Below are 55,002 nucleotides of genomic sequence, written 5' to 3' on the forward strand. Positions count from 1 at the left end.
GGGGGACGCGCGGGGGCGGGGCCCCCGGTGTTGATCCGCTCGGTCGGCCGCTCGGTGGGGGGCTGGCCGAACGGGCCTTGGTTGCCGGGACGGCCCCACGTCGAAGGGTCCTGGTTCGGTGGTCCTTGTGGGTTCGTCACCCGACCGATTCTGCACTATCGAGCTGAACGAAATCTGAGTGGTTGCGCAGCACCGCGATGCTCTCCCGGGCCTTGGCGACCCGATCGACGTCGATGTCGGCCACCACCAACTGGGGCCCGGAGCCGGCCGACGCCACGACGCCGCCGAACGGCGAGGCCACCAGGCTGCCGCCCACCCCGGTCGGCGCGCCCGAGCCGGTGAGGGGCTCGCCGGGATCGGCCTGGCCGGCCGCGGCGACGTAGCTCATCGAGTCCAGCGCGCGGGCCCGCGCCAGAAGCGTCCACTGGTCGAGCTTGCCGGGGCCCGAGCCCCACGACGCGCAGACGGCGATCAGCTGGGCGCCGCGGCGGGCCAGCTCGGTGTACAGCGCCGGGAAGCGGATGTCGTAGCAGACGGTCAACCCCACCCGGACGCCGTCAACCGTGATCACCACCGGCTCGCGGCCGGGCGCAACGGTGCGCGACTCGGTGAAGCCGAAGGCGTCGTAGAGGTGGATCTTGTCGTAATGCGTGTCCAGACCGCCCGGGCCGGCCGCGATCAGCGTGTTTTTCACCCGGCCGTCGCCGGCCGGGGTGAACATGCCGGCGACCACCGCGATCCCGCTGTCGGCCGCGATGCGCCGCACACCCGTCGCCCAGGGACCGTCGACCGGCTCGGCGATCGGCCCCAGCGGAACCCCGAAGCGGCACATGGTGGCCTCCGGGAAAACCACCAGCTTGGCGCCCGCGTCGGCGGCCTGGCCGCTGTAGGAGCGGACCAGCTCCAGGTTCGCGCCCGGATCGGTGCCGCTCAGTATCTGCGCCAGCGCGATTCGCATGGCCGCCAGCTTAGGCGCGGCGCCCTCAAGGCATTCTGGCGATCCACTCCGTGGTGAACCGCTGCTCGGCGGCCATCAGTTCGGCCAGCCGGCCGCCGATGAAATTCTCCAGCTTGCCGCCGATGATCGGGACGCGGACCTGGACGGTGGCCCGAAAGGTCAGCCGGGCGCCGCCCGTCCGGGCGACCGGCGACAGCACGGCGGTGCCGTTCAGATTGACCGGGGCGTCCAGGATCGAGCCGACGACACAACCCTGCGCCGCCCCGTCGGCGACCGGGCCCCAGGTCTCCTCGCGCCGGATGCGCAGGTCGCCGCTGTGCAGCTGCGTGACCATCCCGGGCAGCTTGTGGCTGTGGATCACCTGGACGGTGACCACCTCGACGGTGTCGTCGTCGCCCGTTTCGCCACCCACCCGCATCGACTCCAGGGTGGCGACGTCGACACCGGATCCGGCCAGGCGAGCCCGCCAATAGGTCTCGTCCGTGAACGCGCGATGGACTGCTTCAACGCTGCCGTCGTAGTCGGCCGACAAGTCGAATGAACGCGGCATAGCAGGTGAGGCTACCGTTACGGGCCATGAAATCCAGCGATGCCGGTTCGACATTCGCCGGCGCGCATGTCGCCGAAGCGGTGTCGCTCGCGCCGCTGACGACGTTGCGGGTCGGGCCGGTGGCGCGCCGCCTGATCACCTGCACCAGCACCGAACAGGTGGTCGCGGTGCTGCGGGAGCTGGACGCCGAAAGCGGTGGGGGACAACAACCCCCGGTCCTGGTGTTCGCCGGGGGCTCCAACCTGGTGATCGCCGAAACCTACGCCGACCTCACCGCGGTGCGATTGGCCAACAGCGGCATCACCGTCGACGGCAACGTGGTGCGCGCGGAGGCCGGCGCGGTGTGGGACGACGTCGTGGTCCGCGCCATCGAGCGCGGCCTGGGCGGGCTGGAATGCCTGTCGGGGATACCGGGTTCGGCCGGGGCGACCCCGGTGCAAAACGTCGGGGCGTACGGCGCCGAAATCGCCGACACCATCACCCGGGTCCGGATACTGGACCGCCGCAGCGGACAGGTCCGCTGGGTGCCGGGCGCCGAGCTCGGCTTCGGCTACCGCACCAGCGTGTTGAAACGGGCCGGCCACGAAACCCCTTGGGTGGTCCTGGAAGTCGAGTTCGCGCTGGACCCGTCGGGCCGCAGCGCGCCGCTGCGCTACGGCGAGCTGGCGGACGCGCTGGGCGCGAGCGGCGGGGAGCGCGCCGAACCGGAGAAGGTCCGCCAGGCGGTGCTGGCGCTGCGGGGCCGCAAGGGCATGGTGCTCGACGACGACGACCACGACACCTGGAGCGTGGGATCGTTCTTCACCAACCCGGTCGTCGCCCCCGAGGCGTACGAGCGGCTGGCCGCGGGCGTGGACGGGCCGGTGCCGCACTACCCGGCACCGGACGGCGTCAAGCTGGCCGCCGGCTGGCTGGTGGAGCGGGCCGGCTTCGCCAAGGGCTACCCCGACGATCCGGCGGCCCGCTGCCGGCTGTCCACCAAGCACGCACTCGCGTTGACCAACCGCGGCGGTGCCACCGCGGAAGAGGTGATCGCCCTGGCCCGCACGATCCGTGACGGGGTCCACGCTGTGTTTGGTGTCACATTGCAACCGGAGCCGGTCCTGCTCGGCTGCAGGCTGTAGCTCCGAATCCCCCCGACCCCGATTTGTCGCGGCGGGGTCGATGGATTTTCCCCGGTATCTTTGACTTTCGTGAACACGTCGCGCAATCCGCAGCCGGTAAACCGGCGCGTGGCGCTGGCGACCCTCGGACTGGGGGTTTTCGCCCCCAGCGTGCTGGCCGCGTGCGGCGGCCCCGCGGCCAAACAGGCCGAGAAAAAGGAGCAGCCCGCCGCCAAGCTGAAGTTCCAGCCGGCCGATGCGACCGAGAACGTGGTGCCCATCGCGCCGATCAGCGTGGAGATCACCGACGGCTGGTTCCAGCACGTCGCGCTGACCAATTCCGCGGGCAAGGCCGTGGCGGGCAAGTTCAATTCCGATCGCACCGTCTACAGCACCACCGAGCCCCTGGGCTACGACGCGACCTACACCTGGAGCGGCTCGGCCGTCGGGCACGACGGCAAGGCGATCCCGGTCGCGGGCAAGTTCACCACGGTGTCGCCCACCAAGAAGATCGGTGGGTCGTTCCAGCTGGCTGACGGCCAGACCGTCGGGGTGGCGGCGCCGATCATCATCCAGTTCGACGCCCCCATCGCAGACAAGGCCGCCGTCGAGAAGGCGCTGACCGTCACCACCAATCCGCCCGTTGAGGGCAGCTGGGCGTGGCTGCCCGACGAGGTCGGAGGGGCGCGCGTGCACTGGCGCACCCGCGAGTACTACCCGGCCGGCACCACCGTCAACGTCGACGCCAAGCTGTACGGCCTGCCGTTCGGCGACAGCGCCTACGGGGCCGACGACATTTCGCTGAACATCCAGATCGGTCGCCGGCAGGTGGTCAAGGCCGAGGTCTCGTCGCACCGCATCCAGGTGGTCAGGGACGAGGGCGTCATCATGGACTTCCCGTGCAGCTACGGCGAGGCCGACAAGGCGCGCAACGTCACCCGCAACGGCATCCACGTGGTCACCGAGAAGTACGCCGACTTCTACATGTCCAACCCCGCCGCCGGCTACAGCCACGTGCACGAACGCTGGGCGGTGCGGATCTCCAACAACGGCGAGTTCATCCATGCGAATCCGATGAGTGCGGGCGCGCAGGGCAACACCAACGTGACCAACGGCTGCATCAACCTGTCGACCGGCGACGCGGAGCAGTACTACCAGAGCGCGATGTACGGCGACCCGGTGGAGGTGACGGGAAGCTCCATCCAGCTGTCCTACTCCGACGGCGACATCTGGGACTGGGCCGTCGACTGGGACACCTGGGTGGCCATGTCCGCGCTCCCGCCGCCCACTGCGCACCCGCCGTCAACGCAAATCCCGGTCACCGCGCCGGCCACGCCATCGACCGCGCCGTCCCTGTCCGGGACGCCCACGACGACGGCCACGACTTCCAGCCCCGGGGCTAACCCCGGCGGTTAAAGCGGGTCGCGGAGGCCTGGTCGCGCGGCTTCATGACGATCAGGTCGAGGTCGACGTGCGGGGGCCGGGATGCCACGAATCCGATCACCTCGGCGACGTCTTCGGCAACCAACGGCGTGATGCCGGTGTAGACGGCGTCGGCGCGTTGCCGGTCGCCGCCGAAGCGGACAAGCGAGAACTCGGTCTCCACCGCGCCCGGCGCGATCTCGGTCAGCCGCACCGGCTTGCCCAGCAGTTCGCCGCGCAGCGTGCGGTGCAACGCCCCCTGGGCGTGCTTGGCCGCCGTGTACCCGGCGCCGCCGTCGTAAACCTCAAGCGCCGCAACGGAAGTCACCGTGACGATCAGGCCGTCGCCGGAGTCGACGAGCTTGGGCAGCAGCGCCCGGGTGACCCGCAGCGTGCCCATCACGTTGGTCTCCCACATCCAGCGCCAGTGCTCGAAGTCGGAATCGGCCACCGGTGCCAGCCCGCGCGCGCCGCCGGCGTTGTTGACCAGGATGTCCACCCGGCTCAGTTCCTCGGCCAGCGACGCGACCTCCGCGTCGTCTGTGACATCGGCCACAATGGCCGTTCCGCCGATTTCCCTCGCCAGGGCGTTGATCCGGTCCGCCCGGCGCGCCACCGCGACCACGTGAAAGCCCTGAGCAGCGAGGGTCTGGGCGGTCGCCGCGCCGATTCCGGAGCTGGCGCCCGTGACCACCGCGACCCGTTCATTCCTGACATTTCCAGCCATCGAAACAACCTTAGTGAACGTGCTAAATTTTCGGGGTGCACCACAGCGCCCTGTCCAGCACCACCACCGCGTGTCTTTGCGCGGCGGGTGCGTGTTGTTGTCGCGCACTTCGCCGCTCCTGACTTTCAGGTGTGGCCAGTGACGGCCAACAAAAATCGGACAGAAGGACGCTCGTGCGCTCGAATACCCTTACCCAGACTCATCATTCGCCCAGCCGTGCCAGCTACAAGGGCCACCGCTCGGTGCGCCGCCAGATCGTGCCTCCGGCACTGCACATCGCCGACTCGGCGGCGGCCTCGGTCTTCCGGGCCGTCCGGTTGCGTGGGCCCGTCGGGCGTGACGTCATCGCCGGCGTCACCTCGCTGAGCATCGCCACCGTCAACCGCCAAGTCATCGCCCTGCTCGACGCCGGCCTGCTGCGGGAACGCGCCGACCTGGCCGTCTCCGGGGCCATCGGCCGCCCCCGCGTGCCGGTCGAGGTCAACCACGAACCGTTCGTGACGCTCGGCATCCACGTCGGCGCCCGGACCACCAGCATCGTGGCCACCGACCTGTTCGGCCGCACGCTGGACACCGTCGAGACGCCGACGCCGCTCAGCCCCGCCGGGCCCGCGCTTGCCTCGCTGGCCGAAAGCGCCGCCCGCTACCTGCGGCGCTGGCATCGACGCCGCCCGCTGTGGGTGGGCGTCGCGATCGGTGGCACCGTCGACAGCGCCACCGGTCACGTCGATCACCCGCGCCTCGGCTGGCGGCAGGCGCCCGTCGGCCCGGTGTTGGCCGACGCGCTCGGGCTGCCCGTCTCGGTGGCCTCACATGTCGACGCCATGGCGGGGGCCGAGCTGCTGCTCGGGTTGCGGCGCTTCGTGCCCAGCTCGCCCACCAGCCTGTACGTCTACGCCCGCGAGACCGTGGGCTACGCGCTGGTGATCGGCGGCCGGGTGCACTGCCCGGCCAGCGGTCCCGGCACCATCGCGGCGCTGCCCGCCCACTCCGAACTGCTCGGCGGCACCGGCCAGCTGGAATCCACGGTCAGCGACGAGGCGGTGCTGGACGCCGCCCGCCGGCTGCGGATCCTGCCTCCGGTGCCCGCGGGCCGCGCCAACGCCTCGGCCACCGGCATCGCCGACCTGCTGCGGCTGGCCCGGGCCGGCAACCAGCCGGCCCAAGAACTGCTGAACGAGCGGGGGCGGGTGCTCGGGGAGGCGGTGGCGTTGCTGCGCGACATGCTCAACCCCGACGAGCTGGTGGTCGGCGGTCAGGCCTTCACCGAGTATCCCGAGGCGATGGAGCATGTGGAGGCGGCGTTCGCCGAGCGCTCGGTGCTGCCACCGCGCGACATCCGGGTCACCGTCTTCGGCAACCGGGTGCAGGAGGCCGGCGCGGGAACCGTGTCGTTGGGCGGGCTCTACGCCGATCCGCTCGGCGCGATGCGCCGCGCCGGGGCGCTGAGCCCGCGCCTGCGCGACATCGACGAGCCTTCCGCTTAGCGCGAACCCCTGTCCTGGGCGCTGGGCCGGTGAGCGCGGCGTCCTGTAAAGATGACAGAGTGCGGCACGATGACGTCTTCCGGTTGAAACCGCGCCGCGTCGCAGTGCTGGCGGTGCACACCTCGCCGCTGGCCCAGCCGGGTACCGGGGACGCCGGGGGCATGAACGTTTACGTGCTGCAAACCGCGTTGCACCTGGCGCGGCGGGGTATCGAGGTGGAGATCTTCACCCGGGCCACCGCGTCGGCCGACCCCCCGGTCGCGCGGGTGGCGCCCGGCGTGCTGGTGCGGAACGTGGTGGCGGGGCCCTTCGAAGGCCTGGACAAATACGACCTGCCCACCCAGCTGTGCGCGTTCGCCGCCGGGGTGTTGCGGGCGGAGGCGTCGCATGAACCGGGCTACTACGACATCGTGCACTCGCACTACTGGCTGTCCGGCCAGGTCGGCTGGCTGGCCCGCGACCGCTGGGCGGTGCCGCTGGTGCACACCGCGCACACGCTCGCCGCGGTGAAGAACGCGGCGCTGGCGGTGGGTGACGCGCCCGAGCCGCCGCTGCGCACGGTCGGCGAGCAGCAGGTGGTCGACGAGGCGGACCGGCTGATCGTCAACACCGATGACGAAGCGCAGCAACTGATTTCGATCCACCGCGCCGACCCGGCGCGCATCGACGTCGTCCACCCGGGGGTGGATCTCGAGGTATTCCGCCCGGGTGATCGCCGGGCGGCCCGGGCCGCGCTGGGCCTGCCGCTCGACGAGGACGTGGTCGCGTTCGTCGGCCGGATCCAGCCGCTGAAGGCGCCCGACATCGTGCTGCGCGCCGCCGCCAGGCTGCCCGGCGTGCGCATCGTGGTGGCCGGGGGACCGTCGGGCAGCGGGATGGCCTCCCCGGACGGCCTGCGGCGGCTGGCCGACGAGCTCGGCATCGCCGCGCGGGTGAGCTTCCTGCCCCCGCAGTCGCGCACGGACCTGGCCACCCTGTTCCAGGCCGCCAGCCTGGTCGCCGTGCCGAGTTATTCGGAGTCGTTCGGCCTGGTGGCCGTCGAGGCGCAGGCGTGTGGCACGCCGGTGGTGGCGGCCGCGGTCGGCGGCCTGCCGGTGGCCGTGCGCGACGGGGTCACCGGGACGCTGGTGTCCGGCCACGAGGTCGGGCAGTGGGCCGACGCCCTGGACCGGATGCTGCGCCTGAGCGCGCCGCAGGCCGAGGCGATGAGCCGCGCGGCAGCCGCGCACGCGGCCACGTTCTCCTGGGATAACACCACGGACGCGCTGCTGGCCAGCTATCGCCGCGCGATTCGCGAGTACACCGCCGAGCGTCGCGGGGTGGGCGCGTGACGTCCACCGTCGAGCGCGTCATCGAGGACGCGCTGCGCGCCAGCGGCCTGGAGTACTCGAAACACGATGGCGCGCACGGTGGCTTGTCGGGGCTGGTGGTGGCGCTGCCCGGCGAGCGCAGGCTCAAGACCAACACCATCCTGAGCATCGGCGAGCATTCGGTGCGCGTCGAGGCGTTCGTGTGCCGCAAGCCCGACGAGAACCACGAGGGTGTCTACCGCTTCCTGCTCAAGCGGAACCGTCGCCTCTACGGCGTGGCCTACACGCTGGACAAGGTCGGCGACATCTACCTGGTGGGCCGCATGTCGCTGGCATCGGTGGACGCCGAGGAGATCGACCGGGTGCTCGGGCAGGTGCTCGAAGCGGTGGATGCGGACTTTAATACGTTGCTGGAGTTGGGTTTTCGCTCGTCGATTCAGAAAGAGTGGGAGTGGCGGGTGTCGCGCGGGGAGTCGCTGAAGAACCTGGAGGCGTTCGCCCATTTGATCGACGAAGACGACGATGCAGAGCGCGAAGCGCGATGAGGAGAAGTCGAGCAGGTATCGACGAAGACGACGAATAAGCTAGCCGGCATGGGAGATACCGGCACGTTGGTGCTGCTCCGCCACGGCGAGAGCGAATGGAACGCAAGCAACCAGTTCACCGGTTGGGTCGACGTGGACCTGACCGAAAAGGGCCGGGCCGAGGCGGTGCGCAGCGGCGAGCTGCTGGCCGAGCACAACCTGTTGCCCGAGGTGCTCTACACGTCGCTGCTGCGCCGGGCGATCACCACTGCGCACCTGGCTCTGGACGCCGCCGACCGGCTGTGGATCCCGGTGCGGCGCAGCTGGCGGCTCAACGAGCGCCACTACGGCGCGCTGCAGGGGCTGAACAAGGCCGAGACGAAGGACCGCTACGGCGAAGAGCAGTTCATGACCTGGCGGCGCAGCTACGACACGCCGCCACCGCCGATCGAACGGGGCAGCGAGTTCAGCCAGGACACCGACCCCCGCTACACCAACATCGACGGCGGCCCGCTGACCGAATGCCTGGCCGACGTGGTGGCCCGGTTCCTGCCGTATTTCACCGACGTCATCGTCGGTGACCTGCGCAGCGGCAAGACGGTGCTGATCGTCGCGCACGGCAACTCGCTGCGCGCCCTGGTCAAGTACCTCGACGAGATGTCCGACGACGACGTCGTCGGGCTGAACATCCCCACCGGGATTCCGCTGCGCTACGACCTGGGCGGCGACCTGCGGCCGGTGGTGCCGGGTGGCACCTACCTCGACCCGGAGGCGGCCGCGGCGGGTGCCGCGGCGGTTGCCAGCCAGGGCCGCCGCTAGCCGCCGAGCGCTCCCATCGGGAGTTTTTGAAGGCCTGTTTGCCGAACATCACGTGAACGGGAGTGGAACACCTGAAGCGCAAAGTGTGACTTGTCCGATTTTGGCCTCGTTCCGCTAGGGCGGTGTTTCCGAAGATTTGTAGGATTTGCTATGTGACTGTGTTCTCGGCGCTGTTGCTGGCCGGGGTCTTGTCCGTGCTGGGGCTGGCCGTAGGTGTTGCAGCCGGGACCCGGCTGTCGTCGAAAGCGGCCGACCGCAGGCAGCGCGTGAGCCCGGACTGGACCGGGATCACCGTCGCGCAGATGCTGCAACGCATCGTCGCCCTGATGCCGCTGGGGGTCGCGGTGGTCGATTCTCACCGCGACGTCGTCTACCTCAATGACCGGGCCGCCGAGCTCGGCCTGGTGCGCGACCGGCAGCTCGACGACCAGGCGTGGGAAGCGGCGCAGCAGGCGCTGAGCGGCGTCGACGTGGAATTCGACCTGCGGCCGGCCAAGCGGGCGGCCGGCCGGTCCGGCCTGGCGGTGCACGGGCAGGCGCGGCTGCTCAGCGAGGAAGACCGCCGCTTCGCCGTGGTGTTCGCCCACGACCAGTCCGACTACGCGCGCATGGAAGCGACGCGGCGCGACTTCGTGGCCAACGTCAGCCACGAGCTGAAGACCCCGGTGGGCGCCATGGCCCTGCTCGCCGAGGCCCTGCTGGCGTCCTCGGACGACTCCGAAACCGTCCGCCGGTTCGCCGAGAAGGTGCTCGTCGAGGCCAACCGGCTCGGCGACATGGTCGCCGAACTGATCGAGCTGTCCCGGCTGCAGGGTGCCGAGCGGTTACCCAATGTGACCGAGGTCGACGTGGATACCGTTGTGGCGGAAGCCATTTCACGCCACAAGGTGGCCGCCGACAACGCTCAGATCGAGATTCGCACCGACGCGCCCAGCGGTTTGCGGGTGCTGGGCGACGAAACGCTTCTGGTCACCGCGCTGGCCAACCTGGTGTCGAACGCGATCGCCTACTCACCGCCCGGTTCACCGGTCTCGATCAGCCGTCGCCGCCGCGGCGAAAACATCGAGATCGCCGTCACCGACCGCGGTATCGGGATCGCACTGGAAGACCAGGAGCGAGTCTTCGAGCGGTTCTTCCGGGGGGACAAGGCACGCTCGCGCGCCACCGGCGGCAGCGGGCTGGGCCTGGCCATCGTCAAACACGTCGCAGCCAACCACAACGGCAGCATCGGGGTGTGGAGCAAGCCGGGGACGGGATCCACGTTCACGCTGTCGATTCCGGCCTACAAAGACACCGACGACGAACCCGAGCCACCGCAGGGCCGTGAAGTGCGGCCCAACAGGTCACAACGAGAGGAAGAACTGAGTCGATGACTAGCGTCTTGATCGTGGAAGACGAGGAGTCGCTGGCCGATCCGCTGGCATTCCTGTTGCGTAAGGAGGGCTTCGAGGCCACGGTGGTGACCGACGGCCCCGCCGCACTCGCCGAATTCGACCGCGCCGGCGCCGACATCGTGCTGCTCGACCTGATGCTGCCCGGCATGTCGGGGACCGACGTGTGCAAGCAGTTGCGCGCCCGTTCCGGCGTCCCGGTGATCATGGTGACCGCGCGGGACAGCGAGATCGACAAGGTGGTCGGGCTGGAACTCGGCGCCGACGACTATGTGACCAAGCCGTATTCGGCGCGCGAGCTGATCGCCCGCATCCGCGCGGTGCTCCGCCGTGGCGGTGACGACGACTCCGAGATCAGCGACGGGGTGCTCGAGTCGGGACCGGTGCGGATGGACGTCGAGCGACACGTCGTCTCGGTCAACGGCGACACGATCACGTTGCCGCTCAAGGAGTTCGACCTGCTCGAGTACCTGATGCGCAACAGCGGCCGGGTGCTCACGCGCGGACAGTTGATCGACCGGGTATGGGGCGCCGACTACGTCGGCGACACCAAGACCCTCGATGTCCACGTCAAGCGGTTGCGGTCCAAGATCGAGGCGGACCCGGCCAACCCGGTGCACCTGGTGACCGTGCGGGGGCTGGGCTACAAGCTGGAGGGCTAGCCCGAGTCGGCGAAAGCGCGGATTTATCGCGCCTTGGCGGCTTCGCGATGACCCTTCTTTTTCGCACGGGTCGAGCAGCAATGCGACATGTCGCAATGGAACTGATCGCTGCATTCATGCGAACAATAAATTGACGCGGCCGGAAGCCACTCGGGGTCGGACAGGTCGCGCGGCCGGTCATTGGGATCGAACGTGTGGCCGCAATGCACGCAGGTCCTGACCTTGGTAGCCATGTCGTCAGGGTACGCGCAGAGGCGCTCAGTCGCTGCCCGTTTCTGCATTTCGCGGCATCGCCAAGTGTGCAATTCAACCGGAAATCGCCGGCGCCAGCGAATTACTTTTTGTAACTAATTCGGCCGTCGGCCGATGTCGACCGCGCCGTGGTTCGAGGCGACCGGTGCGGCCATCCCGATGAATTCGACAGGGCGGCAGGCCAATAGGCGCAAGTTCGGCACTGGGCGGCGAAATCGACTGCGGCGCAGGCCGTTCCAGAGCTGTGATGCCGGCCGGCATCGGCGAGTGGCCCCAGGCGGCTTTCGGCAAGCGGTGCGGTCACGGGGCCCGGGCGACGATGTGGCCCCGAACACACTGCGCACCGCAGGAATTAATTCGGCAGCCATGACGTTCGGGGTAGCCGTGGCGCGCGACGAAATGCTCGAACGGGTGAACTGTCTTAGCATCAGCCCATTGGTCGACCGTGATCGGGGGGAACGGTGTTGACGCTTCTCAAGCGGGCATGGGTTCCCCTGGTCGTGGTGGTGGCGTCGGTCATCGGCGGCGTCGCGGTGGACCGCCTCAACGGCGTTTTCCCGGGGCCCGGCCTGCCCAAGCCCGATCCGCGGGATGCGACCCCGCCCTACGCCGCCAAGACCGCCGTCTACGAAATCCTGGGGCCACCCGGGACCACCGGCGTCGTCAACTGGATGGATGCCGACGCGCAACCGCAAAAGGCCAACTTCACCACGTTGCCGTGGTCGACGACGATCGTCGCCCAGATGCCCGGCATCTTCGCCTACGTCGTCGCGCAAGGTGACAGCCCCTCCATCGGCTGCCGGATCACGGTCGACGGCAAACTGGTCGATCAACGGCAAGCCGAGACGCGCAATGCGCAGGTCTCCTGCCTGGACAAGTCCGCATGACCGACAACACCAGCGACACCGACGAAATACCCGTCGCACAACCCACCGAAGTCGAGCACAAGCCGCGCATTGCTCGCGCCGTCCGCGTCCTGGCGCTGCCGATCGTCGTCTGCTGGGTGCTGATCGCGGTCGGCGTCAACGTCTTCGTCCCACAGTTGGAGAAGGTCGCCGAGGAGATCTCCGTTCCGCTCTCGCCGTCCGACGCACCGTCGGTCACCGGGATGAAGCACATCGGCGAGAAGTTCAAGGAGTACGACTCGGACAACCTCGTCCTAGTCACCCTGGTCGGTGATAAACCGCTCGGCGAGGACGCGCACCGGTTCTACGACGACCTGGTCAAAAAGATCCAGGCCGACCACGAACACGTCGAGCACGCGCTGAACTTTTGGGGACAGCGCTTCACGTCCTCAGGTGTGGAGAGCTACGACCATAAGGCCGCCTACGTCCAGGTCAACCTCAAAGGCGATCAGGGAGGGGCGGTCGGCGACGAATCCGTTGCCGCGGTGCGCAAGATCGTCGCGGACTCCAAGCCGCCCGCCGGCGTCAAGGCATACGTCGCGGGCCAGGGAGCGCTGACCGCCGACGTGATCGTTGTCGGTGACAAGAGCCTGGCCAAGATCACCATCATCACGGTGGTCATCATCGCGATCATGCTGATGTTCGTTTACCGGTCCATCGGCACCGTGTTGCTGACCATGGTGATCCTCTTCGTGGGACTCGCGGCCGGCCGCGGCGTGGTGTCGCTGCTGGGCGAAACCGGCGTCATGGGGTTGTCGACCTTCGCCGTGAACCTGCTCACCTCACTCGCGATCGCGGCGGGTACCGATTACGCGATTTTCATGGTGGGCCGCTACCAGGAGGGCCGTGAACGCGGTCTGGACCGGGAAGCCGCCTATTACGACACCTTCGCCGGTGTCAGCAAGGTGGTCCTGGGCTCGGGTCTGACCATCGTTGGGGCGCTGGCCTGCTTGAAGTTCACCCGGCTGCCTTACTTCAGTTCGCTGGCGTTCCCGTGCGCGGTGGGTCTGCTGGTGGTGGTGGCGGCCGGGGTCACGCTGACGCCCGCTCTCATCGCAGTCGCCAGTGGCTTCGGTCTTCTGGACCCCAAGCGCAAGTTCAACTACACCCGGTGGCGCCGCCTGGCGACGGCCATCGTGCGCTGGCCGGCGCCCATCCTCGCGACCTCCGTCATCCTGGCGATCGTTGGCGCCCTTGGTCTCGCGGGCTTCACCCCGCGCTACAACGACCTCTACTACCTGCCGCATAGCGCCGCCTCGGTGCAGGCCTACGACGCGGCCGATCGGCACTTCACCCAGGCCCGTCTCAACCCGGACCTGCTGATGATCGAATCGGACCACGATCTGCGCAATCCCCGAGACATGCTGGTGCTGGACAAGGTTGCCGGTGCCATCTTCCGGGTGCCGGGCATCGAACGGGTGCAGAGCATCACCCGACCGCTTGGCCCACCGATCGAAGACGGGTCAATTCCGTTCCAGCTCAGCGTGCAAACCGCGCCGATCCGTGACAACCTCAACTACCTGAGAGACCGCGTCGGCGACATCAAGAAGATCACCGGGTTCCTCGACACCCAGATCTCCCTGCTGGAACGCCAGTACGCGATCACCCAGAAGCTCGCCAACGCGACGGACGACAGCGCAAAAACCACGGCGGAGACCGCCGCCATCACCGACGAAATTCGCGACCACATCGCCGATTTCGACGACTTCTGGCGACCGATCCGCAGCTACTTCTACTGGGAGAGGCACTGCTACGACATCCCGATCTGCTGGTCGCTGCGTAGCCTGTTCGATGCCTTGGACGGGTTTGATCAGCTCGCCGAGAAGTTCCACGCCCTCACCGGCGATCTCACCAACACGGCCGCGGCCACGCGCGAATTGTTGGCGATCATTCCGGAGAACATCGCCGTGTCGAAGGCGATCCGGGATACGACGCTGAACATCTACAGCTCGTTCGACAGTCTGATCGACCAGTTCGACCGGCTCACCGACACCAATGCTGTGATGGGTAAGTCGTTCAACGACGCTCGGGTGGAGAGCCTGTTTTACCTGCCGCCGGAGATCTTCCAGAACTCCGATTTCCAGTTCGGGTTGAGCCTGATGGTGTCGCCCGACGGAAAGGCCGCGCGCTTCATCATCACTCACTCCCTGGACCCGGCAACCGCGGAAGGGATCAAGTCCGTCGAGCAAGAGCGCAACGCGGCAAAGGAGGCGCTGAAGCTCACCTCGCTGGAGAACGCCGACATCTACCTCGGCGGCACCGCCGCGACATTCAACGACATCGCCACCGGCGCCTGGTACGACCTGCTGATCGCCGCGGTGGCGTCGATCGTGCTGATCTTCATCATCATGGTGATCGTCACCCGCGCTCTGGTCGCGGCGGGCGTCATCGTCGGCACGATCGTGCTGTCGCTGGGAGCGGCGTTCGGATTCTCGACGCTGATCTGGCAGCATTTGGGCCACTTCCAGTTGCACTGGGTGGCAACGGAATTCGCGCTGATCGTGCTCTTGGCGGTGGGGTCTGATTACAACTTGATGCTGGTGTCGCGGATCGAGGAGGAGATCGGGGCCGGCCTGAACACCGGACTCATCCGCGGCGTCGGCGTGACGGGCCCGGTGGTGTCCGCGGCCGGTGTGGTGTTCGCCGTGACCATGGCCGCGATGCTCTCCAGCGATCTGCGGGCGATCGGTCAGTTCGGTACGACGATCGGTATCGGCCTGATGTTCGACACCTTCGTCGTTCGGACGCTGATCACGCCGTCGATCATGACGCTGATGGGCCGCTGGTTCTGGTGGCCGAAGCGGGTGCGGGTCCGTCCGGCGAGCCAGATGCTTCGGTCCGTCGGCCCGCGCCCGCTGGTTCGTGCGCTGCTGTACCAACCGCGGCACGCGGTCGCGCGGGATGCGCAGACGTAGCACGCAGAGACCAGGCGTGCGTTGAGGGCGATCAGCGGGCGCGGATCGCCTCGTCGGCCACGCCCAGCGCCAGCGCCATGATGGACACCTGCGGGTTGACCTCAGGGCAGCTCGGCAGGATCGAGGCGTCGGCCACCCACACCCCGTCCACGCCGCGCAGCCGCCCCGTCTCGTCGACCGGGCAGAGCTGATCGTCGGCGCCGGCGGCCGCCGTGCCCGTCGGATGAAAAGCCGCCAGGTGCAGGCTTCTCGGGTCGCTGCGCCGCAGCGCATCCTGCAGGGCGGGCAGCGACGTCACCGTCATCGCGCCGGGCAAACCGGTCAGCACCTCGCTCGCCCCCGCCGCGAACAACAGCCGGCCCATCGCCTCGAGCGCCACCACGAGCTTGCCGACGTCGGCGCGCGCGATGTTGTAGCGCACCAGCGTCTCGCCGCGCACGGTGGACACCGAGCCGACGCCGCGATCGGCCACCATGGCGCCGAACGTCGCCACCCGGGGCGCGGCATCCAGCCAGCCGAGCAACTCGGCGCCGTAGCCCGGGTACACCATCGAGCCCATCCCCGGCGGGGTGGAGGTCGCTTCGATGAGCACGCCGTGCGACTCGTGCAACTCGTGAACCGCCGCGCTTTGCAGCACCCCGTGCCAGGCCACGACGTCGTCCTCGAAGCGGCCCGCGAGCATGGTCGCCGGATGCAGCGCCAGGTTGCGGCCGAGCCGCGGATGCGCGCCAAAGCCGCTGCGCCGCAACAACCCCGGCGTTTCGGTGGCGCCGGCCGCGACGATGACCGTGTCGGCCAGCACGTCCAGCGCGGTGCCGTCGGGCCGGCGGGCGCGCACCCCTCGTGCGCGCCCGTGCCCGTGCAGCACCCGCTCGACGCGGGCGTGGGAGATGATCCGCGCGCCCGACGCGCACGCCTCGGGCAGCGCGTTGAGGTGCACGCCGAACTTGGCGTTGCGGGGGCAGCCGATCGCGCACTGGCAGCAGCCCTCGCAGCCCGGCGCGTTGCGCGGGATGGGCGCCGCCCGCCAGCCCAGCGTGGCGGCGGCCTCCAGCAGCAGGCGCCCGTTGTGGCCCATGACCTCGAGTGGCACCGGGGCGACTCGCAGCGTGCGTTCGACGTCGTCCAGGCGCGCGGCCAGCCGGTCGGGATCGGCCAGCGCGAGCCCGAAGTCGTTGCGCCACCGCCGTTGCACGGCCGCCGGCGGGCGGTAGCAAGTGCCGGAGTTCACCACCGTCGTGCCGCCGACCGCCCGGCCGATGGGCAGCACCACCGACGGGCGGCCCAGGGCGACGGTGGCGCCGGCACCGCGATACAGCCCGGCGTAACGGTCGATCGGGTGGGTGGTGCGGAATTCCTGGACCGTCCACCGGCGTCCCTCCTCGAGGACGACGACGTCCAGGCCGGCTCGGGCGAGCGTGCGGGCCGCCATCGCTCCACCGGCGCCCGACCCCACGATCACCGCGTCGGCGGTGACGACGGAGGTCTCATCGGCCGACGACACGATGTTCAGCGCGGCGTCGGGCCGGGCCGTCGCGTGCTGGCCGGCATGCGAAATCAATTCCGTCGCATAGGTTTCCGCGCCATTGGCCAGCAACACGATCGCCTTCATGGCCTCGACGGCCGCCCCGGCGTCCGGACTCAGCGCGGCGACCCGGCGTAGGACCTGCTCCCGGCGGTCGGGGCCGAGCCGCGACAATGGCCGGCCGGTGGTGGCGTAGCTCGCCGCGGCCAGCGTGAACAACCCGGCGCGCACGGCCACGCGTGATGTCGTCGGCAGCTGCCGCAGGTAACGCTCGACACGGCCGGTCAGCTCGGGTGGCGTCGGGCCGCCGTATTCCTGCGGCAGCAGGGCGGTTCCGAACGAGGCGACCAGGCTCATGTCGTCCGCGCGAGCCGGCGGCCCAGCTTGATGAAGAAGGGATAGGTGGCGAAGATGGCGGCGGCCGCCGCGTGCAGGGGCCAGTCCGCCTTTGCGGTGTTGACGCGGAAAACCCCGCTGTTCCACATGAAGTCGCGGCCGTTGCGGGCGCGGAACGGCCGCCACAGCAGCCCGAGCCCGGGGACGTTGTTGTACAACCCGAACGAGCCGCCGAAGAACACGCCCAGGGTGGCGGCCTCGGCGGCGTCGCGCTGCTCGGCGGGCAGCCGCCGCTCGATGAGCAGGCCGGAGGCGAACAGCAGCGGTGGGTCGAGCAGAAAGCTCATGAAAGGATCCTTTCGTTGACCTCGGGTGCCGCGCGGCCGCGCAGGCCCACTTCGGCGTGCCCGGTGCCCAGCACCGACCACCGCCGGTCGTCGATCTCGATGTGGACGTCGGCCTGTTCGGTGTTGGTGCACACCGCTTTTCCGCCGTCGGGGTCGGTGTACTCCAGGCTCACGCACCGCTGCGCGGGTTGGTCCACGCGGATCAGCACCCGGCGGCCGCCGATGCGGCCCTCCAGCTGCCAGTGCGCCAGGCCAAGGGTCGTCCGCATCCGCAGCGACGGCAAAGGGCTTGCGGGCCAATCCTTTCCATCGATGCGAAACCGCACGAACGCCAGCGGGGCCAGCTTGTTCAGGCCCGGCCTATTGGAGACCGCCGCAACAACTTCCATGACGTCGCCGTTGCCGAGGTCGGCGTGGACCCAACCCCAGCGCTTGGCGTTGCCGTGCCCGTAGATGTGCGCGACGCCGCCACGCCAGCCGTCGATGCGCGACGCGGTGCCCGCGACGGTCAGCGAGCCGGTGAAGTCGGCGGTGGGGGCGATGACCACCTGGGCGCCCGGCAACACCTCACGGTCCCAGGCCGCGCGGGGGAACGTCCACAGCGGTGCGCGGGTGTCCGTCCACGCCAGGTCCCAGGCGAGCGACCCGGCGCGTCCGCTGAGCTGGCGATCGCCCACCCGGACGCCTTCGGCGTCGAACCACCAGGGCCCGCTGGCGGGCCGGGTGGGGGCGGGACCGAACCGCTCGGTGCGGGGCGGGCCCTCGGGCGGAAACCAGGTGGCCCAGCCGTGCGCGTAGGCGGCGTCGGCGCCGGCGAGCGGGGCGACCGTCTCGCAGTGCACCCACAGCCCGGCGCGCGTCGCCGGATCCGACAGGGTGGCGTACCAGACTTCCAGGCGGCCGGCCTTGCCGCGCCAGCGTGGATTCGCCGCCGATTGCGTGTCGCCGTCCATTGCTCAACCTCCCGAGGGTTAATCCACTATATTGGTTGAGCCAATGAACCAGTCAAATCCGCTGCGTCCGCCGGACCGCCAACGCGTCGACGAACAGATCGCCGCGTCGATCACCGACGCGATCCTCGACGGCGCGTTTCCGCCGGGCTCGGCCCTGCCGCCCGAGCGCGAGCTGGCCGAACAGCTCGGCGTCAACCGCACGTCGCTGCGCCAGGGCCTGGCCCGGCTCCAGCAGATGGGCCTGATCGAGGCCCGGCACGGCAGCGGCAACGTGGTCGCGGACCCGCAGGGGCTCACCCACCCCGCGGTGGTCGAGGCGCTGGTGCGCAAGCTGGGGCCGGAGTTTTTGGTGGAGCTGTTCGAGATCCGGGCGGCGCTGGGCCCGTTGATCGGGCGATCGGCGGCCCGACGGCGCGCCCCCGAGGATGCCGAGGCGCTGCGCGCCGCGCTGGCCGCGGTCGGTGAGGCCGACAGCGCGGCGGCGCGCCAGGCCGCCGACCTCGCCTACTTCCGGGTGCTCATCCACCACAGCCGCAACCGCGCGCTGGGGTTGCTCTATCGCTGGGTCGAGCACGCCTTCGGCGGCCGGGAGCACCAGCTCACCGCGGCGTACGACGACGCCGCGCCGGTGGTGGCCGGGCTCACCGCGATCACCGAGGCCGTGCTGGCGGGCGACGAGGCGGGGGCCGCCGCGGCCGTCGAGGCGTACCTGCACGCCAGCGCGCAGCGAATGGTGTTGTCCTACAACAAGACCGAGGCTATTCCGCGAGGCGAGTCGCGGGATGAACCGCGATGAGGCCCAACTTGGCGCGGCGCTTGCACATGGCCGCCAGCTCCGCGTAGGCCTTGGCGCCGAGCAGCTCGGTGAGCTCGTCGGCCATGCTCTCCCACACCTGCTTGGCGCCGACGTGGGCGCCCGGATCACCCGTGCAGTACCAGTGCAGGTCGGCGCCCCCGGAACCCCAGCCGCGCCGATCATATTCGGTGACAGTGGTTTTGAGGATCTCGGTGCCGTCGGGCCGCGTCACCCACTCCTGGCTGCGCCGGATCGGCAGCTGCCAACAGACGTCGGGCTTCATGGTCAGCGGCGCGACGCCCAGCTTGAGGGCCTTGCTGTGCAGCGCGCACCCGACACCCCCGGGGAAGCCGGGCCGGTTCAAGAAGATGCAGGCGTCCTTGTGTTTGCGGGTGCGGTACTGGGCCTGCCCGTCGTGCTCGTCGAGTTCCAGGTATCCCTTGCGGCCCAAGCCCTTTTCGCGGAATTGCCAGTCGTCGTCGGTCAGGTGCTTCACCGCGTCGTCGAGCCGGGCGCGGTCGTCGTCGTCAGACAGGAACGCCCCGTGCGAGCAGCAGCCGTCGTCCGGGCGGCCCGCCACCGTGCCGTGGCAGGCGGGGGTGCCGAACACGCACGTCCACCGCGACAGCAGCCAGGTGAGGTCGGCCGCGATCAGGTGCTCCGGATTGTCCGGGTCGTAGAACTCCACCCACTCACGGGCGAAGTCCAGCTCGACCTCGTGTCCCGGCTCAGGGTAGGAATTCGCCACGGCGTCCACGTTAGACGACGCATCCGGCTCTTCGACCCGCTGACACTCGGGGCCCGACCGAACATCGTCGGCAACTTCCTTTGCGGGCCGCACGCGAGGTCCGCCCATATCCGACTAGGTTGTTTTCCGTGCGATTGGGCGTTCTCGACGTGGGCAGCAACACAGTTCATCTGTTGGTGGTTGATGCGCACCGTGGTGGGCATCCCACGCCCATGAGTTCGACGAAGGCCACCCTGCGGCTGGCCGAGTCGATCGACAGCTCGGGCAAGATCACCAAGCGCGGCGCCGAGAAGCTGATCTCCACGATCGACGAGTTCGCCAAGATCGCCGACAGCTCCGGTTGCGCCGAGTTGATGGCCTTCGCGACCTCCGCGCTGCGCGACGCGGTGAACTCCGACGACGTGCTGACCCGCGTCCGCAAGGAAACCGGCGTCGAGCTGGAGGCGCTGAGCGGGGTCGACGAGTCGCGGCTGACCTTCCTCGCGGTGCGCCGCTGGTACGGGTGGAGCGCGGGGCGGATCATCAACCTCGACATCGGCGGCGGCTCGCTGGAGATGTCCAGCGGCGTCGACGAGGAGCCGGAGGTGGCGCTGTCGCTGCCGCTGGGCGCCGGCCGGCTGACCCGCGAGTGGCTGCCCGACGACCCACCCGGGCGGCGCCGGGTCGGGATGCTGCGCGATTGGCTGGACGCCGAGCTCGCCGAGTCCGCCGTGACGTTGCTGGAAGCCGGCGCTCCGGACCTGGCGGTGGCGACGTCGAAGACGTTTCGCTCACTGGCGCGGCTCACCGGTGCGGCGCCGTCGGCCGACGGGCCGCGGGTGAAGCGGACGCTCACAGCAAACGGCCTCAGGCAACTCATATCTTTCATCTCTAGGATGACGACCGCCGACCGGGCAGAACTGGAAGGAGTGAGCGCCGAGCGGGCGCCGCAGATCGTGGCGGGTGCGCTGGTGGCGGAGGCGAGTATGCGAGCGCTGTCGATCGAATCGGTGGATATCTGCCCGTGGGCATTACGGGAAGGTCTCATCTTGCGCAAACTCGACAGCGAAGCCGACGGAACGCCCCTCATGAAGCGATCCGTGCGCGATGCTGGAGGCCAGGCAGGTGATCGGGACGGCAACCGATCGAGAGGCGACAAAGCATGACCGGACCACACTCCGAGACCGAGACCGAGGGCGCGGGCACTCGGCCGATCTCGGTGGCCGAACTTCTGGCCAGGAATGGAACCATCGGCGCCCCGGCGGTCACCGGGCGGCGCCGCCGACGGCGCGGTGACAGCGACGCGGTGACCGTCGCGGAGCTGACCGGCGAAATTCCGGTCATCCGGGACGACGACGAGGACCCCCGCCTCGCCGAGCAGCCCAGCGCCGAACCCGTCGCCGCCGCCCCGCAGCAGCAAACCGAAGCCAAGCCCGCCAGCGCGTACTGGTCGCAGCCGGAGCCGCGCTGGCCCAAGTCGCAGCCGAAGAAGCCGTCCGGGCCGGAGCGCAGCGAGTACCCGCGCCCGCTGAGCCATGCCGAGGCGACGAACGGCACCGGCCAATCCGGCGCCGAGGACATGAATCCCGACCCGCTGGACCATTACAGCGACCTCCCGGTCGACGTAATGGATTCGGAGGTGCGCGAGGCCGAAACCGCGCAGGAGGATTCCGCGTACGTGCGCTCCTACCTGCAGACCGAGACCGACGAGGCCGAGGAGGACGTCGACCCGCTGGCCGCCGGATACGTGCCCGAGGAGGACCTCGACGAGACGAGGCACGCGGACGCGGCCACCGACACCCACGCACCGGGCCGGTTCGAGGGGATCTGGCGCGGCAGCCTGGTCGTTTTCCAGTCGATCCTGGCCGTCGCTTTCGGCGCGGGATTGTTCGTCGCCTTCGACCAGTTGTGGCGCTGGAACAGCATCGTGGCCCTGGTGCTCTCGGTGCTGGTGATCCTGGGCCTGGTGGTCGGCGTCCGGGTGGTGCGCAAGACCGAGGACATCGCCAGCACGTTGATCGCGGTCGCGGTGGGGGCGTTGATCACCCTGGGCCCCCTGGCGCTGTCGCTGCAGTCGGGCTAGGCGGACCCGGGACCACACAGACCGTTGCGCCCAGCTATCAAAGTCGGACTCTCAACGGCTTCGGTGTACCCATTGCGGGCCGAGGCCGCGTTCGAGTACGCCGCCCGGCTCGGCTACGACGGGGTCGAGCTGATGGTGTGGGCCGAAACGGTCAGCCAGGACATCGACGCCATCGCCAAACTGTCCCGGCGCTATCGGGTACCGGTGCTGTCCGTGCACGCGCCCTGCCTGCTGATCTCGCAACGGGTGTGGGGCGCCAACCCGATCCCCAAGCTGGACCGCAGCGTGCGCGCCGCCGAGCAGCTCGGCGCGCAGACCGTCGTCGTGCACCCGCCGTTTCGCTGGCAGCGGCGCTACGCCGAGGGCTTCAGCGAGCAGGTCGCGGCGCTGGAGGCCTCGAGCGACGTGATGGTCGCGGTGGAAAACATGTTCCCGTTCCGCGCGGACCGGTTCTTCGGATCGGGCCAATCGCTGGAGCGGATGCGCCGGCGTGGCGGCGGCCCGGGCCCGGCCATCTCGGCGTTTGCGCCCTCCTACGACCCGCTGGACGGCAACCACGCGCACTACACGCTGGACCTGTCCCACACCGCGACCGCGGGCAGCGATTCGCTGGACATGGCCCAGCGGATGGGCGAGGGCCTGGTCCACCTGCATCTGTGCGACGGCAGCGGCCTGCCCGCCGACGAGCACCTGGTGCCCGGGCATGGCACCCAGCCCACCGCGGAGGTCTGCCAGATGCTGGCCGGCAGCCACTTCGGCGGCCACGTCATCCTGGAGGTGTCCACGTCCAGCGCGCGTTCGGCCAACGAGCGCGAAAGCATGCTCGCCGAATCGCTGCAGTTCGCCCGCACGCACCTGCTGCGCTGATCAATCCAGGAGACCATGAACGCGTTATTCACCACCGCGATGGCATTGCGGGAGGTTGACCCCGGCGTCTTTGAAGGCGAGCTCAACAAGCACTGGACCATCGGTCCGAAGGTGCACGGCGGCGCGATGCTGGCGCTGTGCGCCAACGCCGCCCGCAGCGCCTGCGGCGGCCCGTCGGCCGGCTTTGAGGCGATCCAGCAGCCGGTCGCGGTGTCGGCGAGCTTCCTGTGGGCCCCCGACCCGGGGCCGATGCGGCTGGTGACCTCGATCCGCAAGCGTGGCCGGCGGATCAGCGTGGTCGACGTCGAGCTCACCCAGGACGACCGCACCGCGGTGCACGCCGTGGTCAACCTCGGTGAGCCGGAGCACTTTCCGCCCGACGGTGACGCCAAGCCGCTGCTGTCGGCCAACCCGGTGGTGGACCTGATGGCGCCCGAGCCGCCCGACGACATCGCGCCGATCGGGCCCGGCCACCCGCTGGCCGGCCTGGTGCACCTCGGCGAGGGCTGCGACGTGCGGCCGGTGTTGTCGACGCTCGGGCCGACGGCCGACGGGGGACCGCCGGTGATCCAGATGTGGGCGCGGCCCCGGGGCGTGGCGCCGGACGCGCTGTTCGCGCTGATGTGCGGGGACCTGTCCGCGCCGGTGACCTTCGCGGTGGAGCGCACCGGCTGGGCGCCCACCGTCCAGCTGACCGCCTTCCTGCGCGGCTTGCCCGCCGACGGGTGGCTCCGGATCATCGCGACCTGCACCGAGATCGGGCATGACTGGTTCGACGAGGACCACACCGTCGTCGACAGTCTGGGCCGCCTCGTCGTGCAGGCCCGCCAACTGGCGCTGGTCCCTGCCGCCGGGTAGCCGCCGGTGTCTGCGATGCTGTCGGGCATGGCAAGAATCGCGATCATCGGTGGCGGCAGCATCGGGGAGGCACTGCTGTCGGGTCTGCTGCGCGCGGGCCGGCAGGTCAAAGACCTGGTGGTGGCCGAGCGGGTCCCGGAGCGCGCCGAGTATCTGGCCGCCACCTATTCGGTGCTGATCACCTCGGTGGCCGATGCGGTGGAGAACGCGTCCTTCGTCGTGGTGGCGGTGAAGCCGGGCGATGTCGAGCCGGTGATGGCGGAGCTGGCCAAGGCGGCCGCCGCGGCCGAGACCGACAGCGCCGAGCAGGTGTTCGTCACCGTCGCGGCCGGAATCGGCCTCTCGTACTTCGAGTCGAAGCTGCCCGCCGGGACGCCGGTGGTGCGCGCCATGCCCAACGCGGCGGCGTTGGTCGGCGCGGGGGTGACCGCCCTGGCCAAGGGCCGGTTCGTCACCGTCCCGCAGCTCGAGGGGGTCTCGGCCCTGTTCGACTCCGTCGGCGGCGTGCTGACCGTGCCGGAAGCCCAGATGGACGCGGTGACCGCGCTTTCCGGGTCGGGCCCGGCCTATTTCTTCTTGATGGTCGAGGCCCTGGTGGACGCCGGGGTGGCCGCGGGCCTGAGCCGCGAGGTGGCCACCGACCTGACCGCGCAGACCATGGCCGGGTCGGCGGCCATGCTGCTGGAACGGATGGACGCCGAGCGGCGACCGGCCGAGGGGGAGGCGCCGGGATTGCGGGTGGACGCCACCGCGACCCAGCTGCGGGCCACCATCACCTCGCCCGGCGGAACCACCGCCGCCGGGCTGCGCGAACTGGAACGGGGCGGCCTGCGGGCGGCCGTGGATGCGGCGGTTCAGGCCGCCAAAATGCGCTCTGAGCAGCTAAGAATTACATCGGAGTAATCCAAGATTTTTGAACTGATTGTCCCCCACCAGTACCAGTAACCCCATTAGTCCCGCTATTCTCCTCTTTGTATGCACGTGTGGGTGCCAGCGGAGGGGAAGCCGCTGGCATTGCGGGTGCCTGACACGATTGGGTTGCGATGACGTCTACGAACGGGCCATCGGCGCGCGATTCTGCTGGTAAGCGGGACACCGGTTCCGGCGAGGGCCAGCCGGGCAGGACACAGTTCCTGACCGTCGCCGAGGTGGCGGCGTTGATGCGGGTCTCCAAGATGACGGTGTACCGGCTGGTGCACAACGGCGAGCTGCCCGCGGTCCGCGTCGGGCGGTCTTTCCGCGTGCACGCCAAGGCGGTGCACGACATGTTGGAGACGTCCTACTTCGACGCGGGCTGAGACGAAACCGGCCGCCCGCTGACTGCGCGCGCGGCCGGCCATGCGCTCCGCGGCGGGCGCCGACGCCGGTTTGGTGTTCGGTGCGTCCCGCCGGGTAAAGTGTCCGGGTCAATCGGAGCAAGCAGGTCACGGGTCAGATAGCGGAGTTCATGGGTTCAGTAATCAAGAAGCGGCGCAAGCGCATGTCGAAGAAGAAGCACCGCAAGTTGTTGCGCCGCACTCGGGTGCAGCGCAGAAAACTCGGTAAGTAGGGCCCGCCCGCGGCGTCCTGCTGCGGTCTCTGAAGAGTCGATAGGCTGTTTGGGTGGATCAGTCGACTGGGGATGGCGCCGGAACCGGCGACACCGCGAGCAACACGGTGCATTACCCCAAGGTTGTGCTGGTCACTGGGGCGTGCCGGTTCCTGGGCGGCTACCTGACCGCTCGGCTCGCGCAGAATCCGATGATCAACGCGGTCATCGCGGTTGACGCGATCGCGCCCAGCAAGGACATGCTGCGCCGGATGGGCCGCGCGGAGTTCGTTCGGGCCGACATCCGTAATCCCTTCATAGCCAAGGTGATTCGCAACGGCGATGTCGACACGGTGGTGCACGCGGCGGCCGCCTCGTACGCGCCGCGCTCCGGCGGCACCGCGGCGCTGAAGGAAATCAACGTGATGGGCGCGATGCAGCTGTTCGCGGCCTGTCAGAAGGCGCCTTCCGTGCGCCGCGTCGTGCTCAAGTCGACGTCCGAGGTGTACGGCTCCAGCGCGCACGATCCGGTGATGTTCACCGAGGACAGCACCAGCCGACGGCCCCTGCGCGGCGGCTTCGCCAAGGACAGCCTCGACATCGAGGCCTACGCCCGCGGACTGGGGCGGCGCCGGCCCGACATCGCCGTGACGATCCTTCGCTTGGCTAACATGATCGGCCCCGCGATGGACACCACGCTGTCGCGCTACCTGGCCGGACCGCTGGTGCCCACGATGTTCGGCCGCGACGCGCGGCTGCAGTTGCTGCACGAGCAGGATGCGTTGGGCGCGCTGGAGCGCGCGGCGATGGCAGGCAAGGCCGGCACCTTCAACGTCGGCGCCGAGGGCATCATCATGCTGTCGCAGGCGATCCGCCGGGCCGGCCGTATTCCGTTGCCAGTGCCCGGTTTTGGCGTCTGGGCGCTGGATTCACTGAGACGGGCTAACCGTTACAACGAGATTAGCCGCGATCAATTCGCCTACCTGAGTTACGGCCGGGTCATGGACACCACCCGGATGCGGACGGAACTCGGCTACCAGCCGAAATGGACGACGGCCGAGGCGTTCGACGACTACGTCCGCGGCCGTGGCATGACTCCCATTATCGACCCGCATCGGGTACGCTCCTTGGAAAGTCGCGCCATATCCTTAGCCCAGCGCTGGGGTAGCCGAAATCCAAGTTCGTGGGGTGGGGTCAGGTAGGAATCGTGGCGGGTGAAACCAGAGCGAATGTCATTCCACTGCACACGAATCGGGGTCGGGTAGCGGCGCGTCGGAGATCCGATCAGCGCGCGGAGTCGGCTCGCCAGCATCCTTCCTTGCTTTCGGACCCGCACGGCCGGGCGTCGGCGGAAGAGATTGCCGCCGTCGTCCGCGAGATCGACGAGCACCGCCGCGGCACGGGCGCCGGCTCCGCCGACGTACCCCTCAACGAACTCGCGCAGCGGGTCGCCGCGGTGGCCGGCTTCATGCGGCAGCGGATCACGGGCGACTACAGCGTCGATGAATTCGGCTTCGATCCGCACTTCAACAGTGCGATCGTCCGGCCGTTGCTCCGGTTCTTCTTCCGGTCGTGGTTCCGGGTCGAGGTCAGCGGCGTCGAGAACCTGCCCAGCGAGGGGGCCGCGTTGGTGGTCGCCAACCACGCCGGCGTGCTGCCGTTCGACGGCCTGATGCTGTCGGTGGCCGTCCACGACGAGCATCCCGCGCAGCGGGACCTGCGGCTGCTCGCCGCCGACATGGTGTTCGACCTGCCCGTGGTGGGCGAAGCCGCCCGCAAGGCGGGCCACACCATGGCCTGCACCACCGACGCGCACCGGCTGCTCGCCGCCGGCGAACTCACGGCCGTGTTCCCCGAGGGCTACAAGGGACTGGGCAAGCGCTTCGAGGACCGCTACCGGCTGCAGCGCTTCGGCCGCGGTGGCTTCGTCACGGCGGCGCTGCGCACCAAGGCGCCTATCATCCCGTGCTCCATCATCGGTTCGGAAGAGATCTACCCGATGCTGACCGATGTGAAGCTGCTGGCCAGGCTGTTCGGCCTGCCGTATTTTCCGATCACGCCCCTGTTCCCGCTGGCGGGGCCGGCGGGCCTGGTCCCGCTGCCCTCGAAGTGGCGCATCGCGTTCGGCGAGCCGATCTACACCAGTGACTACGCCGTCTCCGACGCCGACGACCCGATGGTCACCTTCGAGGTGACCGACCAGGTTCGCGAGACCATCCAGCAGACGCTGTACCGGTTGCTCGCCGGCAGGCGCAACATCTTCTTCGGCTGAGCTCTTCGTTTCCAGGCCCGGCCCGTTTCGCTTTCCGGCGCTTCGCCGACGCGAAAACGCCCCGGAGCCAACGGCTTCCGGGGCGTTTGTCGGGTCGAACTACTTGACCATCGTGAACTGGCAGACGTTCGTGTAGCCGTCGCGGAACAGGTCCGAGCAGCCCCGCAGGTACTTCAGGTAGATGTCGTAGGTCTCCTGGCCCTTCAGGGCGATCGCCTCTTCCTTATGCGCCTCGAGGGCATCGCCCCAGGCCGTCAGCGTGGGCACGTAGTTCTTGCCGATGAAGTGGTGTCGCTCGATCTTGAAGCCCGCGTCCGTCGCGTACTTGTCGACCAGGTCGACCTGGGGCAGCTTTCCGCCCGGGTAGATCTCCTTGAGGATGAAGCTGATGAACCGCAGCAGGGTCATGTTCACCTGCAGGCCCATCTTCTTGCCCTCTTCGGCGCTGGGCACCACGATCGAGTGCAGCAGCATGCGGCCGTCGTCCGGCAGCAGGTCGTAGTACTTCTTGAAGAACGTGGCGTAGCGCTCGTATCCGGCGTCACCGGCGCCGTCGGCGAAGTGCTCGAACGCGCCCAGCGACACGATGCGGTCGATCGGTACGTCGCCGGGGAATTCCTCCCAGCCCTGGATCCGCACCTCCTTGCGGCGCGGGCTGTCCATCTTCTCGAACTCGGCCACGCAATGGGCGTACTGGTTTTCGCTGAGCGTCAGACCGATGACGTTGACGTCGTACTCGTCGACGGCGTGCCGCATCGTCGAACCCCACCCGGAGCCGATGTCGAGCAGCGTCATGCCCGGTTCCAGGTTGAGCTTGTCGAGGGCGAGCTTGCGCTTGGCGTACTGCGCCTCTTCCAGCGTCTTGGTCAGGTTCTGCGGGTCCGGATTCTCGTCGAAGTAACCGCAGCTGTACGTCATCGACGGGTCAAGCCAAAGCTTGAAGAACTCGTTCGACTTGTCGTAGTGCGACCGGACCTTCTCGACCGGCGGCTTCAGCTGGGTGCTACCCGTTTCCCCCTGTGACGTCATAGATTTGAACCTACTTTCCCGCTGATATGGACGCGACTGCCGCGACGGTGGCTTCGTGGTCGGCTTCGTGGCTTGCGGCTTCCCCCAGCATCGTGACTGTACTGGTGATCACCGGTTTGCCCTCGGCGTCCGTGACCTCGCTGCGGATCTCGGTGATCACGGCGCCATGGGACTCAATGACCGAGTCTAGATAAGTGTCGAAGTAAAGCCTATCCCCGGCGACGATCGGCCGGTGGAACTTGAATTTCTGGTCGCGGTGCATGACCCGCGCGATGTTGATCGGAATGCTGAACTTGGTGAAGATCTCCAACTGCACGCGCCGACCCGCGATGGCGAGGAAGGTGGGCGGGGCCACCAGCGCGTCATATCCGCCCGCGGCGGCGGCTTCCTCGCTGAAGTGCATCGGGTTGTCGTCCTTGAGCGCGAGCGCGAACTCGCGGATCTTCTCGCGGCCGACCAGGAAGTAATCCGGCGCCCGGTAGTGGCTGCCGATGAGCCCTTCGGCTCCCTTGGGGACTGTCATACCGCTATCGCTCTCCGCTTCGAATAGGTCTCAGCGGCGCAGCCTATCAGCGGGATTGCCGCCGGGATGCGACCGCGGCCAGGGCGCCGCCGGCCGCCCCCAGCGCCAGGGCCGACGGCACGCCGATCCGGGCGGCCTTGCGGGCGGTGCGAAAGTCCCGGATCTCCCAGCCGCGCTCGCGCGCCAGGGTGCGCAGGCGCGCGTCCGGGTTGATGGCGACCGCGGTGCCCACCAGCGACAGCATCGGCACGTCGTTGAAGCTGTCGGAGTACGCCGTGCAGCGTTTGAGGTTCAGTCCCTCCCGGATCGCAAGCGACCGCACGGCGTGCGCCTTGCCCGTGCCGTGCAGGATCTCGCCGACGAGCCGGCCGGTGAACACGCCGTCGACCGACTCCGCGACGGTACCCAGGGCGCCGGTCAGGCCGAGCCGCCGCGCGATGGTCGCCGCGAGTTCGTAAGGGGTGGCGGTGATTAGCCAGACTTGCTGGCCGGCGTCGAGGTGCATCTGTGTGAGCTCGCGGGTGCCGGGCCAGATCTTGTCGGCGATGATCTCGTCGTAGATCTCCTCGCCCAGCGCGACGAGCTGCTCGACGGACCGGCCCTCGATGAAGGCGAGGGCTTTGCGGCGGCCGGCGGCGACGTCGTTGCTGTTCTCCTTGCCGAGGACCTGGAATTTGGCCTGGGCGTAGATGAAGCCGAGCACGTCGCGATAGGTGAAGTAGTGCCGCGCCGCGAGCCCGCGACCGAAGTGCACCGCCGACGAGCCCTGCACCAGCGTGTTGTCGACGTCGAAGAAGGCGGCCGCGGTGAGGTCGATGGGCGGCTGGGGGCGGTCCTCGCCGGCGGTCTCGGCTTGCAGGCCCTCCAGCGCGCGGGCGGCGCTGGCGTCGGCGGGCAGCGATTCCAGGTCGTCGCGACTGACGTCGCCGTTGACCGGGTCAGAGGAAGTCATCGCCAAACCTCCTAGATCGCTGTGTTGCCTGGCGACCCAGTGGGTCCCGGTACTCAACCCTATCCGGCGGGGTGGGGGGAGAGCGGGCGTGCTCGGCAAGCTCACAGTCGGGTGTTGGGCGCGCGAGCGTGACGCTGGCGTCACGCTCGGCGCCGAGTGTGACGGTGGCGTCACACACGGGCTGGGAGGCGTTGTGTGCGTGCTGCTAGGCGCTTCGAATGTTGAGCGTGAACCAATCCGGCGGGACACCTTGGCGCAGCACGCAATCCAGTTCCTCGAAACTTAGAACGATCAGATGTGACGCGGCGATCGCATCATGCTCTGGCATCCATCCCCGATCACTCGGTTCGTGATCGGCCGTCATGCTGACGCGCCCAGGATAATTGGCCGGATCGGGCTTACTGAGCGAGACCATGGGATTAAGACCCTCTTGATACCACCGGAAGCTGGGAGAATCGCTGTACTTCCCGGGACGGGCCATCTGGCTAATCAAGAAAGCGAGATACTTCTCAGCGTCATCGTAGCTTTTAAACATCCAATAGGTGCGTCGCGAGCCTCGTTCTTCGCTATCAATGAAAAATTGTCCGCCCTCCCACGTCAGATAATAGGAAACGTCGCCATCGTCAATGAAGGCTAGCTCGTGGCTCCCCATCATTTCGGGCGGCCGTCGTCCCCAGAAGACTTGCTCTTGAGATTCCCGGCCCCTTGGCTCTCGCCGAGAGTCACCGGGCGAACGCCCTTGCCGTCGCAGATAAATTTCCTGCCACGCATACCAGTACTTTACGAGTCGATGCAGGAATGGTGGGATCGTGGTGAGGTCGAGCTTGCAGTCAACCATAAGTTTGGTATCCGCTCAAGCCCTATTATTCGTGGGATCTAGCGATTGAAGCGATGTCTTCAGGCATACCTTCGAGCAGGGCCGCGGTCAACTCATCGAACGTTAAAAGAAGGATTTGCATCCTTGGCTCGTCTTCGGGAAATGCAAATGCGTAAGAATCTGGCTGCGTTGTGAGCGTGTAGCGTTTCAGATATTGCTCCGAAAACCCGTCTGCAAGGGCGGGGCACCGGCTTTTGAAAAAATCGATGACATTCAGGTCCGCAGCCGCGATTGCTATACCAGAGTCGATGCCGCGGTCGTCCCACTTGACGAATTGCGTTTGCAAGCTGAGGTTCACGCGGGCGCCATCTGCAAGGCGCATGATGATGTATTTTCCTGCGTCTGAGAACTTTGAAAACAAGACTTTGATGTCCTCATCCCGCTGCGCCGCTCGTTCATGCTTCAGCGAACTTAACACGCTGAAGTAGCCGAGTTTTGTGCCCGAAATTATCCAAGCTCCCCAGTCGCCTTGCTCGGCCCATTCGGGCCATTTCTTGACTTTACCGGAGTAGTCAGAGCGGAAATATAGACGGTCTTCGTGTATCTCCACCGCGTCGTAGGGCCCGCTGCCGACGCTGTTCGCAATATTGCGCCAGATGCTGTAATGGTCCATGAACTCACCATATCCGTCTTCTGCGCTAAAGTTTGTTGCCAAACCTGAACACCCCTTCTTGGTTGCCACGCTATCCCTTTGCTAGGTAACCGTTTTCAAGTAACCATTTGATCAGAACAGTCTTGCCGTTCTTGTCAACAACCACCCATTGTGTTCCACCGCCCGGCTGTCCGAATGCGTCACCCACTTTTCCATGTCGGACTTGCCATCCTTCCGGCAATTCCTTACCGGTGCCGTGAAACCTATTGTAGTCACCAGATGAACCGGGGGCCAATCCGCGGTCAGGATAGGGGTCACCCTCCGCGGCCATGTAATCGCCTCGATCGCCGCTAACCTCTCCGATTCTATCTAGCCATGTCTCCTTCGGAATGCTGCGAGCTATTTCATACCTGCGATCCGCGAAACCGTCGACTTTCGGCCAATCCCACGTCCTCCTCGCGGGATCCCAGTACCTTTCGAGTATTTCCTGAGCGGTCATTCCCTCGTAAGGGCTCTGCGCCGCTGATTCGGCGATTTCTGGGGGGCATCCGTGCTCCAACAGATCCTTTACGAGCCGCTCGGGTGATTCGGCGAGCGCCAACTGCGCCTGGTGCCACGGCTTCAAATCCGCGACGGAGGGGACTTCTAGCCGATGCTCGTCGGCGTCGTCATCGGGTGGTGTGCCGTCGTGAGGCAGATGTGACCCGGGCGATTTGTCGCCGGCTGCGGGTTCGGGGGGCCCGTCACTCGGCGGGTGTGGTGCGTCTCCACCGTCCCCGGGCGGCGCACCGTCGTGGGGTAGCTGCGGTTCGGGCGGGCGAGCGCCCGGTTCCCCGGCGTGCGGCGCATCTTCCAAGGGCAGTGATGCTTCGGCGGGGGCGCCGCCCATGGGGGCGGACGGCGGCGTCGGCAGGTGCGGCGCCTCCGGCGGGGATGGAAGGCCCGCACTAGGAACGGGCGCGCCGCCGGGCGACGGTGGCACATGGGCGGGTGCCGGCTCGGCCGGTTTCGGGTGGGGCAGTGGCGCCTGCTCGGCCGGCGCGGATGCACCCGGCTTGCCCGCGGCCTCCGGCGGCGCGGCGATCGGCTTGGGCGCCTCACCCGCGGGGTGCTTCTCGCCCACTGGTGGCTTGGACTCAGTCGGGCTGTGCGGCAGGGGGCCGTCGGCGGGCGCGGGTGCCGGCTTGCCCGATGCTGGTGGCGCGGGTCGGCCCGGCTCCGGCTTGCCTGGAGGCGCCGGTTGACTCCCTTCCGGGGGTTTCGGACCGGCCGGCGGGGGCTCCGTCCGGGGCGGTTCTGAGGGCGGTTTCACCCCTTCCGGCAGTCGCCCCTCCCGCAAGCCCCTCAGCGCGTCGCGCATACCGCGGCCCCACTTGCCGAGCTTGGACAGCGGCCCGCCCGGCACCGCCAAGGTGGCGATGTCGAAAAGGCTCTTTCCGAATGCTTCGTCAGGGTGCGAGGCCCACTCGTCCCAGTGAGTGACCTGCTTGCCCAGCGCTTTCCAGGCCTCGCCGGCCCCGTGTAGACCATCGGGGCCCAAGCCCGCCAGGGTGGCTTCCCCTTCGACCATGCCGACCGTGTCTTTGACGAAGCCCACCGGATCGGTTTGGAGGCGGGTCAGGCTGAATTGGTTGAGGCCCTCGAGATAGTCGTAGCCCTCCACGCCAACACCCTTGAGCGTCTGGCCCACGTGATTGAGGACCCTGCCCACCTGGGTGCCGTGCAAGAAGTGGTCCCACTCGTGACCCGCCCAGCGCGCCATACCCTCTGCCGCGGCGGCCGCCGCGGAGATGGTGGCGTTGATTTGATCGCCCAGTGTCTCGGCTTCGTGGGCAAAGTTGTCGACCACCGTGCGGATGTCGTCGGCGATTCGCTTGATCTCGTCTTCGTCCTCGTCGGTCAGCAGATCCCAGACCTCTTTGATCCCGGTCAACGGGTCGCAGATACGCGACAACAGATCCAGAATCGCGGCGTGCACCTTGTCGACCTTCGCCGCATAGCTGCTGAGCTGCGCGGCGATGGTCTGGCACTGGCGTGCGACGTCGATGGTGGCCTCGGACGCATCGAGCAGCGCCTTATTGATGGCCGTGCCCTCGGGGATCTGCTGGGCGCCGATTGCGGCCATCGTCCCACCGCCCGCCGCGGTCTCGGTGGCCATGAAGTTGGCGCCCGCGGCGGCCCAGGCCGCGGCGGCGGCCCGCAATTTCGCCGAATCGCCACTGGGCCAGATCATTCCGATGTAGGGGGCCACCCAGCCCCACCCGGCCGGCGCGCCGGTACCGGCACCCACCGCCGACGGAGGCTTGGGCCCGACGATCAACGGCGCGGTCACCTGCGGTGTGGGGAGACCCCCGGCCCGGCCCGTGACATCCGACAACGCCTCGGCCAGCGCGTAGTTGTGTGCCGACACCCGCACCCCGTCGCCGATGCTGCACAACCCGTTGCGGATGTTGGTCATCGCGTCGATCAGCTTGGCCGCCGCGCCGTCGTACGACCGGCCCACCGTCGCCCCCACCGGATCGTCACCGGCCATGCCGGCGCTGCCGGCCAGCGCCGCGGTCAACCCAGAGATCACCGATCCCAACGACTCACCGGCGGCCAGCACCGTGGCGCCTGCGCGGTCTAGGGCAGTCGGATCACACGCCAGCGGCGCCATGTGCTCACGACCACATGCCGAGATTCGTCGACATCGCGCCCGTGTAGTTGCCGTGCGCGGTCGTGGCCACCTTCTCGAGTTGCGCCAGCGCCTCGCGCATCATCGCCTCGCCGCGCACCCAGTGCTGGTGCGCCTCGGCGTGGGCCGCCGCGGCCTCGCCCGTCCACGCGGCGTGCAAATGCGTTACCCGCGAATCGATTTCGGCGATCATGTCCTCGGCGTAGCGCTGAAAGCCCGCCATCCGCTGCACCGCATCGGCCAACGCCTGCGGATCCACCCGAAACGCCTCAGCCACCACGCACCGCCCGCTCCGCTTGGGCCGACCGGGCCTCGTTGCCCGCATAGGCACCGCCGGCCTCGCCCACCAGGTGCGCCAGCATCGACAACCCAAGCTCCACCTCGCGGGCGCCCCGATGCCACAGCTCCCACGCCGCCCCGTAGGCGGAGCCCGACGCGCCCCGCCAGCCGCCCAACAACCGTCCCACCTGATCGTCCAGCTGGGCGAGCTGGCTCGAAAGTTGCTCGGCCGCACCGCTGAGCGACGCGGCGGCGCCCCGCATCACTGCGGGATCGACCCGCACTGTCGCCTCGGCCATGACCGGAACATAACGCCTGGTAAATAGGCCCACAAGTCACCGATGCCAGACTGGTGCCCATGACCGAAGCGACCGGCCGCCCGCGGGTGGAACTCCTGACCCGCGACGGCTGCACCATCTGCGAGCGGGTGCATGCCCGGCTGGGCGAACTGGCGGCCGAGCTGGGCTTCGACCTTTCCACCACCGACGTCGACGCCGCCGCGGCGGCCGGCAACCCGGCGCTACGGGCGGAGTTCGGCGACCGGCTGCCCGTGATCCTGCTCGACGGCCGCGAGCACAGCTACTGGGACATCGACGAGGCGCGGCTGCGCGCGGATCTCGGGAGATGAGGACCACCGGGCAATTATTTGGTAGCCCACCTGATAAACGATTACCGTGGAAACCAGTTCAATTACTGGAGAAAGCAAGGGAGCTGGCCAGGTGATGCTGCCGTGAGCGTCTTGCTTTTCGGGGTTTCGCACCGCAGTGCGCCGGTCTCCGTCCTGGAACAGCTCACCATCGACGAATCCGATCAGGGCAAGATCGTCGACCGGGTGCTGCAGTCGCCGCTGGTGACCGAGGCGATGGTGCTCTCGACGTGCAACCGGGTCGAGGTCTACGCCGTGGTGGACGCGTTCCACGGCGGGTTGGCCGCGATCGGGCAGGTGCTGTCGGATCACTCCGGAATGTCGATGGGGGATCTGACCAAATACGCCTACGTCCGCTACAGCGAGGCCGCCGTCGAGCACCTGTTCGCGGTGGCCAGCGGGCTGGACTCCGCCGTGGTGGGTGAGCAGCAGGTGCTCGGCCAGGTGCGCCGCGCCTACGCCACCGCGGAAACCAATCGCACCGTCGGCCGGGTACTGCACGAACTGGCCCAGCGGGCGCTGTCGGTGGGCAAGCGGGTGCACTCCGAGACCGCCATCGACGCCGCAGGCGCCTCGGTGGTGTCGGTCGCCCTCGACATGGCCGAACGCCGGCTGGGCGGCCTGGAGGGCAAGACCGCCGCGCTGGTCGGCGCCGGCGCGATGGGCGCCCTGGCCGCGGCCCACCTGACCCGGGCCGGCGTCCGGCACGTGCACGTGCTGAACCGGTCGTCGTCCCGGGCGCAGCGGCTGGCCCGCAAGATCCGCGAATCGGGTGTGCAGGCCGACGCGATGTCGCTCGACCGCTTGGCCGAGGCGGTGGCGGACGCCGACGTCATGGTCAGCTGCACCGGCGCGGTGAGCCCGGTGGTCACCCTGGCCGACGTTCACCACGCGCTGGCCGCCGCGCGCCGCGACGAGTCGACGCGTCCGCTGGTGATCTGCGACCTGGGCATGCCGCGCGACGTCGACCCGGCGGTCGCCGGCCTGCCGGGGGTGTGGGTGGTCGACGTGGATCGCGTGCAGCACGAGCCGTCAGCGCACGCCGCGGCCTCCGACGTGCACGCCGCGCGCCACATCGTGGCGGCCGAAGTCGCCGCCTACCTGGCGGGGCAGCGGATGGCCGAGGTCACCCCGACCGTGACCGCGCTGCGCCAGCGCGCCGCCGACGTGGTGGAGGCGGAACTGCTGCGGCTGGACAACCGGCTGCCCGGCCTTCAGAGCGCCCAGCGCGAGGAGGTGGCGCGCACCGTGCGGCGGGTCGTGGACAAGCTGCTGCACGCGCCCACCGTGCGGATCAAACAACTCGCCAGCGCGCCGGGTGGTGACAGCTACGCCGAGGCGTTGCGCGAGCTCTTCGAACTCGACCAGACCGCCGTCGACGCCGTAGCCGCGGGCGAATTGCCCGTTGTGTCAACGGGATTCGACGCCGGAACCCAAGAAGTGGCCGAGTAGCCGATTGGCGAACGTGATCCGGATAGGCACCCGGGGCAGCCTCTTGGCCACCACCCAGGCCGGCGTAGTCAGGGACGCCTTGATCGCCAATGGCCACCCCGCGGAGTTGGTGATCATCACCACCGCCGGCGACCGCTCGTCGGCGCCCATCGAGACCCTGGGTGTCGGGGCCTTCACGACCGCGCTGCGCGAGGCCATCGACGACGGCCGGGTGGACGCCGCGGTGCACTCCCACAAGGATTTGCCGACGGCGGACGACCCGCGGTTCACCATCGCGGCGATACCGCCGCGCAACGACCCGCGCGACGTGGTCGTGGCCCGCGACGGGCTGGTGCTCGGGGAGTTGCCGCCGGGTTCGCTGGTGGGCACGTCGTCCCCGCGCAGGGCCGCGCAGCTTAGAGCATTGGGTCTCGGTTTGGAAATCCGCCCCCTACGAGGCAACCTAGATACCAGGTTGAACAGGGTAAGCAGTGGTGATCTTGACGCGATCGTGGTAGCTCGGGCCGGACTGGCCCGGCTCGGTCGCCTCGACGATGTCACCGAGACGCTAGAGCCGGTGCAGATGTTGCCAGCACCGGCTCAGGGCGCGCTCGCCGTCGAATGCCGCGCCGGTGACGATCTGGCGGCGGTGCTGGCGGAGTTGGACGACGCCGACACGCGCGCGTCGGTCACCGCGGAGCGAGCCCTGCTGGCCGAACTGGAGGCCGGTTGTTCCGCACCGGTGGGCGCGATCGCCGAGGTGGTCGAGTCCATCGATGAGGACGGCCGGGTCTTCGACGAGCTGTCGCTGCGCGGTTGCGTGGCGGCGCTGGACGGGTCCGACGTGATCCGCGCATCCGGGATCGGCTCCGCCGACCGGGCGCGAGAGCTGGGGGTCTCGGTCGCCGCAGAGTTGTTCGAACTCGGCGCCCGAGAACTCATGGCCGAGGCGCGGCAGGACCCTGCACGAGGAAATTAATTGCGAGTGACGTGGGAGCGACAATGACGACGCGAGGGCGTAAGCCGAGACCCGGCCGCATCACGTACGTGGGTTCCGGGCCAGGGGACCCGGGACTCTTGACCACCCGGGCCGCCACGGTCTTGGCGAACGCCGCCCTGGTGTTCACCGACCCCGACGTGCCGGAGGCCGTGCTGGCGCTGATCGGCAAGGACCTGCCGCCGGTTTCCGGTCCGGCACCGGCAGATGCCCCGGCCGGCAACAGTGATGCAGCCACCGGCCCGGATCAACCCGCGGTGATAACGGCCGGCCCCGATGTGCGCCCGGCCCTCGGCGAGCCCGCCGAGGTGGCCAAGACGCTGACCGCCGAGGCCCGCGCCGGCGCCGACGTGGTGCGGCTGGTGGCCGGCGACCCGCTGACGGTCGACGCGGTCATCACCGAGGTGAACGCCGTCGCGCGCAGCCACCTACACCTCGAGATCGTGCCCGGCCTGGCCCCCACCGGCGCCGTGCCCACCTACGCGGGGCTCCCGCTGGGCTCGTCGCACACCGTCGCCGACGTGCGCGACCCGCACGTCGATTGGGACGCGTTGGCCGCGGCGCCCGGCCCGCTGATCCTGCAGGCCACCACGTCGCATCTGGCCGACGCCGCGCGCACGCTCATCGAGCACGAGCTGGCCGAGACCACCCCGTGCGTGGTGACCGCGCACGGCACCACCTGCCAGCAGCGGTCGATCGAGACGACGCTGGGCGGTCTGACCGACTCCGCCGTGCTGGGCGGGACGGACCCGGCCGGCCCTCTGACCGGGCCGCTGGTGGTGACCATCGGTAAGACGGTGGCCAGCCGGGCGAAGCTGAACTGGTGGGAGAGCCGCGCGCTGTACGGCTGGACCGTGCTGGTGCCGCGCACCAAGGACCAGGCCGGCGAGATGAGCGAGCGGCTGACGTCCTACGGCGCGCTGCCGATCGAGGTCCCGACCATCGCCGTCGAGCCGCCGCGCAGCCCCGCTCAGATGGAGCGGGCCGTCAAGGGCTTGGTCGACGGCCGGTTCCAGTGGGTGGTCTTCACCTCCACCAACGCGGTGCGCGCGGTGTGGGAGAAGTTCGGCGAGTTCGGTCTGGACGCGCGCGCGTTCTCGGGCGTGAAGATCGCCTGTGTGGGCGAGTCGACGGCCGACCGGGTGCGCGCGTTCGGCATCAGCCCCGAGCTGGTGCCCGCCGGCGAGCAGTCGTCGCTGGGTCTGCTGGACGACTTCCCGCCCTATGACAGCATTTTCGACCCGGTGAACCGGGTCCTGTTGCCGCGGGCCGACATCGCCACCGAGACGCTGGCCGAGGGGCTGCGCGAACGCGGTTGGGAGATCGAGGATGTCACGGCCTACCGGACGGTGCGGGCCGCGCCGCCGCCGGCGGAGACGCGGGAGATGATCAAGACCGGCGGCTTCGACGCCGTGTGCTTCACCTCCAGCTCCACGGTGCGCAACCTGGTCGGCATCGCGGGCAAGCCGCACGCGCGGACGATCATCGCCTGCATCGGTCCCAAGACCGCCGAGACCGCGGCCGAGTTCGGTTTGCGGGTGGACGTCCAGCCGGAGACGGCCGCCGTCGGTCCGCTGGTCGACGCGCTGGCCGAACACGCCGCGCGGTTGCGCGCCGAGGGCGCGCTGCCGCCGCCGCGTAAGAAGAGCCGCAGGCGCTAGTGGGTCGCCGCAAAAGGAGCTAGCCAATGGCTTATCCGCGGCAGCGCCCGCGCCGGCTGCGCTCCACCCCCGCGATGCGTCGCTTGGTGGCGCAGACGTCTTTGGAGCCAAGGCATTTGGTGCTGCCGATGTTCGTCGCCGACGGTATCGACGAGCCACGGCCGATCGCGTCGATGCCCGGCGTCGTGCAGCACACCCGCGATTCGCTGCGCAGCGCCGCCGCCGATGCCGTCACCGCCGGCGTGGGCGGGCTGATGCTGTTCGGTGTGCCCCGCGACGAGGACAAGGACTCGACCGGGTCGGCCGGCACCGACCCCGACGGCATCCTCAACCTCGCCCTGCGGGACTTGGCCAAGGATCTCGGCGACGCGACGGTCCTGATGGCCGACACCTGTCTGGACGAGTTCACCGATCACGGCCACTGCGGCGTGCTGGACGCCAGGGGCCGGGTGGACAACGACGCCACGTTGGCCCGCTACGTGAAACTCGCTGTGGCACAGGCGGAATCGGGCGCACACGTGGTGGGGCCGAGCGGCATGATGGACGGCCAGGTGGCGGCGATACGCGACGGCCTGGACGCCGCGGGTTACACCGACGTCGTGATCCTGGCCTACGCCGCGAAATTCGCGTCGGCGTTCTACGGGCCGTTTCGCGAGGCGGTCAGTTCCAGCCTGTCCGGGGACCGGCGCACCTACCAGCAGGAGCCGGGCAACTTCCGCGAGGCGCTCCGCGAGATCCGGCTGGATCTCGACGAAGGCGCGGACATCCTGATGGTCAAACCCGCCTTGGGTTACCTCGACGTGGTGGCCGCCGCGGCGGACGTCTCGCCCGTGCCGGTGGCCGCCTACCAGGTCTCCGGTGAGTACGCCATGATTTGCGCTGCGGCCGCGAACAATTGGATCGACGAACGCGTCGCGGCGCTCGAGTCGTTGACGAGCATTCGCCGCGCCGGAGCCGATATCGTGCTGACGTACTGGGCCGCGGACGTGGCCGGTTGGCTTTCGTGAGATGGGGCTTGCTGTGAATTCCGAGACTACAGGCAGGGACGCCGAACCGAAGCCGTTGTTCCACGAATCGGGCGCCAGCTGGATATGGGTGCTGTGGGGCCCGGTGGCCGCGAGCGCGATGATCCTGATCGAGGTCTGGAGCGGCGCCCCGGTGTCGTTCCTGATTCCGGTGATCTTCCTGGTGCTGGTGTCGGGTTTCGTCGGGTTGCAGGTGAAGGCGGCGCGGATCCACGTCTCGGTGGAGCTCACCGAGGACGCCCTGCGCCAGGGCACCGAAACCATCCTGGTGCGCGAGATCCTCAAGGTCTATCCCGAACCCGAGAACCACGAGGCCTCCGGCAAGGAGCTGGCGCGGTGGCAGTCGGCGCGCGCCCTCGGCGAATTGGTCGGGGTGCCCCGCGGCCGGGTCGGCATCGGTCTGAAGCTGACCGGGGATCGCTACGCGCAGGCGTGGGCGCGACGGCACCGCGAGCTGCGGGCGGCGCTGACCCCGCTGGTTCAGGAGCGGGTGGAACCGGCCGGATCCGACATCGCCGACGACGACGCCGGCACCGAACAGTGAGCACCCGTTCCTGGAGCACCAGGGCCCTGATCGAACTGGCCGCCGCCTGCGCGGCGCTGGCGGGCGCCGGGGTGAGCTGGTTTCGTTCGCACCACACGGTGGCGGTCGCGCCGATCGCCGACGGGCAGCCGTTCACCACGTCGTTGGTGTACGACCCGCAGTTGCTGTTGCTGACCCTGCTGCTGCTGACCAGCGCGGGGGTGCTGGCGGTGGTCGGAACCGCCAGGCAGCGCCGTGCGCGGCGCGCTAAGACGTCCTGATCAGCGGCAAAGCCAACCGGCGGCGCGTGGCGATGGCATCGGCCACGTCGTGCAGCGCCTCGTGCACCGATAGCGCGTAGGGGAAATCGCCGTCGTCACCCAGGAGTTCGGCGACCGCCGGGCTCGCGACCAGGGTCCACTGCACGCCTTCCGCGCGGCAATCCTCGTCGAAGGTTTGCAAGAGCGAAAGGCCCGCCGGAGCAAATTGGCTCACCTCGCCCATGTCGAGCACCACGTGGTCCTCGCCGAGGATGAAACGCCGAATGTGGTAGCCGACCTGTTCGGCATTGACGGCGTCGATTTCACCCCGAATCGTCACCACGGTCGCCAGCTGGCGGCGGTGGGCCCGGACCCAGGCGCCGCCGCAGCGGAAGATGCCATTTTGCTCGCGCGTCAGGATGTCGGCGATCGTCATGAACACCCCTCGCTCTCCGTGGCGTTCGCTACGCCTCCCGACGCTAATCCGCAAGGTTAAGGAGGGGGAAAGCCGCACCTAACGGTTCGGTAAGAAGCGATTTTCGCCGCCGTTTTCGCGGTCCCCGAGCAAACCTGTGGCGTGGAAAACACTCGCCGAAAGACCGCGTGCCACACCACAACCGTCCGCGCGTCGGGGCTATCGCGCTGCTAGGCTGCCAGGGCTACCGGTTGCGCGGCGGGGGCGGTGAAACCGCGTGGTCGCCCGGTGGGCCGAGTTGGCAGGCGAACAGCAGAGTCCAGGCAGAAAGAGCATTTGTGCGCGGCGCAGAGATCAGGGGAGAGATCAAGGCCCTGACGGGACTGCGCATCATCGCCGCGCTGTGGGTCGTGCTGTTCCATTTCCGGCCGATGCTGGGCGACGTGGGGCCCGATTTCCGTGACGCCCTGGCCCCGGTGCTCAACTGCGGCGCCCAGGGCGTCGACCTGTTCTTCATCCTCAGCGGGTTCGTGCTGACGTGGAACTACCTCGAGAAGATGGGCCGGTCCTGGTCGACGCGTGCGACCCTGCACTTCCTGTGGCTGCGCCTGGCCCGGGTGTGGCCGGTATACCTGGTCACCCTCCACCTCGCCGCGCTGTGGGTGATCCTCACCCTGCACGTCGGCCACGTGCCGTCGCCCGACGCCGCCGGGCTCACCGCCATGAGCTACGTCCGCCAGATCCTGCTGGTGCAGCTGTGGTTCGTGCCGTTCTTCGACGACTCCAGCTGGGACGGGCCGGCCTGGTCGATCAGTGCCGAGTGGCTGGCCTACCTGCTGTTCGGCTTCCTGGTGCTGGTGATCCTGCGGATGAAGCAGGCGACCCGGGCGCGCAGCCTGATGGTGCTGGCCTTCGCGGCGGCGTTGCCGCCGGTGGTCATGCTGCTGGCCAGCGGCCACTTCTACACGCCGTGGAGCTGGTTGCCCCGCATCGTCACGCAATTCACCGCCGGCGCGCTGGCCTGCGCCGCCGTGCGCAGGCTGCGGTTGACCGACCGCGGCCGCCGCGTCGCCGGGTACCTGTCGCTGCTTGTGCTGGCCGCGATGGTGGGCATCCTGTATTGGTTTGACGCGCACCCGATCTCGGGTGTGGTGGAGAACGACAGCGGCGGGGTGGTCGACATTCTGTTCATCCCGCTGGTGATCACGCTGGCGATCGGCGTGGGCAGCCTGCCGCGGGTGCTCTCAACCAGGTTGATGGTCTACGGCGGGCAGATCTCGTTCTGCCTGTACATGGTTCACGAGCTGGTGCACACCGCCTGGGGATGGTCCGTCGAGCAGTTCGAGCTGCGGCCGCAGGACAATCCGTGGAAATGGAATGTCATTGGGCTGCTTGCCATCGCGGTGGTCATCTCGGTGCTGATGTATCACTTCGTCGAAGAGCCCGCCCGCCGGTGGATGCGCAAAATGGTCGACGTGAAAGCCGTCACCGCGAGAAGCGAGCCCGACGAGCCGCCGAGCGGCAAGGTGCATCCGATCGACCGTTCGCGGGAAGCGATTTCGGCCCGCGCGGTGTGACGGACGCCGCGGCGCGGAAGGCGCAAGCCGGATAATCGATGACAATGCAGTGGCACATGACGATGCCGTGGGAGGGGAGGTAGTAGTGAGTCGTCTGGCCACTTTCGTCATCGGCCTGGCGTTTCTGGTGGGCGTCGGCATCGCCTATCCGGCTCAGGTGCGTACGTACGACACCCTGACGCTGGATTTCCGGTTGAACCACCTCGCCGTCATCGGGGACTCCTACACCACCGGCACCGGCGAGGGCGGGATCGGCCCGAGGTCATGGCCCGCCCGGGCCTGGGACGGGCTCGCCGCGCGGGGCGAACGGATTTCGGCCGACGTCGCGGCCGAGGGCAGGGCCGGCTACGGCATGCCGGGCGACCACGGCAGCGTCTTCGAGGACCTGACCGGCAGGGCCGTGCAGGGCGACGACGTGCTGGTGGTGTTCTTCGGCTCCCGCAACGACGAGACCGTCGATCCGTTCGTGGTCGGCCAAAGGGCCCGCAGCACATTCGATTTGGCCCGGCGGCTGGCGCCGTCCGCACGGTTCCTGGTGATCGGGCCGCCGTGGCCGACCGCCGATGTGCCCCTGCCCATGCTGCAGGTGCGCGACGCGCTCTTCGGCGCGGCCGCGTCTGTGGGGGCGACGTGGGTGGACCCGATCGCCGAGCATTGGTTCGTCGGCAGGCCCGATCTGATCGGCGCGGACGGCGTGCACCCGAACGACGCGGGGCATCAGTACATGGCGGACAAGATCGCGCCGCTGATCCGTACGCAGCTGTCGATCTGACCCTGGGGCGGTTCAGTCCTCGGCGTGGCGCTCGTAGTCCCATCGCTCGAGGCGGGCTTGCAAGTTCAGCAAGCCGAAACCGGCGACGGGAGTGGCGGCTGCAATGCAGACCAGCAGCAGCTGAGTCATCCCCGAAACCTCCCAAAACCCTTCCCTAGTATGACGTTCCTCGGTGACAAGAAGTTCATTTCCGCTCGCGCACACGCCGACGAGTTCGGGCGAATTTTCGTCATCGCTTCTCCCTAGGTCGCCATCCAGGCGAGTTCGCCGGGCAACATGAGACGCCACCAGGTCATGTCGTGTCCGCCGACCGTGAAGCTGACCGTCGGTGGCGTTTTGAGTTGGTTCACGAATTGCCGCGTGGCGGGATAGAACCGGTCGAAGGTGCCGCAATCCACCCGCAGCGGGATCTGTGACAACGCCGGCAAGCCCAGCACGCTGTTCTTCGTCCAGTCGTCTTCGCTGTCGAAGGCCTTCGGCGCGGTTTCGGCGAACGAGGTGTACAACGCCGGGCTGATGGCGCAGATCCCCGCGGTCCGCGCCGGGCCCAGCTTGGCGCCCAGGTGCAACGCCCCGTATCCGCCCATCGACCAACCCATCAAGCCCACCCTCGACGTGTCGAAACCCATCGACGAGAGCATCGGCAACAGCTCGTCGAGCACCATCGCACCGGAGTCGGTGCCGTCGGCCCGTTTGTGCCAGTAGGAGTCGCTGCCACCGTCGACGCCCACCACCGCGAACGGCGGCTTGCCCTCCTTGACCAGCTGGGCCAGGCCCTGCTCGACACCGCAGTCGAGCATCATGTTCGCGTCGCCGTCCTTGCCGTGCAGGGCGATCACGGGGCGCAGCATTCCGGTGTGACCGGGCGGCAAGGCGATCACGTAGTTCGTTTTCACGCCCCCACGGGCGGCGGAGACGAACGAACCGGTGATCCTGGTCGGCAGGTTGCTGCTCGCCGCAGATGGCTCGAACGGCGCGGGAGCCTGCGGCAACGTCGCGGCCAGCGGTCTGACCGGATCGAGCAGGGCACTCAAGGCGAACACGCCAGCGGCGCCCAGGCCGGTGCCGGCTCCCCGCAGCACCGCCCGGCGTGTCAGCTCAGGCATGATCGCAATGATGCCGCGCTGAGTGCGCATTGCCGCCCGAGCCAGGCTGAAATGGAAGCATTGTGTGACCTGGCGTGACCGATCGGTCTCCAACCGGTTACCTGCGCGACCATGCTAGGGGCCGTTCCGTCGGCCCGGCTGCCCCGACGGCACCGTGATGTCCGGCCGTATTCCTCTCTGCCACAACGAAAGACCAGCCGAGCGCGGCCGGGGGCGCGCGCCCGACCCGCCCGCCGGACCGGGTTCCCGCCACCCCGCCGCACGGCCCGGGTGGGATGCAATCTCGACGGTTTCAACCCTCCCGCGCCGGGCGCGATTTGCGCAGGATGGAACCTCGTGTCGCGCGTCGTGGATTCGAAAGAGGATTGAGGATGAGTCTGGCGTTCCATTGGTTTCTGCCGACCTACGGGGATTCCCGCAACCTGGTGGCGGGCGGGCACGGCACGCCGATGTCCGGCGACCGGCCCGCGACGCTGAAGTACCTGCACCAGATCTGTGCGGCCGCCGAGGACAACGGTTTCGAGGCGGTGCTCACGCCGACCGGATTGTGGTGTGAGGACGCGTGGTTGACGACGGCGATGCTGGTCGAGGCGACCGAGACACTGAAGTTTCTGGTGGCGTTCCGGCCCGGGCTGCTGAGCCCCACCCTGGCCGCCCAGATGGCCGGAACGTTCCAGCGGCACTCGGGCGGGCGGCTGTTGCTCAACGTCGTCACCGGCGGCGAACCGCACGAGCAGCGGGCCTACGGGGATTCCCTGGACAAGGAGGCGCGCTACGCGCGCACCGCCGAGTTCTTGCACGTGGTGCGCCAGCTGTGGACCTCACCGGAGCCGGTCACCTTCGCCGGTGAACACATTCGCGTCGAGGGCGCGCAGCTGAACAACCCGCCCGACCCCATACCCGCGGTGTTCTTCGGCGGATCCTCGGCGTCGGCCGGCCCCGTCGCCGCGAAGCACTCCGACGTGTACCTCACCTGGGGCGAGCCGCTCGCGGCGGTCGCCCAGAAGCTCGACTGGATCCGTGGACTGGCCGTCGACGCCGGCCGAATCCTGCAGTACGGCTTGCGAATTCACGTGATCAGCCGCGACACCGCCGAGCAGGCCTGGGCCGAGGCCGACCGGTTGCTGGCCGCCGTCGACCCGGCCGACGTCGAGCGGGTGCAGGCCAGCCTGGCCCGCAGCGAGTCGGAGGGGCAGCGCCGCATGCTGGACTTGCACGGCGGCGGCAGCGGCCGGCTGCTGGTCGGGCCCAACCTGTGGGCCGGTGTGGGCCTCGTGCGCGGGGGAGCGGGCACCGCGCTGGTCGGGTCGCACGCCGAGGTCGCCGAGCGGCTGGCCGAATACGCCAAACTCGGCATCAACCACTTCATCCTGTCGGGCTATCCGCACCTGGAGGAGGCCTACTGGTTCGGCGAGGGCGTGCTGCCGCTGCTGGAGCGGATGGGCCTGTGGCGTCATCCCAACCGGCGTCAGTCACATCCGGTATCGGCGACGCCGTTCGCGGTCGCCTCGGCCCACTAACGCCATGGCGGCCACCTTGCCGGCGCCCGCCACCGGCGCGGGTCTGGACGCGATCGCCGGCCCGGTCGACGAATCCGCCGCGCAGCGACGCCATCGCCTGCGGGTCGTCGTCGCGGCCAGCCTGGTGGGCACCACCGTCGAGTGGTACGACTTCTTCCTCTACGCGACCGCTGCGGGCCTGGTGTTCAACAAGGTCTTCTTTCCCAGCGAGAGCTCGCTGGTCGGCACGCTGCTGGCGTTCGCGACGTTCGCCGTCGGGTTCGTCATGCGGCCGATCGGCGGGCTGGTGTTCGGCCACATCGGGGACCGGATCGGCCGCAAGCGCAGCCTGGCGCTGACCATGCTCATCATGGGTATCGCCACGGCGCTGATCGGGGTGTTGCCGACCGCCGCCCAGATCGGGGTGTGGGCGCCGCTGCTGCTGCTGGCGTTGCGGATCCTGCAGGGTTTCGCCCTCGGCGGCGAGTGGGCGGGCGCCGTGTTGCTCGCCGTGGAGCACAGCCCCGCGGGCCGGCGCGGACGCTTCGGGGCGATTCCCCAGATCGGCCTGGCGCTCGGGTTGGCTTTGGGCACAGGCATATTCGCCTTCCTGCAGATCGCCCTGGGCCCGGCACGCTTCCTCGCCTACGGCTGGCGCATCGGTTTTCTGCTGAGCCTGGTGCTGGTGGTGATCGGCGTCGTGGTGCGGTTGCGGGTCGAGGAGACCCCGGCCTTCCGCGAGCTGCGCGAGGCGGAGGCCACCGCCACCGTGCCCGTGCGCGAGATCGTCCGCGAGCCCCGGTCGCGGCGAAACACCGTGCTGGGCTTGCTGTCTCGCTGGGCCGAAGGCTCGGCGTTCAACACCTGGGGCGTGTTCGCCATCAGCTACGCCACCGGGGCGCTGGGCTTCAATCGGGTGTCGGTCCTGGTGGTGGTGACCGCCGCGGCCCTGCTGATGGCGGTCCTGCTGCCGGTGTCCGGCGCGCTGACCGACCGGTTCGGCGCGCGCCGGGTGTATCTGACCGGCGTCGCCTGCTACGGCCTCGCGGCGTTTCCCGCCTTCGCGCTGTTCGGCACGCGGAATTTGGTCTGGTTCGGGGTGGCCCTGATCATCGTGTTCGGCGTGGTGCACGCGCTGTTCTACGGGGCGCAGGGCACGTTGTACTCGTCGCTGTATCCCACCAGTACCCGCTACACCGGGCTGTCGTTCGTCTACCAGTTCTCCGGCATCTACGCCTCCGGCGTCACCCCGATGATCATGACCGCGCTCATCGCCGCCCTCGGCGGCGCCCCGTGGCTGGCGTGCGGCTACCTGGTGGCGACGGCCGCCATCAGCGTGCTCGCCACGGCGCTGATCCGCGACCAAGACCTGCACCTCTGAGCCGTCCGCGCAGTAGTCTCGTTCGCAGTCGTCAGGCGCGAGGAAGCGAGAAGACATGACGGACGCGAACGTCGCCGGTTTCGAACCGCTGTACGACGAGGCGGAACACACCGACCGGCGGATCCCCTGGGACATCGGCGGCCCGCAGCCCGCCGTGCAGCAGTTGGTGGCCTACGGCGGGATCCGCGGCGAGGTGCTCGACCCGGGCACCGGCCCGGGCTATCACGCCATTCACTTTGCGGCGCATGGGTATTCGGCAACAGGGATCGACGATTCGCCGTCGGCCATCGAGCGCGCCAAGCGCAACGCCGAGCGCGCCGGGGTGCAGGTCGATTTCCAGGTGGCCGACGCCACCAAGCTCGACGGCTTCGAGGGCCGATTCGACACGGTGGTGGACAGCGCGTTCTATCACGTCTTCCTCAACGACGGAGTCGTCCAGACGCGGTACGCCCAGGCGTTGCACCGGGCCACCAAACCCGGGGCGCGGCTGTACATGTTCGAGTTCAGCCCCCACAACGTCAACGGCCTGCAGTGGACGGCCATCCCCGCCGACAACTTCGAGCGGGTGTTCGGCGCCAACGGGTGGCGCATCGACTACCTGGGCAGCACGACCTACCAAGCCCGCTTTCTCAAGGAGACGTTCGACGCCATGAAGACGTTCGCGTCCGAGCAGCAGGGCGAAATTCTGGAGCGGATGCGGCCGCTGGTGCACCGGCTGGGCGTCATCGACCCGCTGCTGGAAGACCACCGGGTGCACCTGCCGGTGTGGTCCGTGGTGGCCACCCGCCTGGACTGACCGCGGCCCACACCGCCATCGATGGCCGGCACTGGACAACTGCGCCAAGGACTGTCGCAGCGTCAGCTCAGCATGATCGCGCTCGGCGGTGTCATCGGTGCCGGGTTGTTCGTCGGCTCCGGTGTGGTGATCAAAGACACCGGCCCCGCGGCGTTTCTGACGTACGCGCTGTGCGGTCTGCTGATCGTTTTGGTGATGCGCATGCTGGGCGAGATGGCGGCCGCGAACCCGTCGACCGGATCCTTCGCGGACTACGCGGGCAAGGCCCTGGGCGGCTGGGCGGGGTTCTCGGTGGCCTGGCTGTACTGGTACTTCTGGGTGATCGTGGTCGGCTTCGAGGCGGTCGCCGGCGGCAAGGTGCTCAACTACTGGTTTCACGCCCCGCTGTGGTTGCTGTCGCTGGGCCTGATGGTCTTGATGACCGCCACCAACCTGTTCTCGGTGTCCTCCTTCGGCGAATTCGAATTCTGGTTCGCCGGAATCAAAGTCGCGACCATCGTGATCTTTCTCGGGGTGGGCACGGTGTTCGTCCTGGGACTGGTGCCGGGCCACCCCGGCGGACTGGGCAACCTCACCGCTCACGGCGGGTTCTTCCCCAAGGGCGTCGGGGCGGTCTTCGCCGCCATCGTGGTGGTGATCTTCTCCATGGTCGGCGCCGAGATCGTCACGGTGGCCGCCGCCGAAAGCCGGGATCCCGAACTCGCGGTTCAGAAGGCGACCCGATCGGTGGTGGCGCGCATCGGTGTCTTTTTCGTCGGTTCGGTGTTCCTGTTGGTGGTGATATTGCCTTGGGACTCCGTGGAACTCGGTTCCTCACCGTACGTGGCCGCCCTCAACCACCTGGGGCTGCGCGGCGCCGATCAGGTGATGAACGCGGTGGTGCTCACCGCGGTGCTGTCCTGCCTGAACTCGGGCCTCTATACCGCATCGCGGATGCTGTTCGTGCTCGCCGACCGGGGCGAGGCGCCGACGCGGTTGGTGCAGTTGAGCGGGCGAGGCGTTCCACACATCGCCATCCTGTGCTCGTCGGCGGTCGGGTTCGGCTGCGTCGTCATGGCGCGGGTCGCGCCCAACACCGTGTTCCTCTTCCTGCTCAACTCGTCGGGCGCGGTGATCCTGTTCGTCTACTGGCTGATTGCGTTGTCGCAGATCGTCCTGCGCCGCCGCACCCCAACCGAAAAGTTACGGGTGAAGATGTGGTTCTTCCCGGTGTTGTCGATCCTCACCCTGGCCGGAATCACCGCGGTGCTGGTGCAGATGGCGTTCGACCGCTCGGCCCGCAGCCAACTCTGGCTGAGCCTGCTGTCGTGGGGCGTGGTGATCGGGATGTACTTCGTGGCCCGCAGGCGAATCGGTAATCGCCGCGCGATCGCCGCGGAAGAGTGATTTTGCCATGACAACCGACGAGCGCCGCGCCGGTGTCGATTTGACCAACCTGGACCAGCCGCTGAGCCCGGACGCCGGAGCCACCAAGCGCGACCTGATCGATTACCTGGACGCGGTGGCCGACCGATTGTTGCCGGTCCTGGCCGGTCGCGCGCTCACTGTGCTGCGTGTGCTGCGGGGGCAGGCCCCGTTCATGCAGAAGAACGCGCCGAAATACGCACCGGCCTGGGTGCGGACCGTCCCGGTATGGGCGGAGGCATCGAAACGTCAGGTGCACTATGTCGTCTGCGACGACCTGCGGACGCTGTTGTGGCTGGGCAATCAGCGCGCCGTCGAATACCATCCATCCCTCGGTCTGGTCGCCGATCCTCGTCGGCCGACGCATCTGGTGCTCGACCTCGACCCGCCGGGCGACGACGACTTCACCGCGGTGGTCCCCATCGCCCACGCGGTCCGGCAGGCATTGGCCGACAGCGGCTTGGCGGGCGCGGTTAAGACGAGCGGCGCCAAGGGGGTCCACGTGTTCGTGCCGGTCGACGGCGCCGCCGCGGTGGACGACGTCGCGGCCGCGACCAGGGCGCTCGCGGCTCGCACCGAGGCGCTCGATCCGCAAAGGGCGACAACGGCTTTCATCGTCGCCGACCGCGCCGGCAAGGTGTTCGTGGACTCGACCCGCGCCGGCGGGGCGACGGTCGTCGCCGCCTACAGCCCGCGCCTGCGCCAGGGCATGCCGGTGTCGTTTCCGCTCGCCTGGTCGGATCTCGATTCCGTGCGCCCGGGCGACTTCACCATTCACACGGCCATCGATGCCCTTGCCGGGAGCGACCCGTGGGCCGAGCACATGCCCCCTCCGCAGCGGCTGCCGGACGACCTCATTGAGCAGGGCCGCGCGATTCCGATCGCCCGGGTGGCGGCGATGCACGAGGGCAAACGGCGCGCCCGGGCCCGCCGGGACGACCCCGAGGCCTGACGTCGGCGCGCCCCGACCGGCTCAGCCGGTTTTCGTCAGCAACACCGCGTCCTCGAACGGCAGTCTCGCGAAAACCGTTCGCGTTCGGGGCTTTACGTGCGCGGCCGCCTCGGCCTTGGTGACCACCTGGGGATCGGCGATGCCGAAGCTCTTGCCGTTGCGGCGCATCCGGCCGCCGCCCGCGGCCTTCAGGTTCTTCAGCCAGTCCCGGTCCGGGCCGTAGGTCAACAAGATCGCCACCCCGGGCTTGCCGTCGACGTCGGCGCTGAACACGTTCACCGGTGTGCGGTAGGGCTTGCCCGAGCGGCGGCCGACGTGTTCGACGATCCCGAACGGTGGCAGCCAGCCGGCCCACAGCCGCTGGATCGGATTGGTGACGTGACGGTTGAACCGGGCGAGCCCCTGCGGCATCTGCATACCCTCATCCAACTCGCCCGCGCCGCCCGGCAGCAACCAAACATTTCTCGGGCGAGCGGGTCTACTGTTTGAACATGGCGGACTCGGCGGGTAACCAAGCGGCGCGGCGGGCCGACGAGCTGCTGCGCCGGGGGCGCGAGCTCGCCGCCGGCAAGGCGATCACCTCCGAAGACCTGCGGCGTGCCGCCGAGCGGGCCGAGGTCGCCCACGAGCGCGACGAGGAGGCGCACCGCCGGGAGGTGCACCGCCACTACGAGGCGGGCGCCGCGCACGAGCGCGCCGCCGAAGTGCACGAACGCGCGGTGGCGGAGGGCTTCGGGGACGTCGACGCGCATCAACGCGCGGCGGACAGGGAACGCGAGGCCGCCCGCCGCGACTACCAAGCGGCGCAGTCGGCCGACCGGCAAGACCCTTAGCAAGCTGCGTCCGGGCCGGCTGCTACACCCTGTAGTTGAGCGGGCCGCGAAGGCTGGGACACTGGTCTCCATGGGAAGCAGTGATCAGGCGACCGCGCACGCCGCGACGACGGCGGCGTCGGCCCGGCTGTTCTCCGACGCCTGCGCCGTCATCCCCGGTGGGGTGAACTCGCCGGTGCGCGCGTTCACCGCGGTGGGCGGGACCCCGCGGTTCATCACCGAGGCGCGCGGGTGCCGGCTCACCGACGCCGACGGCAATCGCTACGTCGACCTGGTGTGCTCCTGGGGCCCGATGATCTTGGGGCACGCCCATCCGGCCGTGGTGGACGCCGTCACCCGTGCCGCCGCTTCCGGCCTGTCCTTCGGCGCGCCCACACCGGCGGAGAGCGAGCTGGCGCGCGAGATCATCGGACGGGTGCCGCCCGTCGAGCGGATCCGGCTGGTCAACTCCGGCACCGAGGCCACGATGAGCGCGATCCGGCTGGCCCGCGGCTTCACCGGCAGGCCCAAGATCGTCAAGTTCTCCGGCTGCTACCACGGGCACGCCGACGCGCTGCTCGCCGACGCGGGATCCGGCGTGGCGACGCTGGGCCTACCATCCTCGCCCGGCGTCACCGGAGCGGCGGCGGCCGACACGATCGTGTTGCCCTACAACGACATTGACGCCGTGCGGCACACCTTCACCGAGCTCGGCGACCAGATCGCCGCGGTGATCACCGAAGCCAGCCCCGGCAACATGGGCGTCGTCCCGCCCGCGGACGGCTACAACGCCGCGCTGCGCGCGATCACCGCGGAGCATGGGGCGCTGCTGATCGTCGACGAGGTGATGACCGGATTCCGGGTCAGCCGAAGCGGTTGGTACGGAATCGATCCCGTCGACGCCGACCTGTTCACCTTCGGCAAGGTGATGAGCGGCGGCCTGCCGGCCGCCGCGTTCGGCGGGTGCGCCGAGGTGATGGAACGGCTGGCACCGCTGGGGCCGGTGTATCAGGCCGGCACGTTGTCGGGCAACCCGGTCGCCGTGGCCGCCGGCCTGGCGACCCTGCGCGCCGCCGACGACGCCGTCTACGCCGCGCTGGACACCAACGCCAACCGGCTGGCCGCCCTGCTCACCGAGGCGTTGACGAATGCCGGTGTAGCGCACCAGCTTTCGCGAGGCGGCAACATGCTCAGCGTGTTCTTCACCGACACGCCGGTAACGGACTTCGCGTCCGCGCGGGCCAGCCAGACGTGGCGGTACCCGCCGTTCTTCCACGCCCTGCTCGACGCGGGCGTCTACCCGCCGTGCAGCGCCTTCGAGGCCTGGTTCGTCTCGGCGGCGCTGGACGACGCGGCGTTCGACCGGATCGCCGAAGCCTTGCCCGCCGCGGCCCGCGCGGCCGCCGGAAAGGACAAGCCCTGATGGCCGAGCAGACCCGGGTGCACGTGGTGCGCCACGGCGAGGTGTACAACCCCAGCGGCGTCCTCTACGGCCGGCTGCCCGGGTTCCACCTGTCCGACAAGGGCAAAGCGCAGGCGGCCGCGGTCGCCGACGCGCTGGCCGGCCGCGACGTCGCCGCCGTGATCGCCTCCCCGCTGCAACGCGCCCAGGAAACCGCCGAGCCCATCGCCGCCAAGCACGGCGTCGCCATCGACACCGATCCCGATCTCATCGAGTCCGCGAACTTCTTCGAGGGCCGCCGCGTCGGCCCGGGCGACGGCGCCTGGCGCGACCCGCGGTTCTGGTGGCAGCTGCGCAACCCGTTCCGGCCGTCGTGGGGCGAGCCCTACACGGAGATCGCCGCGCGCATGACGACCGCGGCGGACAAGGCGCGCGCCCGCGCCGCCGGCCGCGAGGTGGTGTGCGTCAGCCATCAACTGCCGGTGTGGACGCTGCGGCTGCACGTGACCGGCCAGCGGCTCTGGCACGACCCGCGGCGGCGGCAGTGCGGGCTGTGCTCGATCACCACGCTGGTGTACGAGGGCGACCGGCTGGTCGACGTCGAATACCAGGAACCGGCGGGCTCGTAATCATGCGGCGGCTGGCGGTGGCCGGGGCGGTGGTGGCCCTGGTGGCGGGCTGCTCTTCCGGTCACGACGCGGTGGCCCAGGGCGGCACCTTCGAATTCGTCTCCCCGGGCGGGAAGACCGACATCTACTACAACCCGCCGTCCGCGCGCGGCCGCCCCGGCCCGCTGTCGGGGCCCGACCTGGCCGACCCCGCCCACCCGTTGTCCCTGGACGACCCGATCTTCGCCGGCCGGGTCGTCGTCATCAACGTCTGGGGGCAGTGGTGCGGGCCGTGCCGGGCCGAGGTCGCCCAGCTGCAACAGGTGTACGACGCCACCCGCGACACCGGGGTGTCGTTCCTGGGCATCGATGTGCGCGACGGTAACCGGCAGGCGGCGCTCGACTTCGTCAACGACCGCCACGTGACCTACCCCTCGATCTACGACCCGGCGATGCGCACCCTGATCGCGTTCGGCGGCAAATACCCGACCACCGTCATCCCGTCCACGCTGGTGCTGGACCGTCAGCACCGGGTCGCGGCGGTGTTCCTGCGCGAACTGCTGGCCGCCGACCTGCAGCCCGTCGTCCAGAAGCTGGCCCAAGAGCGATGACCGGCTTCACCCAGATCGCCGCCGCCGGGCCGCTCCTGGTGGCGCTCGGCGTCTGCCTGCTGGCGGGGCTGGTGTCGTTCGCCTCGCCGTGCGTGGTGCCGCTGGTGCCCGGCTATCTGTCCTACCTGGCGGCCGTCGTCGGGGTGGACGAGCAGCCGCCGCCCGGCGCCGTCAAGGCCCCACCATCGGCGCGGTGGCGGGTCGCGGGCTCGGCGGCGCTGTTCGTCGCGGGCTTCACCGCGGTGTTCGTGCTGGGCACCGTCGCCGTCCTGGGCATGACCACCACGCTGATCACCAACCAGCTGCTGCTGCAGCGGGTCGGCGGCGTGCTGACGATCGTCATGGGGCTGGTGTTCGTCGGCCTCATCCCCGCCCTGCAACGCCAGGCCCGGTTCAGCCCGCGGCAGGTGACGACCGTCGCCGGGGCGCCGCTGCTGGGCGCGGTGTTCGCGCTGGGCTGGACGCCGTGCCTGGGGCCCACGCTGGCCGGCGTGATCACGGTGGCCTCGGCCACCGACGGCGCGAGCGTGGCCCGCGGGATCGTGCTGGTGATCGCGTACTGCCTGGGCCTGGGCATCCCGTTCGTGCTGCTGGCCTTCGGCTCGGCGGGCGCGGTGGGGGCGCTGGGCTGGTTGCGCCGCCACACCCGGGCCATCCAGGTCTTCGGCGGCGCGCTGCTGATCGCCGTCGGCGCCCTGCTGGTCACCGGGGTGTGGAACGACTTCGTCTCCTGGCTGCGCGACGCGTTCGTGTCCGACGTGAGGCTGCCGATTTGAGCCGGGCAATCGCTGGCCTCGTTTCCAAGGGACGCAACACCTGGCGCGCGTTGACGTCCATGGGCACCGCGCTGGTGCTGCTGTTCCTGCTGGCGCTCGGCGCGA

59 protein-coding genes (1 of these 59 only partly in view) are annotated in these 55,002 nt (G+C 69.0%); 40 read left to right on the forward strand and 19 right to left on the reverse strand.

What is annotated here, in order from left to right:
* Positions 1–136: 136 nt before the first annotated feature.
* Positions 137–958, reverse strand: a complete 822-nt coding sequence (locus A5730_RS16445; protein WP_067902475.1) for a carbon-nitrogen hydrolase family protein — start codon at positions 956–958, stop codon at positions 137–139.
* Between the two features lie 25 nt (positions 959–983).
* Positions 984–1,508, reverse strand: coding sequence for a DUF2505 domain-containing protein (locus A5730_RS16450; RefSeq protein ID WP_067902478.1), 525 nt, complete (start codon positions 1,506–1,508; stop codon positions 984–986).
* A gap of 26 nt (positions 1,509–1,534) precedes the next feature.
* Between A5730_RS16450 and A5730_RS16455 the strand changes: the two genes are divergently transcribed.
* The gene (locus tag A5730_RS16455) at positions 1,535–2,632 is read left to right on the forward strand and encodes a UDP-N-acetylmuramate dehydrogenase (RefSeq protein ID WP_067902480.1); all 1,098 of its coding nucleotides are present in this window, start codon (positions 1,535–1,537) and stop codon (positions 2,630–2,632) included.
* A 21-nt stretch (positions 2,633–2,653) separates the two neighbouring features.
* Positions 2,654–4,027 carry an Ig-like domain-containing protein gene (locus A5730_RS16460; RefSeq protein ID WP_197506285.1) on the forward strand — a complete coding sequence of 458 codons (1,374 nt, stop codon included), beginning with the start codon at positions 2,654–2,656 and terminating at the stop codon, positions 4,025–4,027.
* Here the strand turns inward: A5730_RS16460 and A5730_RS16465 are convergent.
* On the reverse strand, positions 4,011–4,760 hold the full coding sequence (locus tag A5730_RS16465; protein ID WP_067902485.1) for an SDR family NAD(P)-dependent oxidoreductase: 750 nt from the start codon (positions 4,758–4,760) through the stop codon (positions 4,011–4,013). The two genes, A5730_RS16460 and A5730_RS16465, sit on opposite strands and share 17 nt — an antisense overlap.
* A gap of 173 nt (positions 4,761–4,933) precedes the next feature.
* Between A5730_RS16465 and A5730_RS16470 the strand changes: the two genes are divergently transcribed.
* The 6 genes from A5730_RS16470 to regX all read left to right on the forward strand — a co-directional run bounded on the left by A5730_RS16470 (position 4,934) and on the right by regX (position 10,953).
* The gene (locus tag A5730_RS16470) at positions 4,934–6,247 is read left to right on the forward strand and encodes an ROK family transcriptional regulator (protein WP_067902488.1); all 1,314 of its coding nucleotides are present in this window, start codon (positions 4,934–4,936) and stop codon (positions 6,245–6,247) included.
* A gap of 29 nt (positions 6,248–6,276) precedes the next feature.
* Positions 6,277–7,578, forward strand: a complete 1,302-nt coding sequence (mshA, locus tag A5730_RS16475; RefSeq protein WP_231994698.1) for a D-inositol-3-phosphate glycosyltransferase — start codon at positions 6,277–6,279, stop codon at positions 7,576–7,578.
* Positions 7,575–8,102, forward strand: coding sequence for a YbjN domain-containing protein (locus tag A5730_RS16480; RefSeq protein ID WP_067902492.1), 528 nt, complete (start codon positions 7,575–7,577; stop codon positions 8,100–8,102). Before mshA ends, A5730_RS16480 begins: the two co-directional genes overlap by 4 nt.
* A gap of 48 nt (positions 8,103–8,150) precedes the next feature.
* Positions 8,151–8,900, forward strand: a complete 750-nt coding sequence (locus A5730_RS16485; RefSeq protein ID WP_067902496.1) for a phosphoglyceromutase — start codon at positions 8,151–8,153, stop codon at positions 8,898–8,900.
* 152 nt (positions 8,901–9,052) lie between these two features.
* The gene (locus A5730_RS16490) at positions 9,053–10,273 is read left to right on the forward strand and encodes a cell wall metabolism sensor histidine kinase WalK (RefSeq protein ID WP_156745837.1); all 1,221 of its coding nucleotides are present in this window, start codon (positions 9,053–9,055) and stop codon (positions 10,271–10,273) included.
* The gene (regX, locus tag A5730_RS16495; RefSeq protein ID WP_036352187.1) at positions 10,270–10,953 is read left to right on the forward strand and encodes a two-component sensory transduction protein RegX; all 684 of its coding nucleotides are present in this window, start codon (positions 10,270–10,272) and stop codon (positions 10,951–10,953) included. The genes A5730_RS16490 and regX overlap by 4 nt, the downstream gene beginning before the upstream one ends.
* A 23-nt stretch (positions 10,954–10,976) precedes the next feature.
* On the opposite strand, the gene A5730_RS24415 is transcribed toward regX, so the two are convergent.
* A complete protein-coding gene (locus A5730_RS24415; protein WP_082946867.1) occupies positions 10,977–11,186 on the reverse strand; it encodes a ferric uptake regulation protein in 210 nt (69 codons plus the stop codon).
* Between the two features lie 483 nt (positions 11,187–11,669).
* On the opposite strand from A5730_RS24415, the gene A5730_RS16500 reads away from it, so the two are divergent.
* Together A5730_RS16500 and A5730_RS16505 are read left to right on the forward strand one after the other, a co-directional pair.
* Positions 11,670–12,092 carry an MmpS family transport accessory protein gene (locus A5730_RS16500; protein WP_197506279.1) on the forward strand — a complete coding sequence of 141 codons (423 nt, stop codon included), beginning with the start codon at positions 11,670–11,672 and terminating at the stop codon, positions 12,090–12,092.
* Positions 12,089–15,025, forward strand: coding sequence for an RND family transporter (locus A5730_RS16505; protein WP_067902505.1), 2,937 nt, complete (start codon positions 12,089–12,091; stop codon positions 15,023–15,025). The genes A5730_RS16500 and A5730_RS16505 overlap by 4 nt, the downstream gene beginning before the upstream one ends.
* 31 nt (positions 15,026–15,056) lie before the next feature.
* On the opposite strand, the gene A5730_RS16510 is transcribed toward A5730_RS16505, so the two are convergent.
* From A5730_RS16510 to A5730_RS16520, 3 genes are read right to left on the reverse strand one after another with little or no spacing between them, the layout of a single operon-like run.
* Positions 15,057–16,907 (reverse strand): GMC family oxidoreductase, encoded by a 1,851-nt coding sequence (locus A5730_RS16510; RefSeq protein ID WP_067902509.1) that lies wholly within the window; start codon positions 16,905–16,907, stop codon positions 15,057–15,059.
* On the reverse strand, positions 16,904–17,233 hold the full coding sequence (locus tag A5730_RS16515) for a hypothetical protein (protein ID WP_067902512.1): 330 nt from the start codon (positions 17,231–17,233) through the stop codon (positions 16,904–16,906). Before A5730_RS16515 ends, A5730_RS16510 begins: the two co-directional genes overlap by 4 nt.
* Entirely contained in the window at positions 17,230–18,186 is a 957-nt protein-coding gene (locus A5730_RS16520; RefSeq protein ID WP_067902514.1) for a hypothetical protein, read from the reverse strand. Before A5730_RS16520 ends, A5730_RS16515 begins: the two co-directional genes overlap by 4 nt.
* 43 nt (positions 18,187–18,229) lie before the next feature.
* Here A5730_RS16520 and A5730_RS16525 point away from each other — a divergent pair, with 43 nt between their 5' ends.
* Positions 18,230–18,982, forward strand: coding sequence for a FadR/GntR family transcriptional regulator (locus tag A5730_RS16525; RefSeq protein ID WP_067902517.1), 753 nt, complete (start codon positions 18,230–18,232; stop codon positions 18,980–18,982).
* Here the strand turns inward: A5730_RS16525 and A5730_RS16530 are convergent.
* A complete protein-coding gene (locus A5730_RS16530) occupies positions 18,945–19,739 on the reverse strand; it encodes a hypothetical protein (protein ID WP_067902519.1) in 795 nt (264 codons plus the stop codon). The two genes, A5730_RS16525 and A5730_RS16530, sit on opposite strands and share 38 nt — an antisense overlap.
* 119 nt (positions 19,740–19,858) lie before the next feature.
* On the opposite strand from A5730_RS16530, the gene A5730_RS16535 reads away from it, so the two are divergent.
* The 9 genes from A5730_RS16535 (at position 19,859) to A5730_RS16570 (ending at position 27,317) form a co-directional block, all read left to right on the forward strand.
* On the forward strand, positions 19,859–20,875 hold the full coding sequence (locus tag A5730_RS16535; RefSeq protein ID WP_067902522.1) for a Ppx/GppA phosphatase family protein: 1,017 nt from the start codon (positions 19,859–19,861) through the stop codon (positions 20,873–20,875).
* Entirely contained in the window at positions 20,872–21,792 is a 921-nt protein-coding gene (locus A5730_RS16540) for a hypothetical protein (RefSeq protein ID WP_067902524.1), read from the forward strand. Before A5730_RS16535 ends, A5730_RS16540 begins: the two co-directional genes overlap by 4 nt.
* A 24-nt stretch (positions 21,793–21,816) precedes the next feature.
* Positions 21,817–22,659, forward strand: a complete 843-nt coding sequence (locus A5730_RS16545; RefSeq protein WP_067902527.1) for a sugar phosphate isomerase/epimerase — start codon at positions 21,817–21,819, stop codon at positions 22,657–22,659.
* Positions 22,660–22,674: 15 nt separating this feature from the next.
* Entirely contained in the window at positions 22,675–23,517 is an 843-nt protein-coding gene (locus tag A5730_RS16550; protein ID WP_067902529.1) for a thioesterase family protein, read from the forward strand.
* Between the two features lie 27 nt (positions 23,518–23,544).
* Positions 23,545–24,420 carry a pyrroline-5-carboxylate reductase gene (proC, locus tag A5730_RS16555; RefSeq protein WP_197285988.1) on the forward strand — a complete coding sequence of 292 codons (876 nt, stop codon included), beginning with the start codon at positions 23,545–23,547 and terminating at the stop codon, positions 24,418–24,420.
* A gap of 140 nt (positions 24,421–24,560) precedes the next feature.
* Positions 24,561–24,815: a cell division/environmental response transcriptional regulator gene (locus tag A5730_RS16560; protein WP_067902532.1), complete on the forward strand. Its 255-nt coding sequence runs from the start codon at positions 24,561–24,563 to the stop codon at positions 24,813–24,815.
* Between the two features lie 149 nt (positions 24,816–24,964).
* The gene (locus tag A5730_RS24420) at positions 24,965–25,066 is read left to right on the forward strand and encodes a 30S ribosomal protein bS22 (protein WP_003402602.1); all 102 of its coding nucleotides are present in this window, start codon (positions 24,965–24,967) and stop codon (positions 25,064–25,066) included.
* A 53-nt stretch (positions 25,067–25,119) separates the two neighbouring features.
* Positions 25,120–26,247 carry an SDR family oxidoreductase gene (locus A5730_RS16565; RefSeq protein WP_067902534.1) on the forward strand — a complete coding sequence of 376 codons (1,128 nt, stop codon included), beginning with the start codon at positions 25,120–25,122 and terminating at the stop codon, positions 26,245–26,247.
* Entirely contained in the window at positions 26,229–27,317 is a 1,089-nt protein-coding gene (locus A5730_RS16570; protein WP_156745839.1) for a lysophospholipid acyltransferase family protein, read from the forward strand. The genes A5730_RS16565 and A5730_RS16570 overlap by 19 nt, the downstream gene beginning before the upstream one ends.
* Positions 27,318–27,416: 99 nt before the next feature.
* On the opposite strand, the gene A5730_RS16575 is transcribed toward A5730_RS16570, so the two are convergent.
* The 8 genes from A5730_RS16575 to A5730_RS16610 all read right to left on the reverse strand — a co-directional run bounded on the left by A5730_RS16575 (position 27,417) and on the right by A5730_RS16610 (position 34,542).
* Positions 27,417–28,346, reverse strand: coding sequence for a cyclopropane mycolic acid synthase family methyltransferase (locus tag A5730_RS16575; RefSeq protein WP_067821623.1), 930 nt, complete (start codon positions 28,344–28,346; stop codon positions 27,417–27,419).
* 10 nt (positions 28,347–28,356) lie between these two features.
* Positions 28,357–28,869: a MaoC family dehydratase N-terminal domain-containing protein gene (locus A5730_RS16580; RefSeq protein ID WP_067902540.1), complete on the reverse strand. Its 513-nt coding sequence runs from the start codon at positions 28,867–28,869 to the stop codon at positions 28,357–28,359.
* 46 nt (positions 28,870–28,915) lie between these two features.
* Entirely contained in the window at positions 28,916–29,821 is a 906-nt protein-coding gene (locus A5730_RS16585; RefSeq protein WP_067902542.1) for an HAD family phosphatase, read from the reverse strand.
* A 205-nt stretch (positions 29,822–30,026) separates the two neighbouring features.
* Positions 30,027–30,659, reverse strand: a complete 633-nt coding sequence (locus A5730_RS16590) for a hypothetical protein (RefSeq protein ID WP_156745840.1) — start codon at positions 30,657–30,659, stop codon at positions 30,027–30,029.
* A 25-nt stretch (positions 30,660–30,684) separates the two neighbouring features.
* Entirely contained in the window at positions 30,685–31,380 is a 696-nt protein-coding gene (locus A5730_RS25205) for a hypothetical protein (protein ID WP_231994699.1), read from the reverse strand.
* Position 31,381: 1 nt separating this feature from the next.
* Entirely contained in the window at positions 31,382–33,946 is a 2,565-nt protein-coding gene (locus tag A5730_RS16600) for a glycohydrolase toxin TNT-related protein (RefSeq protein WP_067902546.1), read from the reverse strand.
* 4 nt (positions 33,947–33,950) lie between these two features.
* The gene (locus A5730_RS16605) at positions 33,951–34,241 is read right to left on the reverse strand and encodes a WXG100 family type VII secretion target (protein ID WP_067903111.1); all 291 of its coding nucleotides are present in this window, start codon (positions 34,239–34,241) and stop codon (positions 33,951–33,953) included.
* Entirely contained in the window at positions 34,234–34,542 is a 309-nt protein-coding gene (locus tag A5730_RS16610; protein WP_067902549.1) for a WXG100 family type VII secretion target, read from the reverse strand. The genes A5730_RS16605 and A5730_RS16610 overlap by 8 nt, the downstream gene beginning before the upstream one ends.
* Positions 34,543–34,601: 59 nt before the next feature.
* On the opposite strand from A5730_RS16610, the gene A5730_RS16615 reads away from it, so the two are divergent.
* The 7 genes from A5730_RS16615 (at position 34,602) to A5730_RS16645 (ending at position 40,807) form a co-directional block, all read left to right on the forward strand.
* Positions 34,602–34,871 (forward strand): glutaredoxin family protein, encoded by a 270-nt coding sequence (locus A5730_RS16615; protein WP_067902552.1) that lies wholly within the window; start codon positions 34,602–34,604, stop codon positions 34,869–34,871.
* Positions 34,872–34,973: 102 nt separating this feature from the next.
* Positions 34,974–36,341: a glutamyl-tRNA reductase gene (locus A5730_RS16620; protein ID WP_067902554.1), complete on the forward strand. Its 1,368-nt coding sequence runs from the start codon at positions 34,974–34,976 to the stop codon at positions 36,339–36,341.
* 13 nt (positions 36,342–36,354) lie between these two features.
* Complete coding sequence (gene hemC / locus A5730_RS16625) at positions 36,355–37,299, forward strand: hydroxymethylbilane synthase (protein WP_055404582.1); 945 nt, start codon at positions 36,355–36,357, stop codon at positions 37,297–37,299.
* 23 nt (positions 37,300–37,322) lie between these two features.
* Positions 37,323–38,978 carry a uroporphyrinogen-III synthase gene (locus A5730_RS16630; protein ID WP_067902558.1) on the forward strand — a complete coding sequence of 552 codons (1,656 nt, stop codon included), beginning with the start codon at positions 37,323–37,325 and terminating at the stop codon, positions 38,976–38,978.
* A gap of 26 nt (positions 38,979–39,004) precedes the next feature.
* Positions 39,005–39,985 carry a porphobilinogen synthase gene (gene hemB, locus A5730_RS16635; RefSeq protein WP_082459931.1) on the forward strand — a complete coding sequence of 327 codons (981 nt, stop codon included), beginning with the start codon at positions 39,005–39,007 and terminating at the stop codon, positions 39,983–39,985.
* Position 39,986: 1 nt separating this feature from the next.
* Entirely contained in the window at positions 39,987–40,547 is a 561-nt protein-coding gene (locus A5730_RS16640) for a DUF3093 domain-containing protein (protein ID WP_067902561.1), read from the forward strand.
* Complete coding sequence (locus A5730_RS16645) at positions 40,544–40,807, forward strand: hypothetical protein (RefSeq protein ID WP_067902564.1); 264 nt, start codon at positions 40,544–40,546, stop codon at positions 40,805–40,807. The genes A5730_RS16640 and A5730_RS16645 overlap by 4 nt, the downstream gene beginning before the upstream one ends.
* Here A5730_RS16645 and A5730_RS16650 read toward each other — a convergent pair.
* A complete protein-coding gene (locus A5730_RS16650; protein WP_067903114.1) occupies positions 40,794–41,222 on the reverse strand; it encodes an STAS domain-containing protein in 429 nt (142 codons plus the stop codon). The two genes, A5730_RS16645 and A5730_RS16650, sit on opposite strands and share 14 nt — an antisense overlap.
* 317 nt (positions 41,223–41,539) lie before the next feature.
* Here A5730_RS16650 and A5730_RS16655 point away from each other — a divergent pair, with 317 nt between their 5' ends.
* Together A5730_RS16655 and A5730_RS16660 are read left to right on the forward strand one after the other, a co-directional pair.
* On the forward strand, positions 41,540–42,778 hold the full coding sequence (locus A5730_RS16655; protein ID WP_067902567.1) for an acyltransferase: 1,239 nt from the start codon (positions 41,540–41,542) through the stop codon (positions 42,776–42,778).
* An 85-nt stretch (positions 42,779–42,863) separates the two neighbouring features.
* Positions 42,864–43,550, forward strand: a complete 687-nt coding sequence (locus tag A5730_RS16660) for a GDSL lipase (RefSeq protein ID WP_055404577.1) — start codon at positions 42,864–42,866, stop codon at positions 43,548–43,550.
* A gap of 242 nt (positions 43,551–43,792) precedes the next feature.
* Here A5730_RS16660 and A5730_RS16665 read toward each other — a convergent pair whose 3' ends face one another.
* Positions 43,793–44,656, reverse strand: coding sequence for an alpha/beta hydrolase (locus tag A5730_RS16665; RefSeq protein ID WP_369829890.1), 864 nt, complete (start codon positions 44,654–44,656; stop codon positions 43,793–43,795).
* 371 nt (positions 44,657–45,027) lie between these two features.
* Between A5730_RS16665 and A5730_RS16670 the strand changes: the two genes are divergently transcribed.
* The 5 genes from A5730_RS16670 to ligD are packed head-to-tail and all read left to right on the forward strand — an operon-like array spanning position 45,028 to position 50,688.
* Positions 45,028–46,176: an LLM class flavin-dependent oxidoreductase gene (locus A5730_RS16670; protein ID WP_067902571.1), complete on the forward strand. Its 1,149-nt coding sequence runs from the start codon at positions 45,028–45,030 to the stop codon at positions 46,174–46,176.
* A 4-nt stretch (positions 46,177–46,180) separates the two neighbouring features.
* Entirely contained in the window at positions 46,181–47,536 is a 1,356-nt protein-coding gene (locus A5730_RS16675) for an MFS transporter (RefSeq protein WP_067902575.1), read from the forward strand.
* Between the two features lie 55 nt (positions 47,537–47,591).
* On the forward strand, positions 47,592–48,332 hold the full coding sequence (locus A5730_RS16680) for a class I SAM-dependent methyltransferase (protein ID WP_156745841.1): 741 nt from the start codon (positions 47,592–47,594) through the stop codon (positions 48,330–48,332).
* Positions 48,333–48,353: 21 nt separating this feature from the next.
* On the forward strand, positions 48,354–49,718 hold the full coding sequence (locus A5730_RS16685) for an amino acid permease (RefSeq protein ID WP_067902578.1): 1,365 nt from the start codon (positions 48,354–48,356) through the stop codon (positions 49,716–49,718).
* Positions 49,719–49,725: 7 nt separating this feature from the next.
* Positions 49,726–50,688, forward strand: a complete 963-nt coding sequence (ligD, locus tag A5730_RS16690; RefSeq protein WP_067902582.1) for a non-homologous end-joining DNA ligase — start codon at positions 49,726–49,728, stop codon at positions 50,686–50,688.
* A gap of 21 nt (positions 50,689–50,709) precedes the next feature.
* Here the strand turns inward: ligD and A5730_RS16695 are convergent, their stop codons facing one another.
* A complete protein-coding gene (locus A5730_RS16695) occupies positions 50,710–51,105 on the reverse strand; it encodes a nitroreductase family deazaflavin-dependent oxidoreductase (RefSeq protein ID WP_067903119.1) in 396 nt (131 codons plus the stop codon).
* A gap of 74 nt (positions 51,106–51,179) precedes the next feature.
* Here A5730_RS16695 and A5730_RS16700 point away from each other — a divergent pair, with 74 nt between their 5' ends.
* The 6 genes from A5730_RS16700 to A5730_RS16725 all read left to right on the forward strand — a co-directional run.
* Positions 51,180–51,521 carry a hypothetical protein gene (locus A5730_RS16700; RefSeq protein WP_067902585.1) on the forward strand — a complete coding sequence of 114 codons (342 nt, stop codon included), beginning with the start codon at positions 51,180–51,182 and terminating at the stop codon, positions 51,519–51,521.
* A 70-nt stretch (positions 51,522–51,591) separates the two neighbouring features.
* Positions 51,592–52,923, forward strand: coding sequence for a glutamate-1-semialdehyde 2,1-aminomutase (hemL, locus tag A5730_RS16705; RefSeq protein ID WP_067902587.1), 1,332 nt, complete (start codon positions 51,592–51,594; stop codon positions 52,921–52,923).
* Positions 52,923–53,531: a histidine phosphatase family protein gene (locus A5730_RS16710; RefSeq protein ID WP_067902590.1), complete on the forward strand. Its 609-nt coding sequence runs from the start codon at positions 52,923–52,925 to the stop codon at positions 53,529–53,531. Before hemL ends, A5730_RS16710 begins: the two co-directional genes overlap by 1 nt.
* Before the next feature lie 2 nt (positions 53,532–53,533).
* Positions 53,534–54,121 carry a TlpA disulfide reductase family protein gene (locus A5730_RS16715; protein WP_067902595.1) on the forward strand — a complete coding sequence of 196 codons (588 nt, stop codon included), beginning with the start codon at positions 53,534–53,536 and terminating at the stop codon, positions 54,119–54,121.
* Positions 54,118–54,897, forward strand: coding sequence for a cytochrome c biogenesis CcdA family protein (locus tag A5730_RS16720; protein ID WP_067902598.1), 780 nt, complete (start codon positions 54,118–54,120; stop codon positions 54,895–54,897). The genes A5730_RS16715 and A5730_RS16720 overlap by 4 nt, the downstream gene beginning before the upstream one ends.
* Before the next feature lie 59 nt (positions 54,898–54,956).
* Positions 54,957–55,002, forward strand: partial view of a cytochrome c biogenesis protein ResB gene (locus A5730_RS16725; RefSeq protein ID WP_067902600.1) — the start only. The gene runs 1,532 nt beyond the window's last position; only the first 46 of its 1,578 coding nucleotides appear in the window; it begins with the start codon at positions 54,957–54,959; its stop codon lies off the right edge, out of view.

This window comes from Mycobacterium sp. ACS4054 (genome assembly GCF_001667275.1).
GTDB lineage: Bacteria > Actinomycetota > Actinomycetes > Mycobacteriales > Mycobacteriaceae > Mycobacterium.

What these genes read in the sequence shown, in the direction of transcription:
- A5730_RS16445 (WP_067902475.1), bottom strand. Translation starts at nt 958, where the DNA reads ATGCGAATCGCGCTGGCGCAGATACTGAGCGGCACCGATCCGGGCGCG.
- A5730_RS16450 (WP_067902478.1), bottom strand. Translation starts at nt 1,508, where the DNA reads ATGCCGCGTTCATTCGACTTGTCGGCCGACTACGACGGCAGCGTTGAA.
- A5730_RS16455 (WP_067902480.1), top strand. Translation starts at nt 1,535, where the DNA reads ATGAAATCCAGCGATGCCGGTTCGACATTCGCCGGCGCGCATGTCGCC.
- A5730_RS16465 (WP_067902485.1), bottom strand. Translation starts at nt 4,760, where the DNA reads ATGGCTGGAAATGTCAGGAATGAACGGGTCGCGGTGGTCACGGGCGCC.
- A5730_RS16485 (WP_067902496.1), top strand. Translation starts at nt 8,151, where the DNA reads ATGGGAGATACCGGCACGTTGGTGCTGCTCCGCCACGGCGAGAGCGAA.
- regX (WP_036352187.1), top strand. Translation starts at nt 10,270, where the DNA reads ATGACTAGCGTCTTGATCGTGGAAGACGAGGAGTCGCTGGCCGATCCG.
- A5730_RS24415 (WP_082946867.1), bottom strand. Translation starts at nt 11,186, where the DNA reads ATGGCTACCAAGGTCAGGACCTGCGTGCATTGCGGCCACACGTTCGAT.
- A5730_RS16505 (WP_067902505.1), top strand. Translation starts at nt 12,089, where the DNA reads ATGACCGACAACACCAGCGACACCGACGAAATACCCGTCGCACAACCC.
- A5730_RS16510 (WP_067902509.1), bottom strand. Translation starts at nt 16,907, where the DNA reads ATGAGCCTGGTCGCCTCGTTCGGAACCGCCCTGCTGCCGCAGGAATAC.
- A5730_RS16515 (WP_067902512.1), bottom strand. Translation starts at nt 17,233, where the DNA reads ATGAGCTTTCTGCTCGACCCACCGCTGCTGTTCGCCTCCGGCCTGCTC.
- A5730_RS16520 (WP_067902514.1), bottom strand. Translation starts at nt 18,186, where the DNA reads ATGGACGGCGACACGCAATCGGCGGCGAATCCACGCTGGCGCGGCAAG.
- A5730_RS16525 (WP_067902517.1), top strand. Translation starts at nt 18,230, where the DNA reads ATGAACCAGTCAAATCCGCTGCGTCCGCCGGACCGCCAACGCGTCGAC.
- A5730_RS16540 (WP_067902524.1), top strand. Translation starts at nt 20,872, where the DNA reads ATGACCGGACCACACTCCGAGACCGAGACCGAGGGCGCGGGCACTCGG.
- A5730_RS16550 (WP_067902529.1), top strand. Translation starts at nt 22,675, where the DNA reads ATGAACGCGTTATTCACCACCGCGATGGCATTGCGGGAGGTTGACCCC.
- proC (WP_197285988.1), top strand. Translation starts at nt 23,545, where the DNA reads ATGGCAAGAATCGCGATCATCGGTGGCGGCAGCATCGGGGAGGCACTG.
- A5730_RS16560 (WP_067902532.1), top strand. Translation starts at nt 24,561, where the DNA reads ATGACGTCTACGAACGGGCCATCGGCGCGCGATTCTGCTGGTAAGCGG.
- A5730_RS24420 (WP_003402602.1), top strand. Translation starts at nt 24,965, where the DNA reads ATGGGTTCAGTAATCAAGAAGCGGCGCAAGCGCATGTCGAAGAAGAAG.
- A5730_RS16575 (WP_067821623.1), bottom strand. Translation starts at nt 28,346, where the DNA reads ATGACGTCACAGGGGGAAACGGGTAGCACCCAGCTGAAGCCGCCGGTC.
- A5730_RS16580 (WP_067902540.1), bottom strand. Translation starts at nt 28,869, where the DNA reads ATGACAGTCCCCAAGGGAGCCGAAGGGCTCATCGGCAGCCACTACCGG.
- A5730_RS16585 (WP_067902542.1), bottom strand. Translation starts at nt 29,821, where the DNA reads ATGACTTCCTCTGACCCGGTCAACGGCGACGTCAGTCGCGACGACCTG.
- A5730_RS16590 (WP_156745840.1), bottom strand. Translation starts at nt 30,659, where the DNA reads ATGGTTGACTGCAAGCTCGACCTCACCACGATCCCACCATTCCTGCAT.
- A5730_RS16600 (WP_067902546.1), bottom strand. Translation starts at nt 33,946, where the DNA reads ATGGCGCCGCTGGCGTGTGATCCGACTGCCCTAGACCGCGCAGGCGCC.
- A5730_RS16610 (WP_067902549.1), bottom strand. Translation starts at nt 34,542, where the DNA reads ATGGCCGAGGCGACAGTGCGGGTCGATCCCGCAGTGATGCGGGGCGCC.
- A5730_RS16615 (WP_067902552.1), top strand. Translation starts at nt 34,602, where the DNA reads ATGACCGAAGCGACCGGCCGCCCGCGGGTGGAACTCCTGACCCGCGAC.
- A5730_RS16630 (WP_067902558.1), top strand. Translation starts at nt 37,323, where the DNA reads ATGACGACGCGAGGGCGTAAGCCGAGACCCGGCCGCATCACGTACGTG.
- hemB (WP_082459931.1), top strand. Translation starts at nt 39,005, where the DNA reads ATGGCTTATCCGCGGCAGCGCCCGCGCCGGCTGCGCTCCACCCCCGCG.
- A5730_RS16640 (WP_067902561.1), top strand. Translation starts at nt 39,987, where the DNA reads ATGGGGCTTGCTGTGAATTCCGAGACTACAGGCAGGGACGCCGAACCG.
- A5730_RS16650 (WP_067903114.1), bottom strand. Translation starts at nt 41,222, where the DNA reads ATGACGATCGCCGACATCCTGACGCGCGAGCAAAATGGCATCTTCCGC.
- A5730_RS16665 (WP_369829890.1), bottom strand. Translation starts at nt 44,656, where the DNA reads ATGCCTGAGCTGACACGCCGGGCGGTGCTGCGGGGAGCCGGCACCGGC.
- A5730_RS16670 (WP_067902571.1), top strand. Translation starts at nt 45,028, where the DNA reads ATGAGTCTGGCGTTCCATTGGTTTCTGCCGACCTACGGGGATTCCCGC.
- A5730_RS16675 (WP_067902575.1), top strand. Translation starts at nt 46,181, where the DNA reads ATGGCGGCCACCTTGCCGGCGCCCGCCACCGGCGCGGGTCTGGACGCG.
- A5730_RS16680 (WP_156745841.1), top strand. Translation starts at nt 47,592, where the DNA reads ATGACGGACGCGAACGTCGCCGGTTTCGAACCGCTGTACGACGAGGCG.
- A5730_RS16685 (WP_067902578.1), top strand. Translation starts at nt 48,354, where the DNA reads ATGGCCGGCACTGGACAACTGCGCCAAGGACTGTCGCAGCGTCAGCTC.
- ligD (WP_067902582.1), top strand. Translation starts at nt 49,726, where the DNA reads ATGACAACCGACGAGCGCCGCGCCGGTGTCGATTTGACCAACCTGGAC.
- A5730_RS16695 (WP_067903119.1), bottom strand. Translation starts at nt 51,105, where the DNA reads ATGCAGATGCCGCAGGGGCTCGCCCGGTTCAACCGTCACGTCACCAAT.
- A5730_RS16700 (WP_067902585.1), top strand. Translation starts at nt 51,180, where the DNA reads ATGGCGGACTCGGCGGGTAACCAAGCGGCGCGGCGGGCCGACGAGCTG.
- hemL (WP_067902587.1), top strand. Translation starts at nt 51,592, where the DNA reads ATGGGAAGCAGTGATCAGGCGACCGCGCACGCCGCGACGACGGCGGCG.
- A5730_RS16710 (WP_067902590.1), top strand. Translation starts at nt 52,923, where the DNA reads ATGGCCGAGCAGACCCGGGTGCACGTGGTGCGCCACGGCGAGGTGTAC.
- A5730_RS16715 (WP_067902595.1), top strand. Translation starts at nt 53,534, where the DNA reads ATGCGGCGGCTGGCGGTGGCCGGGGCGGTGGTGGCCCTGGTGGCGGGC.
- A5730_RS16720 (WP_067902598.1), top strand. Translation starts at nt 54,118, where the DNA reads ATGACCGGCTTCACCCAGATCGCCGCCGCCGGGCCGCTCCTGGTGGCG.